Source organism: Streptomyces sp. M2CJ-2, from assembly GCF_016757295.1.
Taxonomy (GTDB): Bacteria; Actinomycetota; Actinomycetes; order Streptomycetales; family Streptomycetaceae; genus Streptomyces.
This window is the reverse complement of the sequence record NZ_JAESIF010000014.1, coordinates 56,266-113,936: the sequence shown is the minus strand read 5'-3', so window position 1 is coordinate 113,936 and position 57,671 is coordinate 56,266. Positions and strand designations below refer to the sequence as shown.

The 57,671-nt window shown below is 71.7% G+C and carries 49 protein-coding genes and 2 tRNA genes (2 of these 51 only partly in view); 32 read left to right on the top strand and 19 right to left on the bottom strand.

Going from position 1 to position 57,671, the window contains the following annotated elements; genetic code table 11:
- Both JL475_RS14225 and JL475_RS14220 read left to right on the top strand, forming a co-directional pair.
- Window positions 1–842, top strand: partial view of a PHP domain-containing protein gene (locus JL475_RS14225; RefSeq protein WP_202277959.1) — the 3' portion only. Its footprint begins 16 nt before the window's first position; 842 of the gene's 858 nt are visible here — the last part of the coding sequence; its start codon lies off the left edge, out of view; it ends in the stop codon at window positions 840–842.
- Between the two features lie 139 nt (window positions 843–981).
- Window positions 982–1,587 (top strand): MarC family protein, encoded by a 606-nt coding sequence (locus tag JL475_RS14220; RefSeq protein WP_202277990.1) that lies wholly within the window; start codon window positions 982–984, stop codon window positions 1,585–1,587.
- Window positions 1,588–1,645: 58 nt separating this feature from the next.
- On the opposite strand, the gene JL475_RS14215 is transcribed toward JL475_RS14220, so the two are convergent.
- Window positions 1,646–1,798 carry a hypothetical protein gene (locus tag JL475_RS14215; RefSeq protein ID WP_202277958.1) on the bottom strand — a complete coding sequence of 51 codons (153 nt, stop codon included), beginning with the start codon at window positions 1,796–1,798 and terminating at the stop codon, window positions 1,646–1,648.
- Window positions 1,799–2,035: 237 nt separating this feature from the next.
- Between JL475_RS14215 and JL475_RS14210 the strand changes: the two genes are divergently transcribed.
- Window positions 2,036–2,929 (top strand): NYN domain-containing protein, encoded by an 894-nt coding sequence (locus tag JL475_RS14210; RefSeq protein ID WP_202277989.1) that lies wholly within the window; start codon window positions 2,036–2,038, stop codon window positions 2,927–2,929.
- A 28-nt stretch (window positions 2,930–2,957) separates the two neighbouring features.
- On the opposite strand, the gene JL475_RS14205 is transcribed toward JL475_RS14210, so the two are convergent.
- Together JL475_RS14205 and JL475_RS14200 are read right to left on the bottom strand one after the other, a co-directional pair.
- On the bottom strand, window positions 2,958–3,896 hold the full coding sequence (locus tag JL475_RS14205) for an alpha/beta hydrolase (RefSeq protein WP_307825048.1): 939 nt from the start codon (window positions 3,894–3,896) through the stop codon (window positions 2,958–2,960).
- 84 nt (window positions 3,897–3,980) lie between these two features.
- Window positions 3,981–6,185 carry a DEAD/DEAH box helicase gene (locus JL475_RS14200; RefSeq protein WP_307825047.1) on the bottom strand — a complete coding sequence of 735 codons (2,205 nt, stop codon included), beginning with the start codon at window positions 6,183–6,185 and terminating at the stop codon, window positions 3,981–3,983.
- Window positions 6,186–6,672: 487 nt separating this feature from the next.
- Here JL475_RS14200 and JL475_RS14195 point away from each other — a divergent pair, with 487 nt between their 5' ends.
- Window positions 6,673–7,428: a ferritin-like fold-containing protein gene (locus JL475_RS14195; protein ID WP_202277957.1), complete on the top strand. Its 756-nt coding sequence runs from the start codon at window positions 6,673–6,675 to the stop codon at window positions 7,426–7,428.
- Between the two features lie 43 nt (window positions 7,429–7,471).
- Here the strand turns inward: JL475_RS14195 and JL475_RS14190 are convergent, their stop codons facing one another.
- From JL475_RS14190 to JL475_RS14170, 5 genes are all read right to left on the bottom strand, one after another.
- Window positions 7,472–7,741, bottom strand: a complete 270-nt coding sequence (locus JL475_RS14190) for a hypothetical protein (RefSeq protein ID WP_202277956.1) — start codon at window positions 7,739–7,741, stop codon at window positions 7,472–7,474.
- 326 nt (window positions 7,742–8,067) lie between these two features.
- Complete coding sequence (locus tag JL475_RS14185; RefSeq protein ID WP_202277955.1) at window positions 8,068–8,295, bottom strand: DUF3107 domain-containing protein; 228 nt, start codon at window positions 8,293–8,295, stop codon at window positions 8,068–8,070.
- A gap of 165 nt (window positions 8,296–8,460) precedes the next feature.
- Window positions 8,461–9,105, bottom strand: a complete 645-nt coding sequence (locus tag JL475_RS14180; RefSeq protein ID WP_109377021.1) for a TetR/AcrR family transcriptional regulator — start codon at window positions 9,103–9,105, stop codon at window positions 8,461–8,463.
- Window positions 9,102–9,311, bottom strand: coding sequence for a hypothetical protein (locus tag JL475_RS14175; protein WP_202277994.1), 210 nt, complete (start codon window positions 9,309–9,311; stop codon window positions 9,102–9,104). Before JL475_RS14175 ends, JL475_RS14180 begins: the two co-directional genes overlap by 4 nt.
- 23 nt (window positions 9,312–9,334) lie before the next feature.
- On the bottom strand, window positions 9,335–9,562 hold the full coding sequence (locus JL475_RS14170) for a hypothetical protein (RefSeq protein WP_202277954.1): 228 nt from the start codon (window positions 9,560–9,562) through the stop codon (window positions 9,335–9,337).
- Between the two features lie 222 nt (window positions 9,563–9,784).
- Between JL475_RS14170 and JL475_RS14165 the strand changes: the two genes are divergently transcribed.
- From JL475_RS14165 to moeZ, 7 genes are all read left to right on the top strand, one after another.
- Window positions 9,785–10,858: an alpha/beta fold hydrolase gene (locus tag JL475_RS14165; RefSeq protein ID WP_202277953.1), complete on the top strand. Its 1,074-nt coding sequence runs from the start codon at window positions 9,785–9,787 to the stop codon at window positions 10,856–10,858.
- A gap of 8 nt (window positions 10,859–10,866) precedes the next feature.
- A complete protein-coding gene (locus tag JL475_RS14160; RefSeq protein WP_202277952.1) occupies window positions 10,867–12,369 on the top strand; it encodes a DUF3152 domain-containing protein in 1,503 nt (500 codons plus the stop codon).
- Between the two features lie 225 nt (window positions 12,370–12,594).
- Complete coding sequence (locus JL475_RS14155; RefSeq protein WP_202277951.1) at window positions 12,595–14,328, top strand: DUF3492 domain-containing protein; 1,734 nt, start codon at window positions 12,595–12,597, stop codon at window positions 14,326–14,328.
- Window positions 14,325–15,473 (top strand): hypothetical protein, encoded by a 1,149-nt coding sequence (locus JL475_RS14150; protein WP_202277950.1) that lies wholly within the window; start codon window positions 14,325–14,327, stop codon window positions 15,471–15,473. Before JL475_RS14155 ends, JL475_RS14150 begins: the two co-directional genes overlap by 4 nt.
- A gap of 40 nt (window positions 15,474–15,513) precedes the next feature.
- Window positions 15,514–16,533 carry an NAD-dependent epimerase/dehydratase gene (locus JL475_RS14145; protein ID WP_202277949.1) on the top strand — a complete coding sequence of 340 codons (1,020 nt, stop codon included), beginning with the start codon at window positions 15,514–15,516 and terminating at the stop codon, window positions 16,531–16,533.
- Entirely contained in the window at window positions 16,521–17,282 is a 762-nt protein-coding gene (locus tag JL475_RS14140) for a spherulation-specific family 4 protein (RefSeq protein ID WP_202277948.1), read from the top strand. The genes JL475_RS14145 and JL475_RS14140 overlap by 13 nt, the downstream gene beginning before the upstream one ends.
- Window positions 17,283–17,345: 63 nt before the next feature.
- Window positions 17,346–18,524, top strand: a complete 1,179-nt coding sequence (moeZ, locus tag JL475_RS14135) for an adenylyltransferase/sulfurtransferase MoeZ (RefSeq protein ID WP_109376894.1) — start codon at window positions 17,346–17,348, stop codon at window positions 18,522–18,524.
- A 92-nt stretch (window positions 18,525–18,616) separates the two neighbouring features.
- Here the strand turns inward: moeZ and JL475_RS14130 are convergent, their stop codons facing one another.
- On the bottom strand, window positions 18,617–20,092 hold the full coding sequence (locus JL475_RS14130) for an alpha/beta hydrolase (protein WP_202277947.1): 1,476 nt from the start codon (window positions 20,090–20,092) through the stop codon (window positions 18,617–18,619).
- Window positions 20,093–20,256: 164 nt separating this feature from the next.
- Window positions 20,257–23,112 carry a lysylphosphatidylglycerol synthase transmembrane domain-containing protein gene (locus JL475_RS14125; RefSeq protein WP_202277946.1) on the bottom strand — a complete coding sequence of 952 codons (2,856 nt, stop codon included), beginning with the start codon at window positions 23,110–23,112 and terminating at the stop codon, window positions 20,257–20,259.
- Between the two features lie 198 nt (window positions 23,113–23,310).
- Between JL475_RS14125 and JL475_RS14120 the strand changes: the two genes are divergently transcribed.
- The 5 genes from JL475_RS14120 (at window position 23,311) to nudC (ending at window position 33,543) form a co-directional block, all read left to right on the top strand.
- Window positions 23,311–23,733, top strand: coding sequence for an MGMT family protein (locus tag JL475_RS14120; protein WP_202277945.1), 423 nt, complete (start codon window positions 23,311–23,313; stop codon window positions 23,731–23,733).
- Between the two features lie 218 nt (window positions 23,734–23,951).
- Window positions 23,952–27,338 carry an ATP-dependent DNA helicase gene (locus JL475_RS14115; RefSeq protein WP_202277944.1) on the top strand — a complete coding sequence of 1,129 codons (3,387 nt, stop codon included), beginning with the start codon at window positions 23,952–23,954 and terminating at the stop codon, window positions 27,336–27,338.
- Window positions 27,339–27,438: 100 nt separating this feature from the next.
- Window positions 27,439–31,017 (top strand): ATP-dependent DNA helicase, encoded by a 3,579-nt coding sequence (locus tag JL475_RS14110; protein ID WP_202277943.1) that lies wholly within the window; start codon window positions 27,439–27,441, stop codon window positions 31,015–31,017.
- Window positions 31,018–31,027: 10 nt separating this feature from the next.
- A complete protein-coding gene (locus JL475_RS14105) occupies window positions 31,028–32,440 on the top strand; it encodes a dipeptidase (protein ID WP_202277942.1) in 1,413 nt (470 codons plus the stop codon).
- Window positions 32,441–32,586: 146 nt separating this feature from the next.
- Complete coding sequence (gene nudC, locus JL475_RS14100) at window positions 32,587–33,543, top strand: NAD(+) diphosphatase (RefSeq protein ID WP_202277941.1); 957 nt, start codon at window positions 32,587–32,589, stop codon at window positions 33,541–33,543.
- Between the two features lie 66 nt (window positions 33,544–33,609).
- Here nudC and JL475_RS14095 read toward each other — a convergent pair whose 3' ends face one another.
- A complete protein-coding gene (locus JL475_RS14095) occupies window positions 33,610–33,852 on the bottom strand; it encodes a mycoredoxin (protein ID WP_109376902.1) in 243 nt (80 codons plus the stop codon).
- Between the two features lie 255 nt (window positions 33,853–34,107).
- On the opposite strand from JL475_RS14095, the gene JL475_RS14090 reads away from it, so the two are divergent.
- The 4 genes from JL475_RS14090 (at window position 34,108) to JL475_RS14075 (ending at window position 37,661) form a co-directional block, all read left to right on the top strand.
- On the top strand, window positions 34,108–36,318 hold the full coding sequence (locus JL475_RS14090; RefSeq protein WP_202277940.1) for an ATP-dependent DNA helicase UvrD2: 2,211 nt from the start codon (window positions 34,108–34,110) through the stop codon (window positions 36,316–36,318).
- Between the two features lie 165 nt (window positions 36,319–36,483).
- Entirely contained in the window at window positions 36,484–36,801 is a 318-nt protein-coding gene (locus JL475_RS14085) for a hypothetical protein (protein ID WP_202277939.1), read from the top strand.
- Window positions 36,802–36,972: 171 nt separating this feature from the next.
- Window positions 36,973–37,341, top strand: coding sequence for a WhiB family transcriptional regulator (locus JL475_RS14080; protein WP_202277938.1), 369 nt, complete (start codon window positions 36,973–36,975; stop codon window positions 37,339–37,341).
- On the top strand, window positions 37,338–37,661 hold the full coding sequence (locus JL475_RS14075; protein WP_202277937.1) for a hypothetical protein: 324 nt from the start codon (window positions 37,338–37,340) through the stop codon (window positions 37,659–37,661). Before JL475_RS14080 ends, JL475_RS14075 begins: the two co-directional genes overlap by 4 nt.
- A gap of 154 nt (window positions 37,662–37,815) precedes the next feature.
- Here the strand turns inward: JL475_RS14075 and JL475_RS14070 are convergent, their stop codons facing one another.
- Together JL475_RS14070 and JL475_RS14065 are read right to left on the bottom strand one after the other, a co-directional pair.
- Window positions 37,816–39,270 (bottom strand): AarF/ABC1/UbiB kinase family protein, encoded by a 1,455-nt coding sequence (locus JL475_RS14070; protein WP_202277936.1) that lies wholly within the window; start codon window positions 39,268–39,270, stop codon window positions 37,816–37,818.
- Window positions 39,263–40,489: a ThiF family adenylyltransferase gene (locus JL475_RS14065; RefSeq protein ID WP_202277935.1), complete on the bottom strand. Its 1,227-nt coding sequence runs from the start codon at window positions 40,487–40,489 to the stop codon at window positions 39,263–39,265. Before JL475_RS14065 ends, JL475_RS14070 begins: the two co-directional genes overlap by 8 nt.
- Before the next feature lie 241 nt (window positions 40,490–40,730).
- Here JL475_RS14065 and JL475_RS14060 point away from each other — a divergent pair, with 241 nt between their 5' ends.
- The 4 genes from JL475_RS14060 to JL475_RS14045 all read left to right on the top strand — a co-directional run bounded on the left by JL475_RS14060 (window position 40,731) and on the right by JL475_RS14045 (window position 44,605).
- Window positions 40,731–41,354 carry a M48 family metallopeptidase gene (locus JL475_RS14060; RefSeq protein ID WP_202277934.1) on the top strand — a complete coding sequence of 208 codons (624 nt, stop codon included), beginning with the start codon at window positions 40,731–40,733 and terminating at the stop codon, window positions 41,352–41,354.
- Window positions 41,355–41,463: 109 nt separating this feature from the next.
- The gene (locus JL475_RS14055) at window positions 41,464–43,140 is read left to right on the top strand and encodes a TerD family protein (RefSeq protein WP_202277933.1); all 1,677 of its coding nucleotides are present in this window, start codon (window positions 41,464–41,466) and stop codon (window positions 43,138–43,140) included.
- Between the two features lie 11 nt (window positions 43,141–43,151).
- The gene (locus JL475_RS14050) at window positions 43,152–43,832 is read left to right on the top strand and encodes an AIM24 family protein (protein WP_109376910.1); all 681 of its coding nucleotides are present in this window, start codon (window positions 43,152–43,154) and stop codon (window positions 43,830–43,832) included.
- A 17-nt stretch (window positions 43,833–43,849) separates the two neighbouring features.
- Window positions 43,850–44,605 carry an AIM24 family protein gene (locus JL475_RS14045; RefSeq protein ID WP_202277932.1) on the top strand — a complete coding sequence of 252 codons (756 nt, stop codon included), beginning with the start codon at window positions 43,850–43,852 and terminating at the stop codon, window positions 44,603–44,605.
- 61 nt (window positions 44,606–44,666) lie between these two features.
- Here the strand turns inward: JL475_RS14045 and JL475_RS14040 are convergent, their stop codons facing one another.
- A complete protein-coding gene (locus tag JL475_RS14040; protein ID WP_202277931.1) occupies window positions 44,667–45,194 on the bottom strand; it encodes an NUDIX hydrolase in 528 nt (175 codons plus the stop codon).
- Entirely contained in the window at window positions 45,191–46,651 is a 1,461-nt protein-coding gene (locus JL475_RS14035; RefSeq protein ID WP_202277930.1) for a zinc-dependent metalloprotease, read from the bottom strand. The genes JL475_RS14040 and JL475_RS14035 overlap by 4 nt, the downstream gene beginning before the upstream one ends.
- A 192-nt stretch (window positions 46,652–46,843) precedes the next feature.
- Between JL475_RS14035 and JL475_RS14030 the strand changes: the two genes are divergently transcribed.
- The 4 genes from JL475_RS14030 to JL475_RS14015 all read left to right on the top strand — a co-directional run bounded on the left by JL475_RS14030 (window position 46,844) and on the right by JL475_RS14015 (window position 50,080).
- Entirely contained in the window at window positions 46,844–47,959 is a 1,116-nt protein-coding gene (locus tag JL475_RS14030) for an SDR family oxidoreductase (RefSeq protein WP_202277929.1), read from the top strand.
- Window positions 47,960–48,076: 117 nt separating this feature from the next.
- Window positions 48,077–48,535 (top strand): molybdenum cofactor biosynthesis protein MoaE, encoded by a 459-nt coding sequence (locus JL475_RS14025; RefSeq protein ID WP_202277928.1) that lies wholly within the window; start codon window positions 48,077–48,079, stop codon window positions 48,533–48,535.
- A gap of 181 nt (window positions 48,536–48,716) precedes the next feature.
- Window positions 48,717–48,884 carry a hypothetical protein gene (locus JL475_RS14020; RefSeq protein WP_202277927.1) on the top strand — a complete coding sequence of 56 codons (168 nt, stop codon included), beginning with the start codon at window positions 48,717–48,719 and terminating at the stop codon, window positions 48,882–48,884.
- Between the two features lie 101 nt (window positions 48,885–48,985).
- A complete protein-coding gene (locus tag JL475_RS14015; protein WP_202277926.1) occupies window positions 48,986–50,080 on the top strand; it encodes a PDZ domain-containing protein in 1,095 nt (364 codons plus the stop codon).
- Between the two features lie 57 nt (window positions 50,081–50,137).
- Here the strand turns inward: JL475_RS14015 and JL475_RS14010 are convergent, their stop codons facing one another.
- A complete protein-coding gene (locus JL475_RS14010; protein WP_202277925.1) occupies window positions 50,138–50,680 on the bottom strand; it encodes a PPA1309 family protein in 543 nt (180 codons plus the stop codon).
- Between the two features lie 164 nt (window positions 50,681–50,844).
- On the opposite strand from JL475_RS14010, the gene JL475_RS14005 reads away from it, so the two are divergent.
- From JL475_RS14005 to JL475_RS13990, 4 genes are all read left to right on the top strand, one after another.
- Window positions 50,845–53,784: a UPF0182 family protein gene (locus JL475_RS14005; RefSeq protein WP_237407105.1), complete on the top strand. Its 2,940-nt coding sequence runs from the start codon at window positions 50,845–50,847 to the stop codon at window positions 53,782–53,784.
- A gap of 56 nt (window positions 53,785–53,840) precedes the next feature.
- Window positions 53,841–53,914, top strand: a tRNA-Met gene (locus JL475_RS14000).
- A 223-nt stretch (window positions 53,915–54,137) separates the two neighbouring features.
- A complete protein-coding gene (locus tag JL475_RS13995; RefSeq protein WP_202277923.1) occupies window positions 54,138–55,955 on the top strand; it encodes a tetratricopeptide repeat protein in 1,818 nt (605 codons plus the stop codon).
- A gap of 100 nt (window positions 55,956–56,055) precedes the next feature.
- Window positions 56,056–56,129: transfer RNA gene (locus JL475_RS13990), tRNA-Met, on the top strand.
- A 165-nt stretch (window positions 56,130–56,294) separates the two neighbouring features.
- Here the strand turns inward: JL475_RS13990 and JL475_RS13985 are convergent.
- From JL475_RS13985 to hisN, 3 genes are all read right to left on the bottom strand, one after another.
- Window positions 56,295–56,711 (bottom strand): Fur family transcriptional regulator, encoded by a 417-nt coding sequence (locus tag JL475_RS13985; protein WP_202277922.1) that lies wholly within the window; start codon window positions 56,709–56,711, stop codon window positions 56,295–56,297.
- A gap of 228 nt (window positions 56,712–56,939) precedes the next feature.
- Complete coding sequence (locus JL475_RS13980; protein ID WP_202277921.1) at window positions 56,940–57,344, bottom strand: cyclic nucleotide-binding/CBS domain-containing protein; 405 nt, start codon at window positions 57,342–57,344, stop codon at window positions 56,940–56,942.
- Window positions 57,345–57,512: 168 nt separating this feature from the next.
- On the bottom strand, window positions 57,513–57,671 hold the final stretch of the coding sequence (hisN, locus tag JL475_RS13975) for a histidinol-phosphatase (protein WP_202277920.1). The gene runs 642 nt beyond the window's last position; 159 of the gene's 801 nt are visible here — the last part of the coding sequence; its start codon lies off the right edge, out of view; the stop codon is at window positions 57,513–57,515.

Below are 57,671 nucleotides of genomic sequence, written 5' to 3'. Positions count from 1 at the left end.
ACACCCACTCCACCGCGTCCGACGGTACGGACTCCCCGGCCGACCTGGTCCGCAAGGCCGCCGCTGCCGGTCTCGACGTCGTCGCGCTGACCGACCACGACACCACCCGCGGTCACGCCGAGGCCCTCGCCGCGCTCCCCGCGGGGCTCACGCTGGTGACCGGCGCCGAGCTCTCCTGCCGGCTCGACGGTGTCGGCGTGCACATGCTGGCCTACCTCTTCGACCCCGCGGAGCCGGCCCTGCTCGCCGAACGCGAGCTGGTCCGGGACGACCGGGTGCCGCGGGCCCGGGGCATGGTCGCCAAGCTGAACGCCCTGGGCGTGCCCGTCACCTGGGAGCAGGTCGCGAGGATCGCCGGCGACGGCTCGGTGGGCCGCCCGCATGTGGCCACCGCACTCGTCGAACTGGGCGTGGTGGCGAGCGTGGATGACGCGTTCACCCCCCAGTGGCTGGCCGACGGCGGCCGGGCCCACATGGAGAAGCACGAGACGGACCCCTTCGAAGCGCTCCGGCTGATCAAGGGTGCGGGCGGGGTCGCGGTGTTCGCCCACCCGGCCGCCGCCAAGCGCGGCCGGACCGTACCGGAGTCCGTGCTGGCCGAGCTGGCCGAGGCCGGCCTCGACGGCATCGAGGTCGACCACATGGACCACGATCCCGGGACCAGGGCGCGACTGCGGGGCCTCGCGAAGGAACTGGGACTGCTGGTGACCGGGTCCAGCGACTACCACGGCAGCCGGAAGAGCTGTGAGCTCGGCGAGTTCACGACGGACCCCGAGGTGTACGGCGAGATCACGCGGCGCGCGACCGGCGCGTTCCCGGTGCCGGGGGCCGGCGGCGCCTGAGTCCCACGGCCGTACGCCCTGCCCGCTCCTCCGGCTCGTCACCCCTGGTCGGGGCGTCGACGCCCTTCTCCCCCCCGGCTCACTCCTCGAGTCTCTTTCCTTGAGCGCTCCGCGCTCGCTCGTTCTCAGCAAGGCACTCATGTTCGACGTCGCCGTCTTCGGCTCCCTCTTCCTGACCCTTTTCGTCATCATGGATCCCCCGGGGATCACCCCGATCTTCCTGGCCCTGACCGCGGGGCGGCCCGCCAAGGCGCAGAAACGGATGGCCTTCCAGGCCGTCTGCGTGGCCGGTGGAGTGATCGTCCTGTTCGGGCTGGTCGGGCAGCAGATCCTCGACTACCTGCACGTGTCCGTGCCCGCGCTGATGATCGCGGGCGGGCTGCTGCTTCTGCTGATCGCGCTCGACCTGCTCACCGGCAAGACCGACGAGCCCCAGCAGACCAAGGACGTCAACGTCGCGCTGGTCCCGCTCGGCATGCCCCTGCTGGCCGGTCCCGGGGCGATCGTGTCGGTCATCCTCGCCGTGCAGAAGGCGGACAGCGCGACCGCCCAGGTGTCGGTGTGGGCGGCGATCCTCGCCGTCCACGTCGTGCTGTGGCTGGTCATGCGGTACTCGCTGCTGATCATCCGGGTCATCAAGGACGGCGGGGTGGTCCTGGTGACGCGCCTCGCGGGCATGATGCTCTCCGCGATCGCCGTTCAGCAGATCATCAACGGAGTCACACAGGTGATCCAGGGCGGCTGACCGTCCCGCGGTGCGCGTCCGGAGTCATCGCGCGTCTCGCCTCGACGCGCGTCCCGCGTCATGAGGCGGGTGTGTCGGCCGGGCGGATCCACAGGCGCTGCCCGATGGCGGCGGCCTGCTGAACGATACGGTTGACGGAGGCGGCATCCACAACGGTGCTGTCCACGGCGGTGCCGTCGATGTCGTCGAGTCGCATGATTTCGAAGTGCAAGCACTTCTCCCTTCGTCTGGTCGTCCTCCTGAAGGAGAACCATGGGGTGGACGGCCACGGGCCGGACCGGCTCGTGTACCACCAGTGGTGAACGAGTTGCTCCCGGAAAATATTCCCTACGCTAAGGAAATGATTCGATCGACTAAAGATCGATCGAGTGTCGACGGACAAGTGCTCCGAAGGAGACCGGCCGGGACCGGTTGTGTTCGCACAGTGACCGCCAGGACAATAGAGATGATGAACGATGACCTCGCGGACCTGAACTCCCGTATCGACCGCACGAACGAGCTGCTCCAGCGCATGCTCGCCGAGGTGGCGAAGACGCCCTCGACGCACGCGATCTTCGTCGACGCCGGCTACCTGTACGCGGCGGCGGGGCGACTGGTGGCCGGGACGGAGGACCGCAGGGCCTTCGACCTCGATGCCGAGGGATTCATCGACGCGCTCATCGACCGGGCCCGCACCATCTTCGCGGACAGCAGGCTGCTGCGCGTCTACTGGTACGACGGGGCCCGGCGCCGCATCCACACCGCCGAGCAGCAGACCATCGCGGAACTCCCCGACGTCAAGGTCCGCCTCGGCAACCTCAACGCCAACAACCAGCAGAAGGGCGTCGACTCCCTGATCCGCTCCGACCTGGAGTCACTGGCCCGGCACCGAGCCATCAGCGACGCGGCCCTGCTGGGCGGCGACGAGGACCTGGTCCCGGCGGTCGAGGCCGCCCAGGGGTACGGCGCCCGCGTCCACCTCTGGGGCATCGAGGCCCCCGAGGGGCGCAACCAGGCCGAGCCCCTGCTCTGGGAGGTGGACAGCCAGCGCACCTTCGAACTCGACTTCTTCAAGCCGTACGTCTCCCGGCGCACGGCCCCCGCGTACGAGCCCGCGGCAGGCCGGCCCACCCGCGAGGACGTCCGCTTCGTCGGTGCGCAGATCGCCGCGAAGTGGCTCGCCGAACGGGGCCGGGACACGCTGGTGGAACTGCTGCCCGGCCACCCCTACCTGCCCGGCTCGGTCGACCAGGACCTGCTGGTGGAGGCCGAGGGCCTGCTGCAGTACTCCCTGCGCGGCCAGGCGGACCTGAGACGCGCCCTGCGCGACGGCTTCTGGTCCCACCTCCAGGCGCAGTACTGACGACACGCCTCCGGCGGTGTCAGTCGGATCAGCCGTGGTGCAGAGTGCCGTTGCCGTCGTCCTCGTCGTGGAGGCGGTCCCAGAAGGCGGCGAGGGCGTGTGCCGTGGGCGAGGGCCGGTCGACGTTGGGGGAGTGCTCGGCGCCGACGACGACCGTGCGGTGCGCGTTCAGCCGGGCGGCCATGGCGTCGAGGTCCGGTACCGGCCAGGCGTCGTCGTGCGCACCCGACAGCACATGGAACGGCAGGGGCACGGCGGCGAGTTCGGCGACCCGGTCCGGCTCCGTGCACAACTGCCTTCCTGTGGCCAGTAGTTGTGCAGGCCTGGTGGCCAACCAGCGGCGGCGCAGATGCTCCTGGCCACCGAGACCACGGGCGGGCCCGCCGACCTCCTCCGGCGGGCCCATGGCCAGGATCGCCTCCCAGCACTGCGCCATCGACATCTGGTCGAGCGCGTCCCGCAGCAGCTTCACGCGCTGCTCCTGGGAGACCGAGATCCGGGCGGGGCCCGACGAGATCAGGGTGAGCGAACGGAACGGGGAGTGGTCCTCGAGCACGGCCGCACGGGCGATCTGGCCGCCGAGCGAGTGCCCGACGAGGTGCAGTGGTGCGGCCGCGCCGAGCGCCTCCGCCTGCGCGAGCACGTCCCGTGCCAACTCGGCCTGGGCATAAGCGGACTCGTCGTCGGCGGGACCGTCCGACTCGTACTGTCCCCGCCCGTCCACGGCGACGCTGCGGTACCCGCGTGCGGCGAGCGGCCCGTGCAGCAGCGTGAAGTCCTCCTTGCTGCCCGTGAACCCGGGCAGTGCCAGCACGACCCCCTTCGGCTCGACCTCGTCGGCCGGTGGCACGTCGACGACGGCGAACTCCCCACGGGACGTGCGGAGCCGGTACGTCCGCGCGCCGGTGGGCGGGGCGGAGGCCGGGATCGGAGGGGGGAGGGAGGCGGGGGTGGGGTGGCCGGTCACAGGGTGAGGGTAGCGGGCAGCGGGGGCCGGCCGACGCCGACGGCCCGGCCCCACGGGTGTGGGACCGGGCCGTCGGGTGGTGCGTCAGGCCTCCGTGGGCTCCGCGGTGGCCGTCGCTGCGGTCTTGCGGGTGCGGCGGACCCGGGGCTTCGCCTCGGCCGCCTCCGCCTCCGGTGCGGCCTGCGCCGGGATGCCGGCCGCGGTCGTACCGGCCTCAGCGGCTTCGGTGGCCGCGGCGGTCTTGCGGGTGCGGCGGCGCGGCTTGGTTTCGGCGGCTTCGACGGTGTCGAGCGCGGCCGCGGCGGCCGCCGTCTTCCGGGTGCGCCGGGGCTTCGTCTCGGCCGCGGCGTCCACCGCGGCCTCCGGCTCCTGCACGGCGGTGGCCGCCTTGCGGGTGCGGCGGCGCGGCTTGGTTTCGGCAGCCTCGGTGGCCTCGGCCGTGTCCACGCCCGTCTCGGCCTTGGCGGCGGTCTTGCGGGTGCGGCGGACCCGGGGCTTCGCCTCGGCCGCCTCCGCCTCCGGCGCGGCCTGCGCCGGGATGCCAGCGGTGGTCGTACCGGCCTCAGCGGCTTCGGTGGTCGCGGCGACGGCCGTCTTCCGCGTCCTGGTGCGCCGGGGCTTCGCCTCGGTCGTCTCCGCGGCGGATTCGGTGGCGCCCTCGACGGTGTCCGCCACCGCCTCGGCCGCAGGAGCCGTAGCCACCGTGGCCTTGCGGGTCCGGCGGCGGCGCGGCGCCGCCGGGGCCTCCGCAGCCTCTCCGACCGCGCTGCCCCCGGCCGTCGCGACAGCCGCCTCGGCGGGCTCGACGTGCTCGGTGGACTGCCCGGACCCGGTGGACTCGACCGCGGTCACCGGGGTGGTCACCACCTCGGCGGCCGCCCCACCGCGTGTACGGCGACGACGGCGCGGGGTGCGGGGGGCCGTACCGGTGCCGGCCTCGTCGGCACCCTCGACGGCCGGGGCCGCCGGCTGCGCCGAGTCGTCCAGCGGGGTACCACCGCGTGTACGGCGCCGACGGCGCGGCGTACGGGCCGGACGCTCACGCTCGGAGTCGCCCCGGCCGCTCCGGTCGCCCCGGACCCCGCGCCCGCCGCGCGGGCCACGGCCGCCCGGCTCACCCAGGTCCTCCAGCTCCTCCGCGTCGAGCCCGGCGCGGGTGCGCTCCGAGCGCGGCAGGACACCCTTCGTCCCCTCGGGGATGCCGAGGTCGGTGTACAGGTGCGGGGAGGTGGAGTACGTCTCCGGCGGATCGCTGAAGCCCAGGTCCAGCGCCTTGTCGATCAGCTGCCAGCGCGGGATGTCGTCCCAGTCGACCAGCGTGATCGCCGTACCCTTCGCACCCGCGCGGCCCGTACGGCCGATGCGGTGCAGATACGTCTTCTCGTCCTCGGGCGACTGGTAGTTGATGACGTGCGTCACACCCTCGACGTCGATGCCGCGGGCTGCGACGTCGGTGCAGACCAGCACGTCCACCTTGCCGTTGCGGAAGGCGCGCAGCGCCTGCTCGCGGGCGCCCTGGCCGAGGTCGCCGTGGACCGCGCCGGAGGCGAAGCCGCGCTGCCCCAGCTGGTCGGCGAGGTCGGCGGCGGTGCGCTTGGTGCGGCAGAAGACCATGACCAGTCCCCGGCCGTCGGCCTGCAGTATCCGCGAGACCATCTCGGGCTTGTCCATGTTGTGCGCGCGGTAGACGAACTGCGTGGTGTTCGCGACCGTCGCGCCCTCGTCGTCCGGCGTGGTGGCGCGGATGTGCGTGGGCTGTGACATGTAGCGGCGGGCCAGCCCGATGACCGCGCCCGGCATGGTGGCCGAGAACAGCATGGTCTGGCGGCGCGCCGGAAGCAGGTTGATGATCTTCTCGACGTCGGGCAGGAAGCCCAGGTCGAGCATCTCGTCGGCCTCGTCGAGGACGAGGGCCTTGACGTGCTTCAGGTTCAGCTTCTTCTGCCCCGCCAGGTCGAGCAGCCGGCCCGGGGTGCCGACGATCACGTCGACGCCCTTCTTCAGGGCCTCGACCTGCGGCTCGTAGGCCCGGCCGCCGTAGATAGCGGTGACGCGCACATTACGCACCTTGCCGGCGGTCAGCAGGTCGTTGGTGACCTGTGTGCACAGCTCGCGGGTGGGGACGACGACCAGCGCCTGCGGGGTGTCGGTGAGGTCCTCGGGCTTCGCGCGCCCGGCCTCCACGTCCGCCGGGACGGTCACGCGCTCGAGGAGCGGAAGGCCGAAGCCGAGCGTCTTTCCGGTGCCGGTCTTGGCCTGGCCGATGACGTCCGTGCCCGACAGGGCCACGGGGAGCGTCAGCTCCTGGATGGGAAAGGGGGTGATGATGCCGACGGCTTCCAGGGCCTCGGCGGTCTCGGGGAGGATCCCGAGCTCTCGGAACGTAGTCAGGGTGCTGCCTCTTCTGTGTGCGCGGTGCGAGGCGAGCGCGGGGGGTCGTCTATGGACCGTGCCGGGGACGTCGGCTGCCTTACGGGGATGCCGTAGGGCACGGGACCACTGCCGACGCTCTAGCGCTCGTACCGCTGAGGGTCCCTCCGATCGTCGTACGCGATGTGCCGTACGGTCAGGGAGAGCGGTCGGGGCGGAGCCGATCGGGCCTCCGACCGGGCATCCTCATACAAACGCCCCCTCGGACACGTCAAAGCATCCGGCAGGCGCATTACCACCATACCCCGGATTCGTGCACACGCCATGGCCGATTTGGCCACGTAGTCGTCGTCACACCTGTTGACCAGCGCCTTCCGGCCCCGATCAGCGGGCTATTGTGCGGTTTATGACGAGCTCTGACAAGCCTGACCCCGCCGAGGACACCCCCGAGACCCCGCCCGCACCCACGGGTGTCGCCGCCCTGGACTGGGCGGCCGCCTCCGCCGACCCGCAGTACCGTGCCGCCGTCGTGGATCTGCTCGGCGCGCTCGCGTACGGAGAGCTCGCGGCGTTCGAGCGGCTCGCGGACGACGCCAAGCTGGCCCCCACGCTGGAGGACAAAGCGGAACTGGCCAAGATGGCGTCGGCCGAGTTCCACCACTTCGAGCGGCTGCGCGACCGGCTGGCCGAGATCGGCGAGGAGCCGACCGCCGCCATGGAGCCGTTCGTCGCCGCGTACGAGGGCTTCCACAAGCAGACGGCGCCCTCCGGCTGGCTCGAAGGGCTCGTCAAGGCCTACGTCGGCGACTCCATCGCCAGCGACTTCTACCGGGAGGTCGCGGTCCGGCTGGACTCCGACACCCGGGCGCTGATGCTGACCGTGCTCGACGACACCGGGCACGGCGGCTTCGCCGTGGAGAAGGTGCGCTCGGCGATCGACGCGGACCCACGCCTGGGCGGACGGCTCGCACTGTGGGCGCGTCGGCTGATGGGTGAGGCGCTGTCCCAGTCGCAGCGGGTGGTGGCCGACCGGGACGCGCTGTCGACGATGCTCGTCGGCGGTGTCGCGGACGGCTTCGACCTCGCGGAGGTCGGCAGGATGTTCTCCCGGATCACCGAGGCCCACACCAAGCGGATGGCCGCCCTGGGGCTGGCGGCCTGAGAGAGCAGCCCCGGTCAGGTCCCGTGCCGGCGTCGGCGGCCGGTCAGGCGGTCGCCGACCGGCCGCGGAGTCTCCCCGCGGGGCGCAGCAGCAGCGACACCGAGGCCACGGAGACGATCGCGGCGCCGAACAGGACCGTCAGCGGGCTGCCCGCGTCCAGCGCGCTGTGCGTGATCAGCGCGCCGAACACGGCCCCGGCCACACCCGTCGGCAGGACCAGCGCGCGGGCGGGGAGGCGGTGCGGGAGGCGGCGCGTGGCCGCCCAGGCCAGGGCCAGGCCGAGGATCGCTGAGCTGAGCGTTTCCAAGAGCATGTCGGGGGTCCCTCCCACATGGCCGGCCTGATCGCATCGGTCGTAGCCCGACTTACCCCTGACCTGCGAAACCCAACCCTCCTCCGTGCGCGACCCGTGCTCCATCGGTGAAGGGCGGGGCGGCGGGAGGCGGTGGAGGAGACGGCTGGTGACGCCGGGGAGAACGGCAAGGGGAGAAGGGCTGAACGGGTAACGGCGCGGGAAGGACCGAGAGAGACCGGAAGGGACCCGCGAGGGACTGATAGGGACTGCGAGAGACACGGAAGGGCCCGGCGGTGTCGAGATTCCGAAACCGCCGGGCCCTTCCGCTGTCTGCCGCTCGTCGCCTACAGCGCGCCGAAGCCCACTTTGCGCGGGGCCGGCTCGCCGATCTCGACATACGCGAGACGGTCGGCCGGGACCAGGACCTTACGGCCGTGCTCGTCCACGAGAGTCAGCAGCTGCGACTTCCCGGCCAGCGCCTCGGCCACCACGCGCTCGACCTCCTCGGCACTCTGACCGCTCTCCAGAACGATCTCGCGGGGCGCGTGCTGCACGCCGATCTTGACCTCCACGGCTATGTCCCTCCGACGGTCAGTGAAGTGCGCGACCTTCCGCGCCGTACCCAGCACACATTAGCCCGGTGAGGGGATGTGCACGCTCAGCCCCCGCAACGCCAGGAGCGAACAGCCGCCGGGAACAGACGCTCCCCGTCCGCCCGGCGGCGCTCCTGGGAGCCGTCAGAACTGCTGCTCGTTGCCGTGCAGCGGGAATCCGGCGATGCCCCGCCAGGCCAGCGAGGTCAGCAACTGCACCGCCTGGTCGCGGGGCACGCTGCGGTCGCTGTGCAGCCAGGACCGTGCCACCACCTGGGCCAGACCGCCCAGCCCCGAGGCGAGCAGCATCGACTCCTCGCGCGACAGACCGGTGTCCTCGGCGATGACGTCGCAGATCGCCTCGGCGCAGTCGTTGGTGACCCGGTCGACGCGCTCGCGCACAGCGGGCTCGTTCGTCAGGTCCGACTCGAAGACCAGGCGGAAGGCCCCGCCGTCGTCCTCGACGTACGTGAAGTAGGCGTCCATGGTCGCCCGTACGCGCTGCTTGTTGTCGCTGGTCGACGCGAGCGCGTGGCGCACCGACTGGATCAGCGCCTCGCAGTGCTGGTCCAGCAGGGCCAGATAGAGATCGAGCTTGCCCGGGAAGTGCTGGTAGAGCACCGGCTTGCTGACGCCCGCACGCTCGGCGATGTCGTCCATCGCCGCCGCGTGGTAGCCCTGTGCGACGAATACTTCCTGGGCGGCGCCCAGCAACTGGTTCCGCCGGGCACGGCGCGGCAGGCGTGTGCCCCTCGGGCGCACGGCCTCTGTCTGCTCGATGGCTGTCACGCCGCCTCCCATTCTCGTCCACGTGCGGTGTGAGCCGCGCCGCCATCGTACTTTTCGGTAACCGTGGTGTGCGCGCTGAGAGCGCAGAATTTCACGTACCGGACTACGGCGAAAGGGGCGCGGACCGTTTCAAAACCTGTCAATGAGGGCAGGATGGTGCCTCCCTCCCGCTTGGTGCCGTCCTGTTCCGGCACCGTCGCCTTCACCGGTGGCCGTCCTCTTCACGGGTTCACCGGTAATCGTCCTCGTGGAGGGAGACGACCCTGGCCTGCTCGGCCAGGTCCGCCTCATTGGCACGGTCGGCGTCGGCGCCGGTCAGCGGCTCGTCGCGGTCCTGCTCGAGGTCCGCGCGCTGTTCGGCCGCGTCGACCTCGGGTGCCTCGACGTCGTACTCCTGGTCCTCGCGAGCGTCCTCGGCTTCCTCGAACGTCTCGGGGTCGGTGGGATCTACGGCCACGGCTGGGCTCCCTTCCTGTGAGCGTCCCCGGAGGATGCGGGGCCACATACGGGTGCCCTCGGTATGAGCCTAGGAGACACCCGATCCGGGCGCTATGCGATCCGCGATCGGGTTGTGACATGGTGCGCACAGCAAGGCCGACGACGGCCGACCGGTGTCCGGCACTGCCCCTGTGACCGCGAACACACGGGTCCCCGCGTGATCGTCTCGTAACATTGCGGCATGTCCTCGACCGACCTGCCGTCCGTGCCGCCCGCGACCGTGCTGCCCAAGGTGGCCGCCGTCAGGGTCGCGGAGGGCGAGCGCCTCAGATCGGTCGAACTGCCCGGCGTCACCCTGTCGGTGCGGTCGAGGCCACCCGCGCGTGAGGGCCTGCCGCCCGCGCTCCACATCCACGGGCTGGGAGGGTCGTCGCAGAACTGGTCGGCGTTGATGCCGCACCTGGACGACGTCGTCGCCAGCGAGGCGGTCGACCTTCCGGGCTTCGGCGACTCGCCGCCCCCGGACGACGGCAACTACTCGATATCGGCGCACGCCCGCGCGGTGATCCGCTATCTCGACTCTTCCGGGCGCGGCCCCGTACACCTCTTCGGCAACTCGCTGGGCGGCGCGGTCGCCACCCGCGTCGCCGCCGTACGCCCCGACCTCGTCCACACGCTCACGCTGGTGTCACCGGCCCTCCCCGAGCTGCGGGTGCAGCGCACCGCGGTGCCCACGGGACTGCTGGCGGTGCCCGGGGTGGCCCGGCTCTTCACCCGGATCACCCAGGGGTGGTCGGCGGAGCAGCGCGTCCGCGGAGTCGTCGCGCTCTGCTACGGGGACCCCGCGCAGGTGTCGCCGGAGGCGTTCCGCAACGCCGTGCAGGAGATGGAGCGGCGACTGCGGCTGCCGTACTTCTGGGACGCCATGGCGCGCTCCGCACGGGGACTCGTCAACGCGTACACCCTGGGTGGTCAGCACGGTCTGTGGCGCCAGGCCGAGCGGGTGCTCGCGCCGACGCTGCTGCTGTACGGCGGCCGGGACCAGCTCGTCGGCTTCCGCATGGCCGGGCGCGCGGCCCGTGCGTTCCGCGACTCCAGACTGGTCACCCTGCCCGACGCGGGGCACGTGGCGATGATGGAATACCCCGAGGTCGTGGCCGCCGCTTTCCGTGAACTCCTCGCGGATGCAACGGATTCAGCGGTCGAGGGGGATACTTTGGAGCCGGGCGCGAAGGGCGCTTCGGGATCGGCCGCCGGCACCGCTGCGGACGAGACCGCCGACGGCGGGGCCACCGCCGAGAACCTGAGGGGCTGAGGCACCAGGTGGGACGCCACAGCCGTCGTGGGCCCGCCCCCAAGGGGGGCACAGCGGATCCGGCGGCACGTGCCGACCGGAGGTCCCGGGGCGGCCGGGGCAGCGACGGCCGGGGAGAAGCCCGGCCGGACGGCCTGGTTCCGCCAGGCCGTGGAGCGCCGGACCATGGTCCGCCCGCGGGATACGGACCCCCCGCTCACGGGGTGCCACGTCTGCCGGACGGGTGGCTTCCGGACGGGACGCCCGCACGTGGAGTGCCGCGCTCGCCCGACGGCACCCCCGCGTACGGCGTTCCGCGCGTCCGTGGTGGCGGGCATCCCGAGCAGCGGGAACCCGGCGGCGGCTGGGGCGAGTTGAGGGGACAGAACCCGGGAGCCGGATATCCCGGACACCCGGGGCACCCCGGGCCGGCCGGCGGGGGCGTGCCCTTGCCGCGACAGCGCCAGGCGCCCCCCGGGGGGTCGTGGGAAGCGCGCGGTCCGCGAGATCCGCGCGGTCCGCGACAGGACTACCTCGACGCCTTCGACGAGGAGGGCGACCTCTTCACGCCCCGCGACCCGGCCCACCGGACCTTCGCCACGGACTCCGCGCCCGCGACGGACCCCTACGCCGCCGTCACCGACTGGAGCTCCGCGTCGGCCGCCCGTACCCCGGTCGACCGCGACGACGCGTCACCCGCCGGAGCGCCGGAGGAGACCAAGGGCGCCAAGGGGCGCGCGTTCACCGGCATCGCGGCCGCCGCCGTGACCACCGTGCTGGCCGTCGTCGTGGCGGGCCAGGTCGCCGACGAACCCGACGCCGCCGCCGACGACGTACAGGCGCAGTCCGTCACCGACCAGGCGGCGCGCGACGTCCGGGACTCCGGCTCGCGCGGGGCCGGGCGGGAGGAGGCGTCGTCCGGCGCCGGGCCGTTGACGTACGAGCAGAAGATGGAGAAGAGGTACCCGATCGCCGACTCCCTCGCGGGCTCGGGGAAGTTCGACGCGATCCCCGGAATCGACAAGGCGCAGGGCACGGGGCAGAAGTTCACCTACCGCGTCGATGTGGAGCAGGGGCTCGGCCTCGACGGCGAACTCTTCGCCGAGGCGGTGCAGCGGACGCTCAACGACAACCGCAGCTGGTCGCACAACGGCGCCCGTGTCTTCGAGCGCGTCCACTCGGGCCGTCCCGACTTCGTCATCACGCTCGCCAGCCCCGAGACGACCGCCGACTGGTGCGCCAGGTCCGGGCTCGACACCACGGTGGACAACGTCTCCTGCGACTCGGCGGCCACCGAGCGCGTGATGATCAACGCGTTCCGGTGGGCGCAGGGCGCCGAGACGTACGGCGACGCGCTTCTCGCCTACCGGCAGATGCTGATCAACCACGAGATCGGCCACCGCCTGGGGTACAACCACCTCACCTGCGACAGGGACGGCGATCTGGCCCCGGTCATGCAGCAGCAGACCAAGTTCCTCGACCACGACGGAATCAGCTGCCGGCCGAACCCCTGGCCGTATCCGAAGGACTGACGCCCCGGCAGGGTGTGCCGGGCGCGCCCGGCGTCATGTGATCGCACAGCTGATCGCATAGCGCGACCGAACGCGCGCCGTGCGGGAAAGTTACGACCGTTCACCCCTTTTGGTGGTGCGACGGACAACCGTCCATCACACCCCCACCTTGTCCGCATACGTTCGTCCCGCTGCGAGCCGTCGGACCAACGGCGGCTCCCCATACGGGAGATCGGGGGTGCACTCGTGCGCATCGGACTGCTTACGGAGGGTGGCTATCCGTATGTGGGCGGTGACGCCGGACTCTGGTGCGACCGTCTCGTGCGCGGCCTCGGACACCACGAGTTCGACGTCTACGCGTTCAGCCGCAGTGAAGCCCAGGAGGACGCCGGCTGGGTACCGCTGCCGCCGCAGGTCACCGGGGTGCGTACCGCGCCACTGTGGACGACCGAGGACGACGGGGTGGTGTACGGCAGGCGCGCACGGCGGCGATTCACCGAGCACTACGGCGAACTCGCCGCCGTGCTCAGCGCGGCGGACCCCGCGACGACCCGCGCCCCGGCCGAGGCGGACCGTTTCGCCCACGCTCTGTACGGCCTTGCCGAACTCGCCCACGACGAGGGCGGTCTCGACGCCGCTCTCCGCTCCGAGACCGCCGTACGAATCCTGGAACGCGCCTGTCGTGCGCCCCGTGGGCTGCGCGCCGCGCGGGAGGCCCGGGTGCCGGACCTGCTGGCCGTGACCGCTCATCTGCAGCACGCCCTGCGACCCCTCTCGCTCGACTGGTACGAGGAGGACGGGCTCGGCGCGGTCGACCTGTGTCACGCCTCCTCCGGCGGCACGGCCGCCCTGCCGGGCCTGCTCGCCGGCCACTTCTTCGACGTCCCCCTGCTGGTGACCGAGTACGGCGTACGGTTGCGCACGCACTACCTGACCCGCCCGGACGCCCCGCCCGCGGTCCGGTCCCTGCTCGCGGCCTTCCACGGTCGGCTCGCCGCCGAGACCTACCGGCGGGCCGCGTTCGTCACCCCGGGCAACCTCCACGCCCGCCGCTGGCAGGAACGCTGCGGTGCCGACCGGGCGAGGATCCGCACCATCCACCCCGGAATGGACGCCACGCCCTTCGCGGAGGCGGAGGAGTCCCCGGAGCGCGCGGACCCGGACACCCTGGTGTGGACCGGCCGGGTGGAGCCCGCCAAGGACCTGGTCTCACTGCTGCACGCGTTCTCCGGCATCCGCGCCGAGGTGCCCGGGACCCGCCTGCGGATCATCGGCGGACCGGCCGGCCCGGAGGGTGCCGCCTACCTCGAGCACTGCCGGGCGCTGGCCGCGCGGCTCTTCCCGGACGGAGCCGAGGGCGGCCCGCACTCCGCCGGCACCGGTCCGGTCTCCTTCGAGGGAATCGGCGGCCCGGAACCCGCCGTCCGGGCCGAGGCGTACGCCTCGGGTGCCGTGATCGTCCTGTCGAGTGTCGTCGAGGGGTTCCCGGCCGGTCTCGTGGAGGCGATGCTCTCCGCCCGCGCGACGGTGTCCACGGACGTCGGCGCGGTGGTCGAGGTCATCGGCGGAACCGGTCTCGTCGTACCGCCCCGCGACCCGCGGGCGCTCGCCGAGGCGTGCGTCTCGCTGCTGCGGGACCCCGAGCGCCGAGCGCGCCTCGGCGCCGCCGCGCGAGCCCGCGCACTCGAACTGTTCACCGTCGAGCAGAACGTCGCCGCGTTCCACGACCTGTACCTGGAGATCGTGGCGCGCAGCCCGGTCCGCCGCGTCCTCCTGAACGCCACCGGTGACCCCCGGCCCTTCGCCACCCCCGCCGAGGTCCACGTCCCCGGCGACTGGTCCGGCCCCGCCGCCCGCCCGCCGCTGCGCGCCGCCCCCACCTGGGCCACCGGCGCCCCCGAGCGGGCCACGGACGTCCTGAGGCCGACCGCCCCGGTGCCGGCCACCCCACTGGTCCCCGCGACGGAGGCGGCACGATGACCGGACTCGACGAACTGGACCGGGACCCGGCCCGGCCCGCCACCGCCCACCCGGGCACCGCCGACCCCGTGAAGGCGCTGCTGCACCGCCACCGCGAGCTGTGCGAACGTGCCGTGGACCCCCTGGAGATCGCGGCGGGCCTGGAGGCGCACGGCGTCACCGACCGGACCGCCGCACGCTTCCGGCACCGGGACGTCTTCTCCCTCGCGGAGGAGCTGTACGCCCGGATCCCCCGCGACCACGACGCCCCCAGCCCCTCCGCCACCGCCGCCCCCGAGGCCCGCGCCGGCTGGATCGCGCTCACGCTGCTCCCCGGAGCCCTCGGTGTCGCGTCGGTGACCGCCCTGCGCCTCACCCACAGCCAGGCCCGCTTCTGCGCGGTCGCCGCGGGCGTGCTCGCCATCGCCCTGGCCACGCGCGCGGTCCTGCGCCGGGGCCCGCTCAGCGCCGCCCGCCCACCGGTCCCCGGCACGGCGACGTGGACCTGCTGGCTCATCGGCTACGCCGTCCTGGGCGACGGCCTGCTCCACACCGCGATCACCGGCGGCCCCGACAGCCCGCCCACCGGCGCCGCGGACGGCGACTGGCCGCTCACCGTCGCCCCGGCCCTGGCCCTCACCCTGGCCTGCGCCCCCGGCGCCTGGGGCGCGGGCCTGTTCACCGCACGGGCCCGCCGCAGACTCGCGACCAGCCGAGGGCTCGAAGACTTCACCGCCTCCGTACGACCCCTGCTGTTCGGCGTCCTCGCGCTGTTCCTGTGCGCTCTGGCCGTTCTCCTCTCCCTCTGCGCCACGGCCCTGGACGAACCCTTCATCCCCTTCGAAGCGCTCTCCCTGGGCGCCCTCCTCTTCCTGGCCCGCCTCCTCGCCCTCCACGGCTTCACCCGCGCCCCGAAGGTGATCCTCGTCGCCACCGCCCTGGCCCAGGCAGCCGCCCTGGCCACGGTCTTCGCGGCCCGCCTCCCCGGCTGCGGCGCGCTGGCCGCGCCCGTGGAAAGCCTGGCCTCCACCTGGGGCCCCACCGCGGTTCCCACTCTCACCTGTGGCGCGGCGGCCCTGACCCTCCTGATCCACGCAACCCGCACACTCCCCCGAGCCTCGGCGCACGCCCGGCCGCAGGCACCACTCCAAGGAGATCCCACATGATCACCCGCCCAGCGGCCCCGGCCGCCACAGGAGCCGCCCGATGAGAGTTCTGCTGATCGGAGCCAACGGGTACATCGGCCGTTTCGTCGCCGACCGTCTGCTCGCCGACCCGGCCGTCCAGCTCACCACCCTCGGCCGCGGCGACGACGCCGACGTCCGCTTCGACCTCGCCACCGGCAGCCCCGGCGCGCTCACCCGCTTCCTCGACGCCGTCCACCCCGGCGTGGTGGTCAACTGCGCCGGTGCCACCCGTGGCGGTGCCCGGGAACTCACCCGGCACAACACCGTCGCCGTCGCCACCGTCTGCGAGGCCCTGCGCCGCAGTGGCTGCGGGGCCCGCCTCGTGCAGATCGGATGCAGCGCGGAGTACGGTCCCAGCCAGCCCGGTTCCTCCACGGCGGAGGACGCCGTCCCCCGTCCCGGAGGCCCGTACGGCGTCAGCAAGCTCGCCGCGACCGAACTGGTTCTCGGCTCCGGGCTGGACGCCGTGGTCCTGCGGGTCTTCTCACCCGCCGGGCCCGGCACCCCCGCCGGCTCCCCGCTCGGCCGCCTCGCCGAGGCGATGCGCCGCGCCATGCAGTCCGGCGACGGCGAACTGAAGCTCGGCGGTCTCGGTGCCCAGCGCGACTTCGTCGACGTCCGGGACGTGGCCCGTGCCGTGCACGCCGCCTCGCTCTCCGCCGCACAGGGTGTCATCAACATCGGTTCGGGCCGCGCCGTCCGCCTGCGGGACGCCGCCGCGGTCCTCGCCCGCGTGGCCGGATACGGCGGGGTCCTCCACGAACTCGACGGCCCGCCCGGCGCCCAGGCCGCCCACGGCATCCACGCCACCCACACGGGCCACACCGCCCACACCCCGCATCTCAGGCCGGGCGTCGGCCACCCGCGGAGCGAGTCCGACCACCACGCGGCGTCGGTCGCGTACCCGTACCCGGACGGCTGCGGGAGCTGGCAGCAGGCGGACGTGCGCACCGCGCGCGACCGGCTCGGCTGGCGCCCCAGGATCAACCTCGAGGAATCCCTCGCCGACATCTGGATGGAGGCGGCATGTCGTATCTGATCCCCCGGGTCAGACCCGGCACCGGTATCGATACCGGTGTCCGTACCGGCGTCGGCGTCCCCGGCCTGGCGCACCCCCTCCTCGCCCCGGCCGAATGGAACGCGCTCACCCGCCCGGGAGACGGAAGCCCTCTGCACTGGGTCGTCCTGAACGTGGCCAACGGCCCCGGCGTGCAACCCGACCCGCACTGCCTGGAGGCAGCCGGCCGGCTGCGCAACGCCGGTGTCCGCGTCCTGGGCCATCTCGACTCGGCATACGGGTGGAGGGGCTTCGGCGAGCTGATCTCGAACGCCCACCGGTTCGTCGACTGGTACCAGGCCGACGGATTCCTCCTGGACCGCTGCCCCGCGGACCGTGCCGCGCTCCCCGAGGTCCGGCGGACGGTCGGCGCACTCCGCGCGATCCGTGGCGACGCCCACATCGTCCTCGGTCACGGCGCCCACCCGCACCCGGGCCACGCCGAGATCGCGGACCAACTGGTCACCTTCTCCGGCCCGTGGAGCGACTACCGCTGGTCGCAGGTGGCGGAATGGACAGCGGACCATCCGCCCGAGCGGTTCTGCCACTTCGTCCACGGAGTGCCCGGACCGCACCTGGAGGAGGCGCTGCGCGTCGCCCGCTGGCAGGGCGCCGCGACCATCTACTTCACCGATCGCACGGCCCGCGGCGGCCGAACCGATCCCTGGGAACCGCTGCCCGGTTACTGGGACGATCTCGTCTCGCGGGTCGGGATGGGTGTCTCGGAATGAAAAAGGCCGTGGCAGTGTTGGGGGGAGAACAACCGTAGTGATTGACCGACCAACGGAGTCCCCGTGTCGTTGCCCCCCCTGGTCGAGCCGGCCCCCGAGCTCACCGTAGACGAGGTTCGCAGGTACTCCCGCCACCTGATCATCCCCGATGTGGGGATGGACGGGCAGAAGCGGCTGAAGAACGCCAAGGTGCTGTTCGTCGGCGCCGGTGGCCTTGGTTCGCCCGGGCTGATGTACATGGCCGCGGCGGGCGTGGGCACGCTCGGCATCGTGGAGTTCGACGAGGTCGACGAGTCGAACCTGCAGCGGCAGGTCATCCACAGCCAGGCCGACATCGGCCGGCCGAAGGCCGAGTCCGCGCGAGACACGATCAAGGGCATCAACCCGTACGTGAACGTGGTCCTGCACGAAGAGCGGCTCGAGTCCGACAACGTGATGGGCATCTTCAGCGAGTACGACCTGATCATCGACGGCACGGACAACTTCGCGACCCGCTACCTGGTCAACGACGCGTGCGTGCTGCTGAACAAGCCCTATGTCTGGGGCTCGATCTACCGCTTCGACGGCCAGGCCTCCGTGTTCTGGTCCGAGCACGGCCCCTGCTACCGCTGCCTCTACCCGGAGCCCCCGCCCCCCGGCATGGTCCCCTCCTGCGCCGAGGGCGGCGTCCTGGGCGTGCTGTGCGCGTCCATCGGCTCCATCCAGGCCAACGAGGGCATCAAGCTCCTCGCCGGCATCGGTGAGCCGCTGGTCGGCCGCCTGATGATCTACGACGCCCTGGAGATGCAGTACCGCCAGGTCAAGGTCCGCAAGGACCCCGACTGCGCGGTCTGCGGCAAGAACCCGACCGTCACCGAGCTCATCGACTACGAGGCCTTCTGCGGCGTCGTCTCCGAGGAGGCCCAGGCGGCGGCCGCCGACGCCACGATCACTCCCAAGCAGCTCAAGCAGTGGATCGACGAGGGCGAGAACATCGAGCTCATCGACGTCCGCGAGCCGAACGAGTTCGAGATCGTCTCCATCCCCGGCGCCCGGCTGATCCCGAAGAACGAGTTCCTCATGGGCAACGCCCTGGAGAGCCTGCCGCAGGACAAGAAGATCGTCTTGAACTGCAAGACGGGTGTCCGCAGTGCGGAAGTCCTCGCGGTCCTGAAGTCCGCGGGCTTCGCCGACGCCGTCCACCTCGGCGGCGGCGTGGTCGGCTGGGTCAACCAGATCGAGCCGTCGAAGCCGATCTACTGACCCCGGGTCACCACCGCGATGCCGGCCTGATCCGAACGAGAGGCCGAGGCGGGGGTCTCGCGCACCACGGGTGCGTGAGACCCCCGCCGTCGTCATGAGCAGACCTTGCCGTCCTTCGGCACCGTCCCGTCCAGCAGATACGCGTTCACGGTGGAGTCGACGCAGTCGCTCCCACTGCCGTACGCGCCGTGGCCCTCGCCCTTCCAGGTGAGCACGACCCCCACGTCCTTGCCCAGCTCGTCCGCCATCCGCCGGGCACCCTCGTACGGGGTGGCCGGGTCGCCGGTGTTTCCGATCACCAGGATCGGTGCCGCACCCGGCGCGCTCACCTCCGGGGTGTCGTGTCGGCCCGGCACCGGCCAGTCGTGGCACCAGCCCGCCGTGTCCCAGCCGAGGAACGGCCCGAACACCGGCGAGATCCGCTCGAACTCCGGCAGCAGCTTCTTCGTCTGCGCCGCCGTCGGCCGCTGCCTGGCGTCCGAGCACGATATGACCCGCTGCGAGTGGGTCGTCGTGCCGTAGCGGCCCGACGCGTCGCGTTCGTTGTAGCCGTCGGCCAGTGCGAGCAGTTCCGAACCGTCCCCCTCCTTTGCGGCCCGCAGGGCGCTGGTCAGCGCGGGCCAGCCCTCCTTGGTGTACAGCGGGAGGACGATGCCGGTCAGCGCCAGTGTCTGGGTCAGCTCCCGGCCGGCCGAGGAGGTGGGCAGCGGCTCGGCGTCGATCCGGTCCAGCAACTCCGCGATCTCGCGCGTCCCCTGCTCGGGGTCCCGCCCGGTGGACTTCAGATAGTTGTCCAGCGCGCGCTGGAAACCGCGCGCCTGGTTCTTGGCGTGCCCCATGGCGTCGGCGGTCGGGTCGACGACCGCGTCGAGGTTCATCCGGCCCACCTTCTCGGGGAACAGATGGGCGTAGACCCCGCCGAGCTCGGTGCCGTACGAGATCCCGAAGTAGTTCAGCCTGTCGTCGCCGAGCGTCTGCCGGATGCGGTCCAGGTCGCGGGCGGTGTCGGCGGTCGACACGTGTGCCATCAGCTTTCCGGCCCCCTTCCGGCAGCCCTGCCCGAAGTCCGCGGCGTCCCGGAAGTAGGCCTGCTCCTCGGCCGGGGTGTCCGGGGTGGTGTCCACCGACTCGGCCGCCTGGATCTCCTTGTCCTCCCGGCAGCGGACGCCCTCACTGGCGGCCACACCCCGCGGGTCCCAGCTCACCAGGTCGTACCGCTCGCGCAGCTTCGAGACGCTCGGGGCGTAGGAGGGCATCATCGACACGCCGGAGCCACCCGGGCCGCCGAAGTTGAACAGCAGCGACCCGAGGCGGTCGTCTCCCGTGGCCCTCGCCCGGATCAGGGCCAGTTCGATCGTCTCGCCGTCCGGTTTCGACCAGTCGAGCGGCACCTCGAGCGTGCCGCACTGCCAGTCGTCGCCGGGTGCGGGCGCGCCCTCGGAGGCCTTGCAGCGTCCCCAGCCGAACGCCGTCCCGTCGCTCTCGTCGTCGGACGAGCCGCCGCTGCACCCCGCCGCCAGGAGCGCGGCGGAGACCGCCAGAGCCGTCCACCGTACGAAACGCGTCATGTGCCACATCCCCCCTCGCGGGCCGTCCGCACCGTGCGGCGGATGGCGGTCCGGCCATGGTAGGCAGATCCCGGGCTCACGGGGGAAGCCTGTGGACAACCCTCTGACCTGCTGCTTCACGAGGAACAGGAGCAGCCGGTCCCCGCTTGGCGCAGCTGAGTGAACTACAGCGCTTCCTTGCGGGTGAGGTGGTTGAAGGCCAGCCAGCCCGGGAGCACCGGCAACCACAGAGTCAGCAGCCGGAACAGCAGCACCGCCGGCGCGGCGACCTCCTTGGGCAGCCCCACCGCGATCAGACCGACCGTCAGGGTCGCCTCCACCGCGCCCACACCGCCCGGGGTGGGCGCCGCCGACCCCAGCGCGTTGCCCGCGAGGAAGACGACGGCGACACTGGCGATGCTGATCGAGGTCGTCTCGTCGCCGAACGCCCGGATGGAGGCGTCCAGACACATCACGAAGCAGGCGGTGAGCAGCAGCATGCCGCCGATGCCGGTGATCAGCTTCTGCGGGCGCTGCAGCACATCGAGCATCCGCGGCACGACACCCGCGAACAGCGACCGCACGCGCGTGACGACGAACTTCCGCAGGAACGGCACCGACGTCACCACGAGCACCAGCACCGCCACCGTCAGCAGACCCGCGATGACCGTGCGGGACGGAGACAGCGACGGCGTCTTCTCGGTACCCGTCAGATAGCCGAACGACAGCAGCATCAGGATGTGGCAGCCCAGCCCGAACAACTGCGACGCGCCGACACTCGCCACGGCGAGCCCCGGCCGCACCCCGGCACGCTGGAGGAACCGGGTGTTCAGGGCGACACCGCCCACCGCCGCCGGGGCGACGATCTTCACGAACGACCCGGCGACCTGCGCCGCCACCGTCCTGACGAACGGCACCCGCTCCGGGACGAACCCCAGCAGCGCCAGGGCGGCGGCGAAGTAGCTGCCCGCCGAGAACAGGACGGCGGCCGCCACCCAGCCCCACTCGGCGCCCGCGATCAGCGGTCCGAACTCGATGTGGGTGAGCTGCGTCAGCAGGAAGTACGCGCCGATGGCGCCGGCGATGAAACTGATCAGCGTGCGCGGGCGTACCCGCTCCAGCCGGGCCGGCTCCACCGGCGCCTGCGGCCTGATCCGCAGCACCTCGTGCCGGATCTGCGCGAGCAGGTCCTCCTCGCGCGCCTCCTCCAGCGCCTCGTCGATGGCCCGCTTCTCGGCCCGCTGCTCCGCCCGCACGGTCTTCTTGTCCGGCTTCCCGGCCGCGGCGGGCCCGGCCGGAGGCCCCTCGGCCTGCTCCGCCGCGGCCTGTTCCGCGCGGGACAGCTTGGCCTGCCGGGAGGCCTCCAGGACCGCCTCACGGTCGCGGTGCGCCCGTTCCCGGGCGAGCCGGCGCAGGGTCCCGCGCGTGGAGCGGCTCAGTGCGATGGGCTGGAGCATCGGCAGACAGTCCGCCACGGCGTCGGGGCCGAGCACGCTCAGCGCGGAGGCCACCGCCCGTTCGGCGCCCACCCTGAGCCCGAGCGTCACCAGCAGCTGGGAGACGTCCATGCGCAGCAGCAGATCGCCGGCGGCGATCTCACCGACGCGCAGGTCGGTCAGGATCACCCTGCCGGAACGATCCACCAGGATCGCGTCGCCGACCAGCCTGCGGTGCGCGATCCGGCGGGACTGCAACGCCTGCACCTGACGCCAGGTGCCGTGCAGCAGCTCGTCGGTGATCTCCTCGTCCGGCAGCGAGTCCAGGGTGCGCCCGCCGCTGTGCTCGTAGACGAGCATCACCGCGTCGGGGCCGAGCTCGGAGGTCGCGATCAGCTTGGGCGCGTTGGCGCCGGCCGCGATGGCCGCGTACGCCAGCAGCGCCTCCTGCTCCAGTGCCTGGCGCAGGGACTGGAGGCTGCTGCGGGTGGCGAAGCCGCGCAGGGTCAGGTTGCGCCACGTGCGGTAGAAGAAGCCCTGTGCCTGCTGTTCACGGTCGACCACCGTCACGTCCAGCGGCGGACCGTCCTCCAGGGTGACGAAGTAGCGGCGGCCCCGGTCCCCGGCCTCGACGGCGTCCGGCGCCTCCTGGCGGGACGCGCTCACGGGCCGGAAGCCGACGGTCCGCAGGCCCGCCATCAGGGTCTGTCCGGTGGGGCGCACATTGGGCGAACCGACCGCGTAGAGGGTGCCGTAGGCGACGGTCCAGCCGATCAGCACCGTCAGGATGATGGAGAACGGAGTCGTGTACCCGGTGACGAGCATCGAGAAGGCGTCGAGGAGCAGCACGACCCACAGCACCGCGCGCCATCTGGGTCTGCGGGACATGCCGACGGCCGTCATGTAGGCGATGACCGGTGCCAGGTAGCCGTGCACCGGATCGGTGAGGGCGTGGATGTCGCCGGGGGAGGGCTGGGTCAGTGCGTCCTGGATCGACTCGGGCGCGGCTTGCGCGACCCACAGATCGGTGGCGAGTGTCACGCCGTGCGCGAGGACGGCGGCGAGCACCCCGTCGGCGATGCGCAGTCCGTCCCGTTTGATCAGCCGTTCGATGGCGAAGGCCACCGGTACGAGGAGGATCGCGATACTGGAGGCCAAACCGGCGATCTTGATGAGCAGGTCGGGCGCCTGACCGGTGCCCTTGGTGATGTCCTGTTCCAGCCCCGAGGTGGTGCCGTGGGCGAAGGCGGCGACCGCCAGCAGCGCCCCGACGGCGAGTACGCCGACGAGCAGCCGCATGAGATCGGACGGGCGGTGCACACGGGCGGGGAGCAGGGGTTCGTCGCCCTCGACCTCGTCGCTGTGCGCCGGATCGGCGCCGTCCGCCCCTTCTGCCCTGTCTACCCCTTCTGTCCTGTCCGTCCTGTCCGCGCCGCCTGTCCTGCTTGTGCCGTCAGGAGGGCCCGGAGCGGCCTGCCTTCCCGCCGCCTCGGTGCCGGCGTCCTGCGCGTCGGCGTCCTGCGGGCCGGTGTTCCCGGTGTCCGGGTGCGACGAAGCGTCAGAGGCGCCCGCCGTGTCCCCGGGGTGCGCACCCTGCTGTTTCATCGCCTCTTCTTGCTCTCGTATCACCAGTCACCGCCCGCACGATGGTGGCATGCCGTACCGCCACAAGGGGGCATCAGGGTCCATGTGCGGGGCCGCACAGTCTGCCCGAAGCGCGGCCCCCGGGCGAGGCGTACGCACGTGCGCGTACCCGTCGCACGGTCGGTCGCGTTGTCGGTGGGGTGGTGCAGGATGGGACGGATGAGTCAGGAGAGCCTTCCGTCCGACCCCGGCCCTCAGCACGCGGACGCCCTGCCCGAGTACGCCGAGCGGGTCCTCGAGGTGGCCGAGCGGATCCCGCCGGGCCGCGTCATGACGTACGGCGACGTGGCCGAGTGGCTGGGGGAGGGCGGCCCGCGTCAGGTGGGGCGCGTGATGGCGCTCTACGGCGGAGCCGTCCCGTGGTGGCGTGTCGTCCGCGCGGACGGTGTGCTGCTGCCGGGCCACGAGCTGAGAGCCCTCGGCCGCTACCGCGCGGAGGGCACTCCGCTCAAGGAGGCGAGCCGGGCCGCAGAAGGGCACCTGCCGCGCCTCGAGATGAAGCGCGCACGGTGGGACGGCGGCCGCGGGGAGGGTCACACCAGCCAGCTTCCGGCATCGGACGCACCGCCGTGCGACCTGTGATCCGTATGGGGGAAATGGGGCACGACCGCGCCATGACGTACGTTCGTGGGGCGAGTGGCACGTGTGTCGCGAGCGTCGGGAGGAAAAATGCGGAGGCCCTGCTTCCGCACTTCCCGTCGGTCTAGCGTCACCAGCACGTGTCCCTCCGACCCCGCGGCCGGCGCCCACCCCGCGCGGTGGAACGGCAACCAGCACACCCACCAGGACCGGCGAACCACGTGAGCTCCTCCTCCTCCACCAACGGCCTGTCGCACCCCCAGGTGCGACGGGGGGCCCGTGGCGCTCATCGACTGGTCCGTACCCCGCCGGCTCGCAAGGCTCCCCCTCGCCTGGACGCCGCACAGCGCTCCGTGGTTGACCACGAGACCGGACCGATGCTCGTTCTCGCAGGTCCAGGCACCGGGAAAACGACCACGCTCGTCGAGTCCGTGGCCGCGCGCATCGCCCGTGGCGGTGACGCCGAACGCATCCTCGTGCTGACGTTCAGCCGCAGGGCGGCCGTCGAACTGCGCGACCGCATGGCCCTGCGGACAGGAGCCGCACGCGCCCCGCAGGCGACCACGTTCCACTCGTTCTGCTACGCCCTGATCCGCGCCCACCAGGACAGCGATCTCTTCGTGGAACCGCTGCGCCTGCTCTCGGGCCCCGAACAGGACGTCACCGTCCGTGAGCTGCTGGCAGGCCAGGTGGACCTCGAACGCCTCGGTCTGGCACACGTGCGCTGGCCGGACGAACTGCGGGCCTGCCTGACCACCCGCGGCTTCGCCGACGAGGTCCGCGCGGTGCTCGCCCGCAGCCGTGAGCTGGGCCTCGGCCCCGAGGCCCTGGACGCCTTCGCCCGCCGCATCGGACGCCCCGACTGGCGTGCCGCCTCCGCCTTCCTCGCCGAGTATCTCGACGTCCTCGACCTGCAGGGCGTGCTCGACTACGCCGAACTGGTCCACCGCGCGGTGCTCCTCGCCCGCCGCCCCGAGATCGCCCGGCAGCTCGCCGCGCGGTACGACGCCGTGTACGTCGACGAGTACCAGGACACCGACCCGGCCCAGGTGCGACTGCTGCACGCGCTGGCCGGCGGCGGCCGCACCCTGGTCGCGTTCGGCGACCCGGACCAGTCGATCTACGCCTTCCGGGGCGCGGACGTGAACGGCATCCTGGACTTCCCCGACGCGTTCCCCCGCGCGGACGGCCGCCCGGCCCCGGTCGAGGTGCTGCGGGTCTCGCGCCGCTCCGGCGCGGCCCTGCTGGCCGCCACCCGCCTGGTCACCCAGCGCATGCCGCTGCCCCGCCTTCCCGCCGAGAAGGTCCGCGCCCACCGGGAACTCACGCCGGCACGGGACGGCGGCCGGGCCGAGGTCCTCACGTACCCGACACCCGGTACGGAGCTGGACAACATCGCCGACATCCTGCGCAGGGCCCACCTGGAGGACGGCGTCGCCTGGAGCGACATGGCCGTCCTGGTGCGGGCAGGCTCCCGCACCCTCCCCATCGTCCGCCGCGCCCTCACCTCGGCCGGCGTCCCGGTGGACGTCGACGGCGACGACCTCCCCCTGCGCCACGAACCGGCGGTGACCCCGCTGCTGACGGCCCTGCGGGCGGTGGCGACGGCGGAGGCGGCCGACGGCCCGGGACGGGAGCGGAAGCGGGAACGGGGACGGAACCCGGAGCCGAACGAGGAGCCGGAACCAGGGGAGGGACAGGAACAGCCACAGGAACCGGACCGGCCGGAGCCCCGCTGGCTCGACACCGAAACCGCCCTCACCCTGCTCACCTCCCCCCTCGCCGGCATGGACGCCGCGGACCTGCGCCGCCTCGGCCGGGCCCTGCGCGAGGAGGAGCGGGCCGCGGGCAACCCCCTGCCCCCGCCCTCGGACGAACTCCTCGCCCGGGCGCTGGCCGAACCCGAGCGGCTGGTCGTGCACGACCCCACGTACGCGCGTGGCGCCCAGCGGCTCGGCGCGCTGCTGCGCACGGCACGCGAACGCCTGGCCGGCGGCGGCACCGCCGAGGAGGCGCTGTGGGACCTGTGGGACGGCACCCCGTGGCCCGCACGCCTGGAACGCGCCGCCCGCCGGGGCGGCGCCGCCGGACGCCACGCCGACCGGGACCTCGACGCGGTGTGCGCCCTGTTCGCGACCGCGGCCCGCGCCGAGGAACGCACCGGCGGCCGGGGCGCCCTGAACTTCCTGGAGGAGATCGACGCCGAGGACATCGCCGCCGACACCCTCACCCGACGCGCCGTACGCCCCGACGCCGTACGCCTGATGACCGCGCACCGCGCCAAGGGCCTGGAGTGGCGGCTGGTCGTCGTGGCCGGCGTCCAGGAGGGCCTGTGGCCCGACCTGCGCCGCCGCGGCTCCCTGCTGGAGGCCGACCGCATCGGCCGCGACGGACTCGCCGAACCGCTCACCCCCGGCGCGCTCCTCGCCGAGGAACGCCGGCTGTTCTACGTGGCGGCCACCCGCGCGCGCGAACGCCTCGTGGTGACGGCCGTGAAGGCCCCCGCCGACGACGGCGACCAGCCCTCCCGCTTCCTGACCGAACTCGGCGTCGAGCCCAAGGACGTCACCGGCCGCCCGCGCCGCCCGCTGTCCGTCGCCGCGCTCGTCGCCGAACTGCGCGCCACCACGGTCGACCCGCGCGTCTCCGACACCCTCAGGGAGGCCGCCGCCCACCGGCTCGCCCGGCTCGCCGCCCTCGCCGACGAGGACGGCCGCCCCCTGGTGCCGTCCGCCCACCCCTACCGCTGGTGGGGCATGTACGAACCCACCCGGAGCAAGGTGCCGCTGCGCAGCCGCGACCAGCCCGTCGTGCTCTCCGGCAGCGCCCTCGACCAGCTCGCCAACACCTGCACCCTGCAGTGGTTCCTCGGCCGGGAGGTGAAGGCCGACGCACCCGCGACCGCCGCCCAGGGCTTCGGCAACGTGGTGCACGTCCTCGCCGACGAGGTGGCCTCCGGGCACACCCCGGCCGACCTCGCCGTCCTCATGGAACGCCTCGACTCCGTGTGGAACGCGCTCGCCTTCGACGCGCCGTGGAAGTCGCAGCAGGAGAAGCAGAACGCGCGCGTGGCACTCGAACGCTTCCTGCAGTGGCACGTCATGGACCGCGCCGGACGCACTCCGGTGGCCAGCGAGCACGACTTCGACGTGAGCCTCGAGGCCGGTGACTACGAGGTCCGCATCCGAGGCCAGATGGACCGCGTCGAGGCCGACGGCGAGGGCCGCGCCTACGTCGTCGACTTCAAGACCGGCAAACAGGCCCCCAGCTCCGCCGAGGTGGCCCGCCACCCCCAGCTCGCCGTCTACCAGCTCGCCGTCCAGGAGGGCGCCGTCGACGAGGTGTTCGACGGAACACGCCCCGAAACGGGGGGTGCCGAGCTGGTCCAGCTGCGCCAGGGCGCCGCCAAACGGGACGGCGGGGAGACCCTGCCCAAGGTGCAGGCCCAGCAGCCGCTGGAGGGGGAGTGGGTCGGCGACCTGCTCGCCACGGCCGCCGGCAAGGTCCTCGACGAACGCTTCACCCCGAGCACCGGCCAGCACTGCGCCCACTGCGCGTTCCAGGCCTCGTGCAGCGCCCGGCCCGAGGGGCGGCACGTGGTCGAGTGACAGGCGTCACGCATCGCGCTGCCCGTGCAGACCTGCGGTTCTCCACTCCCGGAGCGCCGTCCGGCCCCGGGTGTCAGCGATCGCCGTTAGCCTCTGCGATGTGCCCGCACCTCTCACCGACCCCGATCAGCTCAAGGAACTCCTCGGCATCCCCTTCACTCCGGAACAGACGGCCTGCATCGTCGCGCCGCCCGCTCCCCAGGTGATCGTGGCCGGAGCCGGCTCGGGCAAGACGACGGTGATGGCGGCGCGCGTGGTGTGGCTGGTCGGCACCGGCCAGGTCGCCCCGGAGCAGGTGCTCGGCCTCACCTTCACCAACAAGGCCGCCGGTGAACTCGCCGAACGCGTCCGCAAGGCGCTGATCAAGGCCGGCGTCACCGACCCCGATCCCCTCGACCCGGACAACCCGCCGGGCGAACCGGTGATCTCCACCTACCACGCCTTCGCGGGCCGCCTCCTGGCCGATCACGGGCTGCGTATCGGCCTCGAACCGACCTCCCGCCTCCTCGCCGACGCGACCCGCTACCAGCTCGCCGCGCGGGTGCTGCGCGAGGCTCCCGGCCCCTACCCGGCGCTGACCCGCTCCTTCCCCGACCTGGTCGGCGACCTCCTCACCCTCGACGGCGAACTCTCCGAACACCTGGTACGGCCCGAGGACCTGCGCGACCACGACGCCGAGCTGCTGCGCACCCTGGAGAACACCAGGCTCACCAACGCCGACCTGCGCAAAGTGCCCGAAGCGGCCGCCGCACGGCGCGAACTGGCCGACCTCGTCCTGCGCTACCGAACCGCCAAACGCGAACGCGACCTGCTCGACTTCGGCGACCAGATCGCCCTCTCGGCCCGGCTCGCCCGGATTCCCGAAGTGGGCCGCGTCCTGCGCGACGAGTTCCGTGTGGTCCTCCTCGACGAGTACCAGGACACCTCGGTCGCCCAGCGCGTCCTGCTGGCCGGCCTGTTCGGCGGCGGCACCGGCCACCCGGTGACCGCCGTCGGCGACCCCTGCCAGGCGATCTACGGCTGGCGCGGCGCCTCCGTCGCCAACCTCGACGACTTCCCCGAGCACTTCGCCCGGGCCGACGGCAGCCCCGCCACCCGCCAGTCGCTCAGCGAGAACCGCCGCAGCGGCGGCCGCCTGCTGGACCTCGCCAACGGCCTCGCCGACCCCCTGCGGGCCATGCACGCAGGCGTGGAAGCCCTCCGTCCGGCCCCGGGAGCCGAACAGGACGGCACCGTCCGCTGCGCCCTGCTGAGCACCCACGCCGAGGAACTCGACTGGATCGCCGACTCCATCGCCCACCTCGTACGCACCGGGAAGGCGCCCGGCGAGATCGCCGTCCTGTGCCGCACGGCGACCGACTTCGCCGAGATCCAGGGCGCCCTCGTCGCCCGGGACGTACCCGTGGAGGTCGTCGGCCTGTCCGGGCTGCTGCACCTGCCCGAGATCGCCGACCTGGTCGCCGTCTGCGAGGTCCTCCAGGACCCCGGGGCCAACGCCTCCCTGGTCCGCCTGCTGATCGGCCCGCGCTGGCGCATCGGGCCCCGCGACCTCGCCCTGCTCGGCCGCCGCGCGCGACTGCTCGTGTCCCACGCGCGCGTGGACGGCGAGGACGACCCCGACCGCCGCCTCGCCGCAGCCGTCGAAGGGACCGACCCGGCCGAAGTGATCTCACTCGCGGACGCCCTCGACACGTTCCTGGAGACATCCCTGGACGGGCAGGGCGACGACGGGCTGCCCTTCTCACCGGACGCGCGCGTGCGGTTCGCCCGACTGGCCACCGAACTGCGCGACCTGCGCCGCTCCCTGGCCGACCCGCTGATGGACGTCCTGCACCGCGTTCTCGCCGTCACCGGCCTGGAGATCGAACTGTCGGCGTCCCCGCACGCCCTCGCCGCCCGCCGCCGCGAGACCCTGTCCAACTTCCTCGACGTCGCCGCCTCCTTCGCCGCCGGGGACGGAGAGGCGACCCTGCTCGCCTTCCTCGGCTTCCTGCGCACCGCCGCCCAGTACGAGAAGGGCCTCGACAACGCGCTGCCGGGCGGCGAGAACACCGTCAAGGTGCTCACCGCCCACAAGTCCAAGGGCCTGGAGTGGGACGTCGTGGCCGTCCCCGGACTGGTCACCGGCACGTTCCCCAGCGGCCAGGGCCGCGAGAAGTGGACCGCACAGGGCAAGGTGCTGCCCCACGGACTGCGCGGCGACGCCGACACCCTGCCCGATGTCGAGTCCTGGGACTCCAGGAGCCTGAAGGCCTTCCACGACGCCATGAAGGAGCACCAGCACACCGAGGAGCTCCGCCTCGGCTACGTCACCTTCACCCGCCCCCGCTCGCTGCTGCTCGGCTCCGGCCACTGGTGGGGGCCCTCGCAGAAGAAACCACGTGGGCCGTCCGCCTTCCTGCAGGCCCTCCACGACCACTGCGCCGCCGGGCACGGCGAGATCGAGGCCTGGGCGGACGAGCCCGCCGAGGACGAGGAGAACCCCGCCCTGCACCGGGCGACCCAGGACCAGGCGTGGCCCCTCCCGCTGGACGACGACGCCCTCGCCCGCCGCCGCGCCGCCGCCGAGACCGTCCTGGCCCACCTGGAAAGCCTCGCCGGTGCCCCGGACGACCACCCCACGGCCGTACACGCTCCCGACACGTACGCCGACCCGGACTGGCCCCCGCCACCGGACGACGAGTACCTCCCGCCCGAGGAGGGCGACCCCTTCGCGGACGACGACTCCGGCGACTGGGACTCCTGGGCCACCGACCGCCCCACCGCCGGTGGCCCCACCACCGATGGCCCCACCACCGACGGCCGTCCCGACAACGATCGTCCCGACAACGGCCTGCCCGCCGTCCCGCTCCGGATCCCGCACCAGGCGACCGCTCCGGAGCCCGCCACGCCTCGGCTCACCCCCGAGGAAGCCCGTACCGTCGCCTCCTGGGACCGCGACCTCGACGCCCTCACCGGCGAACTGCTGCGCGCCCGGGACAGCGTCACCGAGGTCCCGCTGCCCGCCTCGCTGACCACGTCCCAGCTGCTGCGCCTGGCCGCCGACCCGGACGGCTTCGCCCAGGAGCTGGCCCGCCCCATGCCCCGCCCGCCGCAGCCCGCCGCGCGCCGCGGCACCCGCTTCCACGCCTGGGTCGAGACCCGCTTCGAAGAACTGACGCTGCCCATGCTCGAACCCGACGAGCTTCCCGGCAGCGAAGCCGAGATCGCCGACGAACACGACCTCGCGGCCCTCAAGGACGCCTTCGAACGCACCGAGTACGCCCGCCGCACGCCCTACCGTGTGGAGGCCCCCTTCCAGCTGGCGATCGCCGGCCGCGTCGTACGCGGCCGCATCGACGCCGTCTACCGGCAGGACGACGGGCGGCAGGACGACGGGGAGAAGGGCGACGGGGAGAAGGAAAGCGGCGCCGGCGACGGGACGACGTACGAGATCGTCGACTGGAAGACCCACCACAACCGCACCGCCGACCCCCTCCAGCTCGCCGTCTACCGGCTCGCCTGGGCCGAGCAGCAGGGCGTCCCCCTGGAGTCGGTCACCGCCTCCTTCCTGTACGTACGCACCGGCGAGGTCGTACGCCCCGACGCGCTGCCGGGCCGCGAAGCGCTGGAGCGGCTGCTGCTGGAGGAACCGTCCGGTGAGATACCGCACTCCGAGGACACCTCCGCGGGCCGATAGGCTCGAGACCATGAGCCAGCCCGTTGACAGTGCCGTCAGCGCCGTCCGTACGTACATTGAGCAGCACCGCGCCGCCTTCCTCGACGACCTAGTCGAGTGGCTGCGCATCCCCTCGGTGTCGGCCCAGCCCGATCACGCACCCGACGTGCGCCGCAGCGCCGACTGGCTCGCCGCCAAACTCACCGAGACCGGCTTCCCGACCGCCGAGGTCTGGCCCACCCCGGGCGCCCCCGCCGTCTACGCCGAATGGCCCTCGGCCGACCCCGGGGCACCCACTGTGCTGGTCTACGGCCACCACGACGTGCAGCCCGCCGCCCGCGAGGACGGCTGGCACAGCGAGCCCTTCGAACCCGTCGTACGGGACGACCGCCTCTACGCGCGCGGGGCGGCCGACGACAAGGGCCAGGTGTTCTTCCACACCCTCGGTGTGCGGACCCACCTCGCCACGACCGGTCGCACCACCCCCGCCGTGAACCTGAAGCTGCTGATCGAGGGCGAGGAGGAATCCGGCTCGCCCCACTTCCGGGCACTCGTCGAGCAGCACGCAGACCGGCTCGCCGCCGACGCGGTGATCGTCTCCGACACCGGCATGTGGTCCGCGGACACCCCCACCGTGTGCACCGGCATGCGCGGCCTCGCCGAGTGCGAGATCCGGCTGCACGGCCCGGACCAGGACATCCACTCCGGTTCCTTCGGCGGCGCGGTGCCCAACCCGGCCACCGCTGTCGCCCGCCTGGTCGCCGCCCTGCACGACGAACACGCGCGCGTGGCGATCCCCGGCTTCTACGACGGCGTCGTCGAGCTCACCGACCGCGAACGCGAGCTCTTCGCGGAGCTCCCCTTCGACGAGCGGGAGTGGCTGCGCACCGCCACCTCGCACGGCACCCGCGGCGAGGCCGGATACAGCACCCTGGAACGCGTCTGGGCCCGCCCCACCGCCGAGGTCAACGGCATCGGCGGCGGTTACCAGGGCCCCGGCAGCAAGACGATCATCCCGTCCTCGGCGATGGTCAAACTGTCCTTCCGGCTGGTCGCCGGCCAGGACCCCGGCCACATCGAGAAAGCCGTCCGCGACTGGACGGCGGGGCAGATCCCCGAGGGCATCCGCTGCGAGATCACCTTCCGCCCCGCCACCCGCCCGTGCCTGACCCCGCTCGACCACCCCGCCCTCGAGGCCGTGGCCCGTGCCATGGGCCGCGCCTTCGGCAAACCCGTCCGCTTCACCCGCGAAGGCGGTTCCGGACCGGCCGCCGACCTCCAGGACGTCCTCGGCGCACCGGTGCTCTTCCTCGGCATCTCCATCCCGTCCGACGGATGGCACGCCCCCAACGAGAAGGTCGAACTGGACCTCCTCCTCAAGGGCGTCGAGACCACCGCACACCTCTGGGGCGACCTCGCCGAGCACTGGCGGCACGTGCCCTGAACGCCCCGGGACCGTCCGGCCCCGGGGCGTCCGCGACGGGGCACACTGGAAGCACCCCTGTCGCCGGGCGTGCCGCCGGAACCGGTCGCCTCCCGCCGTACGTCCCGCCGAACCAACCGCCGACCCAATCCGTTTCACCGGGGGAGTTGGAAGCACCCGTGACCACCAGGACCGACCACATCGCCGACCGCCCCGTCTCGCTCACCGCCCCGAGCGGCATCAACCGCGCCGCCCACCACCGGCTCGACGAAGCATGGCTCGCGGCGGCCTGGAGCCACCCCTCGACGCGCTGCTTCGTGGTTTCCGGCGGCCAGGTCCTCATCGACGAGACGGCGGACGGCAGCACCGAACTCGTCATGACACCCTCCTTCGAGGCGCCGCTCACCGAAGCACACCGCTACTTCCTCGGCACCGACGAGGACGGCGTCAGCTACTTCGCCCTCCAGAAGGACTCCCTGCCCGGCCGCATGGACGACTCCGCCCGCCCGGCCGGACTGCGCGAGGCGGGCCTGTTCCTGTCATCACGTGACGCGGGCCTGATGGTGCACGCGGTCGCCCTGGAGAACTGGCAGCGCCTGCACCGCTTCTGCTCCCGCTGCGGCGAGCGCACCGTCATCGCCGCGGCCGGCCACATCCGCCGCTGCCCCGCCTGCGGCGCCGAGCACTATCCGCGCACCGACCCCGCCGTGATCATGGCCGTCGTCGACCAGCACGACCGCATCCTGCTCGGCCGCCAGGTCCACTGGCCCGAGGGCCGCTTCTCGACACTCGCCGGATTCGTCGAGCCGGGCGAGGCCATCGAGCAGTCGGTGCGCCGCGAGGTCCACGAGGAGGTCGGCATCAGCGTCGGCGAGGTCGAGTACATCGCCAGCCAGCCCTGGCCGTTCCCCTCCAGCCTCATGCTGGGCTTCTTCGCCCGTGCCACCTCGACCGACATCACCGTCGACGGCGACGAGATCCACGAGGCCCGCTGGTTCTCCCGGGAGGAACTGGACGCCGCCTTCGAGTCCGGCGAGGTGCTCCCGCCCTACGGCATCTCGATCGCGGCCCGCCTGATCGAGCGCTGGTACGGCAAGCCCCTCCCGACCCGCAGCGTCTTCTGACACACGGAAGCGGGGTGGGCTTCCCTCGACCAGGGACGCCCACCCCGCTTCCGGTGAACCGCTCGCTCAGCCGCCGACCTTCTGCTTCACCTGCGCCAACGACGGGTTGGTGAGCGTCGACCCGTCCGGGAAGAGCACAGTCGGAACGGTCTGATTTCCGCCGTTCGCCTTCTCCACGAAGGCGGCCGAGTCCGGGTCCTGCTCGATGTTGATCTCGGTGTACGCGATGCCCTCGCGGTCCATCTGGCCCTTCAGGCGGCGGCAGTAACCGCACCACGTGGTGCTGTACATCGTCACAGTGCCCGGCATGTCTCTCGTGCTCCTTCGGCTGCTCGGGGAAGTCCTCGATGTGGGAGGAACGTACTTGAAAGCGCAGGCATTCCCCTGCGGCGGGGCCCGTCCCGCGTCCACCCCGGTCCACCCCGGTCCACCCCGGTCCACCCCGGTCCACCCCGCGTCCACCCGGTCCTCCTGCTGTGACCCCCGTCGTACCAGTACGACCGCAAGGCGCTGCCTGTGGACAACCCGGCTCATCCGTATCCGGCGACCTGGCAGCATGGCGGTGTGACAGCAGCAACGCCCTCCCCTCTCTTCCCGCGGGTACCGGACTCGGCCGACGCGGTGCTCGAAGGGCTCGACCCCGAGCAGCGCGAGGTGGCCACCGCCCTGCACGGCCCGGTGTGTGTACTGGCGGGCGCCGGTACCGGCAAGACCAGGGCGATCACCCACCGGATCGCCTACGGGGTGCGCGCCGGCATCCTCCAGCCCTCCAGCGTGCTCGCCGTCACCTTCACCAACCGCGCCGCCGGGGAGATGCGTGGCCGGCTGCGCCAGCTCGGTGCCGCCGGGGTCCAGGCCCGCACCTTCCACTCGGCGGCGCTCCGCCAGCTCCAGTACTTCTGGCCGAAAGCGGTCGGTGGTTCCCTGCCCCGGCTGGTCGACCGGAAGATCCAGCTCGTCGCCGACGCGGCCGCCGCCTGCCGCATCCGCCTCGACCGGGGCGAGCTGCGGGACGTCACCGCCGAGATCGAGTGGTCCAAGGTCACCCAGACCGTCCCCGCCGACTACCCGCCCGCCGCGGCCAAGGCCGCGCGTGAGGCGCCCCGCGACCCCGCCGAGATCGCGCAGCTCTACGCCGCCTACGAGGACCTCAAGCGGGAACGCGGGGTCATCGACTTCGAGGACGTGCTGCTGCTCACCGTGGCCGTCCTGCAGGACCGGCGGGACATCGCCGAACAGGTCCGCGCCCAGTACCAGCACTTCGTCGTCGACGAGTACCAAGACGTCAGCCCGCTCCAGCAGCGGCTGCTGGAGCTCTGGCTCGGCGACCGGGAGAACCTGTGCGTGGTCGGTGACGCCAGTCAGACGATCTACTCGTTCACGGGCGCAACGCCCGACCACCTGCTCGACTTCCGCACCAGGCATCCCGGTGCCACCGTCGTGAAACTGGTCCGTGACTACCGTTCCACCCCCCAGGTCGTCCACCTCGCCAACGGTCTGCTCGCCCAGGCGCGTGGCCGTGCCGCCGACCACCGGCTGGAACTGGTCTCCCAGCGCGGTCCGGGACCCGAGCCGGTCTTCGCCGAGTACCCCGACGAACCCGCTGAGGCCGAGGGCACCGCGCGCCGGATCCGCGAACTGATCGACGCGGGTGTCCGGGCCAGTGGGATCGCCGTGCTGTTCCGCACGAACTCCCAGTCCGAGGCCTACGAGCAGGCCTTCGCGGACGCCGCGGTGCCGTACCAGCTGCGTGGTGCCGAGCGTTTCTTCGACCGTCCGGAGGTGCGCAAGGCGGGTGTCGCCCTGCGTGGGGCGGCCCGTTTCGGCGGTAACGACAGTCTCCTCGACGATGTCGTCGACCTGCCCTCCCAGGTGCGTGCCGTGCTGTCCGGCCAGGGCTGGACGGCCCAGCCGCCGACGGGCTCGGGTGCGGTGCGGGAGCGCTGGGAGTCGTTGGCCGCTCTGGTGAACCTCGCCCAGGACTTCGCCGCCGCGAGACCGGGTGCGACCCTCGCCGATCTCGTCTCCGAGCTCGACGAGCGGGCCGGTGCCCAGCACGCCCCGACCGTGGAGGGCGTCACGCTCGCCTCGCTGCACTCGGCCAAGGGCCTCGAGTGGGACGTCGTCTTCCTGGTCGGTGTCGCCGAGGGGATGATGCCGATCACCTACGCAAAGACCGACGAGCAGATCGAGGAGGAGCGTCGGCTCCTCTATGTCGGTGTCACCCGGGCGCGCGAGCGTCTCCATGTCTCCTGGGCGCTCTCCCGTTCGCCCGGCGGGAGGGCGAACCGCCGGGCCAGCCGTTTCCTCGACGGGGTGCGTTCCGGCTCGGCGGCCGCGGTCGGCCGGGGCGGTGCGGGGGGAGCGGGAGGTGTGGAGCGTGGTGTGTCCGGGGCGGCCGCGTCCCCCTTCGCGGCGTCGGGCCCCCGACGCGGGCAGCGCAGCCCTGCCCGGTGCCGGGTCTGCGGCCGCACCCTGACGGACGCGGGCGAGATGAAGCTGATGCGCTGTGAGGACTGCCCCTCGGACATGGACGAGGGCCTCTACGAGCGACTGCACGACTGGCGCGGCGAGCAGGCGCGGCGCAGCGGACAGCCGGCCTTCTGCGTCTTCACGGACAAGACGCTGATGGCCATCGCCGAGGCGGTCCCCGAGGACGCGGCGGGGCTCGCCCGCATCCCCGGGGTGGGGATGCGCAAGCTGGGGCGCTACGGAGCCGACGTACTGGCCATATGCGCAGGCGAGGACGGGGCGCATGGCAAGGATCAGGACTGATTCCAACTCGTCGAGAAAATAGTTTGCGCATGCCCCGGGAAGCCCCATAGGTTCTTAGGCACGGGAACGGCGGCCTTCTCACAGGCCCTGGGTCCGTGTTGTACTTGCATATTCGCCGGACCGGTTGACCCCGGTCCCCTGATACGCCGAGAGGAGGCGAGTCCTGTGATCAGCATCAACACCAGCTCCGTCGTCAAAATGACCGATCGCTCGGCCGTCTCCCTGTGCATGCTCGGCGTCTCGAATCAGGGCACTGGTCTGTCCGGCATCCCTGCCGCACGTCCGGCGTCCTTCGTTGCTCCCGCGGGCCTTGCCCTCCGTGAGCGCGATGAGCGACCGATCAAGGCACTGGAAGCGGTAGAGGCACAGGCGCAGACCTATGCCTTTGCGGCGGCCGGTGCCGGATTCCGGAAGCAGACGACGACGCAGCACCACCTGATGTGGGCCTTCCGTGGGCCAGAACCCTGGAGTCATCCAGCCTGATTCGATCAGGCCGGCGCCTTCAGGGCCGCGGAACCCCATCCGGGATCCGCGGCCCTTCTGTTTGTCCCCGAACGGGGACGACGGACCGAAGCGCCTCGGGACAAGACAAGAACCCGGTACCAGCCGCCACCCGGCCCACCGGCCGGAACGAACAGACGAGGAAGACGAACCGTGCAACTCGAAGCGCACGCCCCGTCCGTACCGCCTTCCGAAACGATCCCCAAGCCTGGCTCCACGGAGGACCCGACCTTGACTCCGCTCACCGCGCTTACCGCGCTCGACGACGCCATCGAGAACCTCGGCGTACCCGTCCCGTGCCGTTCCTACGACCCGGAGGTCTTCTTCGCCGAGTCGCCGGCGGACGTGGAGTACGCCAAGTCCCTCTGCCGTACCTGCCCGCTGATGGAGGCCTGCCTCGCCGGTGCCAAGGAACGGCGTGAGCCGTGGGGCGTCTGGGGCGGGGAGCTGTTCGTCCAGGGTGTCGTCGTCGCCCGGAAGCGGCCGCGTGGCCGTCCGCGCAAGAACCCGGTCACGGCATGAACGCCCCAGGAACGATCGACCATCCCCTCACGCACGACCCGCAGAAGCAGGCCCCGATGATGCCGACCGCCGACGAGCCCGCAGGCTCCGCGACCGAAGACTTCACCACCAGCGGCGCGAACGACTCGCGCCAGAACAGGACCCGTGAGATGCAACTCATCCCAGAAGCCCTGGCCCGTGCGCATATGCACGAGCGACTGCACGAGGCCGAACGGGAGCGCCAGGCCGTACGCCTGGTGACCGCTCGCCGGATGCAGCGCCGCGCCGAGCGTGCCTCCCGGCGCGCCCGCCGCGCGCTCGCCATGGCCGTCATGCAGTAGCCGTGCAGTAGCGATTCTGCTGGTCAGCCGGTTCTCCCGATCCGGCCGACCCGGCGGTCTCTCTCCACCGCGGGGGCCGGTCCGTGCCGAACGGACCGGCCCCCGCGGTGCGTTGCACCGAGCGGGACACGACGGCGGGCGCGGCCCGCGTGTCTCACGCCTGAGCTGCCGACTTCTCCTCCGCCGGGGCCCCCGCGCCTTCCGCTTCCGCCGCGTTTTCTTCCTTCTCCGCGTCCAGCTCCAGTTCCTCCAGGCCCGGTTCCTCCGGCTCTGGTCCCTCCGGGAGGAATCCCGGCAGCCACTCCTGCAGTTCGTCGCGGAGTCGTACCGTCCCGCCCAGCTGGCACAGCACACCGATCGTGCTCAGAGTCACCCGGTGTATCAGCAGATACGCCGGAGGGAGGTTGAGCTGCTTGGCCAGTTGGTAGGCCGGGGAGCGGGGATCGCCGATGCGTGCGGCCTGGCCGCGCATCCAGCTGCGGGTGAAGGTGAACGCCTCGACACGCGCCGGTTCGATGATCGGCAGGAGGTACTCGAGGACCGCGTCGGGATCCAGCTCGATGGTCTCCCTGACGAAACCCTCCGCGCACAGCATCCGGTAGACGGCCTCCGCCTCGCCGTCCAGAGTCATCCGCAGGGCCTCGCCGATGGGGTGGGGCAGCCCGCCCGGGAGACGGTCGACCGTGCCGAAGTCCAGTACGCCGAGACGCCAGTCGTCCTCGCCGTCCGGACCGCCGGGCAGCAGACGGAAGTTGCCCGGATGCGGATCGGCGTGCAGCAGCCCGGTGCGGGCCGGACCGGAGAACAGGAAGCGGGCCAGGAGCTGACCGGCCCGGTCGCGCTGCTCTTCCGTGCCGTCCGAAATGATCTCCGACAGTGGGACGCCGTCCATCCACTCGGTGACCAGCACCTGCTCGCCCTGGTGGACCACTGCCGGTACGACGACGTCGGGGTCGTCCGCGAACTCCTCGGCGTGGGCCTGCTGGGCCCGGGCCTCCAGGGCGTAGTCCAGCTCCTCCGAGACCCGGTCCCTCAGCTCCGTGATAAGCGGCTTGACGTCCATGCCGGGGATGAGCGGGCCGAGCAGGCGGGCGAACCGGCTCAGCTGGTTCAGGTCGGACAGCAGGGCCTCGCCGGCGCCCGGGTACTGGACCTTGACCGCCACCTCGCGGCCGTCGTGCCACACCCCCCGGTGCACCTGGCCGATCGAGGCCGCGGCGGCCGGCTTGTCCTCGAACTCGAGAAACAGGTCGTGCCAGTCCTCGCCGAGCCGTTCCTCCAGCACCGCGTGCACGGTGCGGGTCGGCATGGGCGGAGCCGCTTCCTGAAGCTTCGTCAGCGCCGCGCGGTAGGGCCCGGCGATGTCCTCCGGCAGGGCCGACTCGAAGACCGACAGGGCTTGGCCGAACTTCATCGCGCCGCCCTTGAGTTCGCCGAGCACCTTGAACAGCTGTTCCGCGGTGCGCTGTTGCAGCTCCCGGCCGACGATCTCCGCGGACTCGCCCACGATCCGCTTGCCGAGCCCCCAGGTCGCCCGCCCGGCGAAGCCGAGCGGGAGCGCGGCCAGCTTGGCGGTCCGGGTGACCGCTTTCCGGGGAAGATCAGACATGCGCCCTCCAAGTCCCTGCCGGCCGCTCCGCGTCCGCCATACGGCACGACTCCTTCGGCGGCCCTTGCGAGGCCATTGTCTCGTGCGCCCGGCCGTACTCGGAGGTGTGTTCCGACATGCCTCTCACCGCGTCCCCCTCCGCTGCTCCGCACGGGCACCCGGGACGCGCCCGAACCGGCCGCGCATGCCAGCGCAGACCTGGGAGGGCCACCTCCCAACGGGTGCGGGCACTGGACGGAACATGGCCGTCCAGGTGAGCCAGCGCGTGGGCGCCGGCCAGTCCGGCCACGGTCGCGGCCAGAGCCATGTCACAGGCTCCCACCTGGCGCTGCCGCCCGGAACGCCACTGGGCGACCATACGGGGCCAGGCCGAATCCCGGTCGGTCCTGTCTCCCTGGAGGCAGCCCGCGCAGGCCGTCTCACCGGGCAGGACGAGCGGTCCGACGACACCGGTTCCCTCCGCCACGCCCGCATAGAGGTGGGGTGTTCCGGAGGCCACCAGGGGCTCGGCCCCCGACGGGTCGGGTGCGTGCACGGCGACATCGTCCCGGGGAGCGAGGATCACCAGGGAGAATCCGGGGTCGCTCCCCTCGGACGGTGACCGGGCGGTACGGCGCCGCGGTCGGTCCGGTGCGGCGCGGCGTACGGCGCGGCGGGCCGCCTCGTCCCTGCGGTCGCCGACGGCTTCGGCGGGCAGGCCGCCCGGTGCGACGTCCCAGGGCTCGACCCGGCCGATGTCGCGCACGTCGACCTCGCCCACGCCGGCTCCCGACAGCAGCGCCGCCAGCATCGCGCCCACCCGGCCCGCGCCCCTCACCTGCACCCGCGCGCCGCGGCGCGCGGCGAGTCGCCCGAGAGCGTCGCCCGGTGCGGAGGTGGTCAGGGTCAGCGAGGCCAGATCGGGGCGCAGCCGGTCGAGGACCTCCCGCTTCTCGCGCAGGGCGTCGGCGGCCGGACCGCCGCCCCGGGAGTCGTCCAGGAGCCCGGCCCGCGACAGTCTGGTCACGAGCTGGTCGACATGGCCGTCGGGCAGATCCATGCGCCGGCCTTCCTCGCGCAGGCGATCGAGCCCGCGGGTGCCGTTGAGCAGGTCGAGGAAGCTGCCCGTCGCCGTGTCCACCGGCCCCAGGGTCAACGCGTGCGCGGGTGTCATTCCGAACTGCACGGTGTTGAGGTCGCGCCATCCGCGCCGGAGCGCGGGTTTCACCATCGGATGCATGCCGGGTCCCCCGTATGTCCTTGATCGCTGCCGCAGTGCCGTAGTGCCGCTGGAGATCAGTACCGTCGACCCGCTCATGGGGCGGTCGACGAATGCCAGCATGCATCGCTTTGAAGGACTGTGCGGAAAGTTGTCCACAGAAGCGGAGAATGATCCTATAAATCCTGCGCATGGTGGGGGGATCGACATCGAAGCGTCCCGGAGCCGGGACTTCCCCGTGGGCAGCGGGTAACGTCGGGGCGTGCCCGCCGACCCACCGCACCGCGCCGCCCCACCACAGCGCAGCACGACGAGTCAGTCGACGAACGGCTCACGGACGAGCGCGATCGAGGTCCGCCGGAGTTCCCGCCGACGCAGAACGGTGTCCGCGTACCGCGAGGGCGATCGCACCGTCGTGCTCATTCCCGCCCGGATGTCCGAGGCGGAGGAGCAGCGGTGGGTGAACGTCATGCTCGACAAGCTGGCCGCCCAGGAGAGCAGGCGGACACTCGGGCACACCGAACTGGCCGAGCGGGCCGAGAGGCTGTCGGCCCAGTACTTCGACGGGCGGGCCCTGCCCCGCTCCGTGCGGTGGGTGACCAACCAGAACACGCGCTGGGGCTCGTGCACGCCGTCCGAGGGCAGCATCCGCCTGTCGCACCGGCTGCAGGGCATGCCCGAGTACGTCGTCGACTACGTCCTCTGCCACGAGTTGGCGCATCTGCTGGTGCCCGGTCACGGGCCCCGTTTCTGGCGTCTGCTGGAGGCGTATCCGAAGACGGAACGGGCCCGGGGCTACCTGGAGGGCGTGGTCGCGGCCGAGCGGCTGCCGCACCCGCCCGGTGCCCACGACGAGGGAACGCCGTCCGAGGTGAGCACGTCGTAGGGGCACGCGCGTGTTGTGTACCGGGTCTGTACCGACTTCGTCGGTTGTCCGGGTTTGCCGTTAGCCTGGCGCGACGCACTCACATTCGGGATGGGGGACGGTCGTACGCATGGCCAGGGAATTCCAACGCGGCCACAAGGCCAGGATCAGTGACCTCACCGCTGGCACGGATCTGTACGTAGGCGTGCAGATCTCCGGCCCCGGGCTCACCTTCGACATCAGCTGCTTCGGTCTCGACGCCGACGAACGGCTCTCGGACGACCGGTACTTCGTCTTCTTCAACCAGCCGAAGTCCCCCGAGGAGTCCCTCCAGCTCCTGGGTGCGCAGGCGGGCGACACGGAATCTTTCCGGGTGACGCTGGACCGGATCCCGCAGCAGATCAAGAAGCTGTCCTTCACGGCGACGCTCGACGGCGCCGGGCAGATGTCCCAGATCGGTCCCGGATACATCCGCATCGTCGCGGGCGGCGAGGAAGTGGCCCGCTACCCCTTCGACGGCTCCGAGTTCTCCACGGAGCGGGCGGTGATGCTGGGTGACTTCTACTTCAAGGACGTGTGGCGGTTCGCCGCCGTCGGTCAGGGCTTCGACGGCGGGCTCGAAGCGCTGCTGAAGAACTTCGGCGGTGAGGTGGCGGAGGAGGAGCCCGCCGCCCCGCAGCAGCCGCAGGCGGGTGGCGCCGTCCCCGGCTTCGCACCGCCCGCGTTCGCCGTCCCCGGCACCCCCGCTCCCGCACCCGCGCCGGCTCCTCAGCCCGCTGCACAGGGCTTCGCCCCTCCCCCCGGCGCCACCCCACCCCCACCCCCGGCTCCGGCGCCGTCGGTGCACGCCGCGCAGACGATCGTCGCGCCCCTGAGCACTCCGCCCGGCGGCTCCCCGGTGCCGCCCCCGGCCCCGGCACCCGCGCCCTTCGGCCAGCAGCCACCGCCCCCCGGCCCGCCCGCTCCGAGCGCCCCGCCGCCCCCTGGCTACGGCGCGCAGCCGCAGGCACCGCAGGCACCGCAGGCTCCCGCCCCGCCGCCCGGCTACGGCCAGCAGCCGCCGCCCGGACAGATGCCGGGTCAGATGTCCGGCCGACAGGCGCCCTACGGGACACCGCAGGGTGCTCTCCAGGGCGCACCGCAGACCCCGGGTGTGCTCGGCGCGCTCCAGATGTTCAAGGAGACGCCCACCGGGCAGCGCTGGACCCAGCAGAACAAGAAGCTCGTCCGCGTCGACCTCGGCATCGGCGGGCAGCCCGTGCTGGCCCGGCAGGGCAGCATGGTCCTCTACCAGGGCAAGGTCGACTTCAGCTACAAGGGTGCCGGCTTCACCGGCCGGATCGTGGGCAACGCGACCGGCCAGGAGATGCAGTTGATGCGCTGCACGGGCCAGGGCCAGGTGTTCTTCGCCGAGGACGCCACGATGCTGCACCCGATCGAGCTCCAGGGCGACGCCGTGTGCGTCTCCGCCGAGAACGTCCTCGCCTTCGACGAAGGCCTCCAGTACGAGGTCCGCCGCATCGAGGGGCACGGCATTCCCGGTGGCGCGCTGTTCACGATGCAGTTCCAGGGGACCGGCACCATCGTCGTGAAGACGCACGGTGTGCCCGTGGTGCTGCCGGTGACGCCCACCACGTTCGCCGACTGCAACGCCGTGGTCGCCTGGTCGGCCGCCTCCCAGGTGATCGTCTCCAGCCAGGTGAGAATGCGCCGCAACTCCTACCCCGGCGACACCGGGGAGAGCGTCAACCTCCAGTTCCGGGGAGCGCCCGGCAACTTCATCGTCGTCCAGCCGTACGAGATCTGAGGGAGCCCGTCATGAACCAGCCACTCGCGGGCTACGCCCCCGCACCGGTCACCGCGCGCATGGAGAACCACGGCAACCACATGCTGAAGGTCGCCATGCAGACCGGGAACGACCTCTTCGCACGCGTGGGGTCCATGGTCGCCTACGAAGGGTTCGTCCAGTACGAGCCCAACCCGTCGGCCGTGCGCCAGATCGCGCGGGACTGGATGACCGGGGAGGGCGCGCCGCTGATGAAGTGCTCCGGCGACGGCCTGCTCTACCTCGCCGACTACGGTGCGAACGTCGTCGTGATCAACCTCAACGGCGACGGCATCTCCGTCAACGCCACCAACCTGCTTGCCTTCGACGCCCACCTGTCGTGGGGCGTGGAGCGGGTGAAGGGCCTGGCGAAGTTCGCCGGGCAGGGCCTGTGGAACACCAGGATCTCCGGGCAGGGCTGGGTCGCACTGACCTCCCGGGGCAAGCCGATCGTCGTCGACTGCGGCGGTGGCGAGGACGAGACGTACGTCGACCCGGACGCCCTGGTCGCCTGGTCCCCGAACCTCAAGGTGAAGGGCAAGCGCAGCTTCCGGGCGCAGTCGCTGATCGGCCGCGGCAGCGGCGAGGCCTACCAGATGGCGTTCTCCGGTCAGGGCATCGTCGTCGTCCAGCCCAGTGAGGACAGCACCGACCGTCTCCGGGTCCGGGGCTGAGGGGGAGCAACCACACCATGCAGAGCCCGCTTTTCGCCTACAACGACCAGCAGACCCAGGAACGCTGGAGCCTGCAGAACAAGCAGATGCTCCGGGTCGCCCTGGAGGGGCACGACGACATCCTCGCCCGCAAGGGCAGCATGATCGCCTACCAGGGACTCGTCGAGTTCGACGCCGAGTACCAGAGCCGAGGCCAGTCACGCAGCCGTGCGCGCACCGGTGAGGGACTGGACCTGATGCGCTGCCACGGGCAGGGCACGGTCTACCTCGCCAACCTCGCCCAGCACGTCCACGTCATGGACGTGGACCATGAGGGGCTGACCGTCGACAGCAGCTATGTGCTCGCGATGGACTCCTCGCTGCACCACGAGGTCATCGCCGTCGACAGCCTGTACGGCATCTCCGGTTCCGGGAAGTACCAGCTCAACATCACCGGCCAGGGCAAGGTCGCGCTGATGACCTCCGGCATGCCGCTGCTGATGCAGGTGACGCCGGACAAGTACGTCAGCTGCGATGCCGACGCGATCGTCGCCTGGTCCACGGGGCTGCGCGTGCAGCTGCAGGCCCAGACCCACTCCTCCGGGGTGTGGCGACGCCGCGGCAGCACCGGTGAGGGGTGGGAGCTCAGCTTCATGGGCAGCGGCTTCGCACTCGTCCAGCCCAGCGAGCTGCTGCCGCCGCAGAACGCCCAGATCGGCTCCGGCCTCGCCGCCCAGTACGGCATGGGCCAGCAGGGCGCCCGTGGACAGAACCAGGGCAACGTCTGGAGCTGAGCCGTCGGCCGGGACAGAGGTGAGGGGCGGCCGCCACGGGCGGCCGCCCCTCACGCGTGCGTCAGACGCCCAGTCTCGTCCGGGTCGCTTCCAGCAGGCGGACGACCGACGCGTCGGCCACGTCCGCCACCTCGTCGTACGGAAACCAGCGCAGGTCGAGCGACTCGTCGCTGATGGCGTGAGCGGCGTGAGGGGACGCCACGGCCGCGTACTGGACGTCGAAGTGCCAGTGGCAGGGCGGTGGGATCGCATGCCGGTCCAGACGCACCGGACCGCCCTCCAGGAGGGTCAGCCCCGCGATGCCCGATTCCTCGGTGGCCTCCCGCAGAGCCGCAGCCGCGAGCGAAGCGTCACCCGGCTCACAGTGACCGCCCATCTGCAGCCACATCCGCAGCTTCCGGTGCAGGGTCAGCAGCACCCGGCCGCGCCCCGGATCGATGACCAGGGCGCTCGCGGTGATGTGGCCGGCGTCGCAGGCCTTCCACATGCCGTCCTGGTGCGCGGCGAGGTGGTCGAGGTAGGCCTGGCGGAGTTCCGGCTGGTTCTCGTACCCCTTGAGCACGAGAACCGTGTCGTCGTACAGGCTCACTCGGTGCCGTCGCCCTTGTCCTTGCCGGTGTCCTCGTCCGGGCCGCCGCTCCTGTCCTCGTCCTTCTTCCTGAGGTCGGGCTTGCCGGCCGCCTCGCCGAGCATCTTGTCCAGCTCGGAGAAATCGATCTGCTCGCGGTGCACAAAACCGTCCGGATCGTCCAGGTCGGTGGCCGTCGGCAGCATGTCCGGGTGGGCCCACAGGGCGTCCCGGCCGTCGACCCCGCGCGCGTCGGTGAGCGAGGCCCACAGGCGAGAGGCGTCGCGCAGCCGGCGCGGGCGCAGCTCCAGACCGATCAGCGTGGCGAACGTCTGCTCCGCGGGGCCGCCCGAGGCGCGACGGCGGCGCAGCGTCTCGCGCAGCGCGTCCGCGGACGACAGCCGGGGCTTCGCCGCCGCGTGCACCACGGCGTCCACCCAGCCCTCGACGAGGGCCAGCGCCGTCTCGAGACGGGCCAGGGCGACCTTCTGCTGAGGGGTGTCCTCCGGCTGGAACATGCCCTGCTGGAGAGCCTCCTGAAGCTGCTCCGGGTTCTGCGGGTCGAACTGGCCGACGACGTCCTCCAGCTTGGCGGTGTCGACCTTGATGCCGCGCGCGTAGCCGTCGACCGCGCCGAACAGGTGCGAGCGCAGCCACGGCACGTGAGTGAACAGGCGCTGGTGGGCGGCCTCGCGCAGGGCGAGGTACAGCCGCACCTCCTCCTGCGGGACGCCCAGGTCCTTGCCGAACGCCGCGATGTTCACCGGCAGCAGCGCGGCCTTGCCGGCCGGGCCGAGCGGCAGGCCGATGTCGGAGGAGCCGACGACCTCACCGGCCAGTACGCCGACGGCCTGGCCGATCTGCGTGCCGAACATGGCACCGCCCATCGAGCGCATCATGCCGATCAGCGGGCCCGCCATGGCCTGCATCTCCTCCGGCAGCACGTCGCCCATGGCGGCCCCGACGCGCTCGGCGACCGGGTCGACGAGCTCCCGCCACGCCGGCAGGGTCGCCTCGACCCACTCCGCGCGGCTCCACGCCACCGAGGAGGCCGCGCCGGACGGCAGCGAGGTGGCGTCGTCCAGCCACAGGTCGGCCAGGCGGACGGCGTCGTCGACGGCCCTGCGCTCGGCGGGGCCGACGCTGGCGTCCTTCGTGCCGTCCGAGGTGCCCTGGGAGACCGTCTGGCGGGCGATCTGCTTGGCCATGTCCCAGTTCACCGGACCGCCCTCGTAGGAGAGCATCTGTCCGAGCTGCTGGAACGCTGCGCCCAGGTCGTTGGGGTTCAGGGAACCGAACATCGCGGCGAACGGATTGTCGGCGCCGGGGCCGCCGAAGCCGCCGGCCCCGGGCATGCCGAAACCGAACGGGTTGGCCGGGTCCTGACCACCACCGCTCTGCGGGTCCTTCTTCTTGCCCTCGTCGCCGTCGTCCGGCTCCTCCGGCGGAAGGCCGAATCCGAATGGGGTGTCACTCACGGGATTCCTCGGCTGATAGGGCCACCGGTTCTTTCCGGCGGCACGGTTACCCGACAACACCACCCAGCGTAGACACCTGAAGCGGTTCGGGCCTCGATGCTTCGCCGACAGAAGGCCTGCGGCAGGATGGATGCCACCTGGTACACATGCTTCGCATGCGCTCGTACTGAAGACAACCGCTGGAGACGCCCGGTGAGTTCCCCAGATCCGCAGGTTCGCGCAGCGCGAAACCAGTCGACCCACCCGTCGTCCCCGCGCGGGCCCGTCGTCGCGGTCACCGGTGCCGCGGCCGGTGTCGGCGCACTGCTCACCGAGCGGCTCGCCACCTCGGAGGAGATCAAGCAGGTCATCGCCATCGACGAGCGCCGCGGCGAGTGCGCCGAGGCGCACTGGCACATCCTGGACGTACGGGACCCCGCCATCGCGGACAAGCTGCGCGGGGCCGATGTCGTGGTCCATCTGGCGCTCGACCTCGACCTGGAGACCGACGCCGCCGCCCGAACGGCCTACAACGTCCGGGGGACGCAGACCGTGCTGACGGCCGCAGCGGCGGCCGGGGTGCGCCGGGTGGTGCTGTGCACCTCGACGATGGTCTACGGGGCGCTCCCGGACAACGAGCTGCCGCTGTCCGAGGACGCGGAACTGCGGGCCACGGCCGAGGCCACGGGCGTGGGGGATCTCCTGGAGATCGAGCGGCTCGCGCGCAGGGCGCCCCGCGCGCACCCCGGGCTCAACGTCACGGTGGTCCGGCCCGCTGTGCTGGTGGGAGGCACCGACACCGCGCTGACCAGGTACTTCGAGTCTCCGCGACTGCTCGTGGTGGCCGGCTCGCGGCCCGCGTGGCAGTTCTGCCACGTCGACGATCTGTGCAGCGCCCTGGAGTACGCGGTCCGGGAAGAGGTCGAGGGCGAGCTGGCTGTCGGGTGCGACGGATGGCTGGAGCAGGAGGAGGTCGAGGAGCTCAGCGGCATCCGGCGGATGGAGCTGCCGTCGGCGGTCGCGCTGGGCGCGGCGGCACGGCTGCACCGGATCGGGCTGACCCCGTCCCCGGCCGGGGACCTGGCGTACACGATGCACCCCTGGGTGGTCAGCGGGAGCCGGCTGCACGACGCGGGGTGGCGGCCCGCCTACACCAACGAGGAGGTGCTCGCCGAGTTGCTCGAGGAGGTATCCGGTCGGCACACGGTCGCCGGACGGCGGCTCGGCCGCAAGGACGCGACGGCGGCGGGCGCCGCGGGAGCGACGGTGGCTCTGTTGGGCGCGGCCGCGGTGGTGCGGCGGGCGCGGAAAACCCGCCGACGGATCTGACGGAGCTGAGAACGGGGCAGGAACCGCCGGCCGGGGAGAACCCGTACGCGCGCGTGCGGGGTGAACGGGGCGGCGGGGCTGTTCCGTGTCGGCTTGGGTGTGGGGCACGATGGGGGCATGGCATCCACGAATGATCACCCCGGTGAGCAGGCGGCACAGGATCCGGTCAAGCTGATCGCGATCCGGGACGCGCCACTGTCCGTGGACGAGATCTTCCGGGCCGTCGGCGACGACGCGGCCGGCGGGACGGCGCTGTTCGTGGGGACCGTGCGCAATCACGACGGCGGGACCGACGTCGACGAGCTGGGGTATTCGTGCCACCCGAGCGCCGAGGACGAGATGCGGCGGATCGCGGAGAAGGTCGCCGCCGAGTATCCGGTGCGGGCGCTGGCCGCCGTGCATCGGGTGGGGGACCTTCGGGTCGGGGATCTGGCCGTCGTCGTCGGCGTGTCGTGCCCGCACCGGGGCGAGGCCTTCGAGGCCTGTCGGAAGCTGATCGACGACCTCAAGCACGAGGTGCCCATCTGGAAGCACCAGAAGTTCTCGGACGGAACGGAAGAGTGGGTCGGCGCGTAGCGCCGTCGTTGAGGGGTGGTGGTCGGGCGACGGGTGGGCGGGTAGGGGCCTGCTGAGGCCTTCCGTGTCCCCGTCGCGTACTCCGGTTGCGTAACCGCACCCCGGGTATGAGCGTTGTCACTACGGATGGTTAATCTGCTGATCAGTCAGTCGCGGGCGCTCATGGGGTTGGGAGGTCGGTATGGCCGCTCTTGCCTGGTTGCTGATTCCGTTGATGACCGCGGTCGGCGCGGGACTGTGGGGAAGCTGGGCCAACCGCACGCGCAGAGCGCGGAGCGACGGCCCCGAGCTCGTCGGGTACGCCCGCTTCCGCGAGGCCATGGAGAAGCCCCGGCCCTCGGGTGACTGAGAGGCCGAAAATCGCAGGTCAACGGCGTACGACGAGGTCAGGGCCGCCCAGACGGGCGGCCCTGACGGTGCGCTGACAGACCCGTCCCGTACTGTCGGTGCATGCCACGCCGCACCGCGACGATGCTCGCCTCCACCCTGATGCTGATCGCACTCCTGTGCGCGGGTGTGTTCCTTCCCGTGCCGTACTCGGAGATGTCCCCGGGACCGACGGTGAACACTCTGGGCGATCACGACGGCGAGCCGGTGCTGCACATCAAGGGGCGCAAGACCTATCCGACCGACGGCCACCTCAACATGACCACGGTGCGGGTCACGAGCGCCGACTACCGGATGAACCTGGTCGAGGCCGTCTACGGATGGCTCGCGCACGACAACAAGGTCGTGCCGCACGACACGCTCTACCCCGACGGCAAGACGGAGGAGGAGTCCACCCAGGAGAACGCCGAGGAGTTCAGCCAGTCCCAGGAGAGCGCCAAGGTCGCGGCCCTGAAGGCACTCGATGTCCCGGTGAAGTCCTGGGTGATCGTCGCCAGTGTCGTCAAGGGATCCCCCGCCGAGGGCAAGCTGCACGCCGGCGACGTGATCAAGAGCGTCGACGGCAGCGCGGTGCGCAAGCCGGCCGATGTCGCCGAGCTCGTGACCGAGCACAAGCCCGGCGACGACGTCGAATTCACGATCGTGCCCGCCAAGGAGCAGGCCGCCGCCGAGAAGGAGAACCGGACGCCGACGCGGACCGAGAAGGTCACGATCACCACCACGACCTCCGACGACGCGGGAGACAAGCGCGCCATCGTCGGAATCGCCGCCGGGACCGACCACACCTTCCCGTTCAGCATCGACATCAAGCTCGCCGACGTCGGCGGGCCGAGCGCCGGTCTGATGTTCGCGCTCGGCATCTACGACAAGCTCACCCCGGGCAGCCTGACCGGCGGCGCGTTCGTCGCCGGCACCGGCACGATCGACGACGCCGGCAAGGTCGGGCCGATCGGCGGGATCGAGATGAAGACGGTCGGCGCGCGCGACAAGGGCGCCCAGTACTTCCTCACGCCCGCGGACAACTGCGCGGCGGCCGCCGAGGACACCCCCGAGGGTCTCACCCTCATCAAGGTGGACACCATCGACGACGCCCTCGCCGCGATGAAGGACCTCGGCTCCGGTGACACCGCGGACCTGCCGAAATGCACGGCTTCCTGACCGCGCGGGCACGCCTGCTGCCGCCCGCGCGGCACGCTTCCTGCCGTCCCGTACGGACTACTCCGCGAACGTCGCCGACAGCGCCTCCGCCAGACCCGGCACCAGGGCGGACCCGGTGAGGACCTCCGTGGGCGAGTCCTTCTCCCGCAGCCGCAGTGCGGAATCGCGGGCGCCGTCACGCAGGACCGCGACCGTCATGCGGACCTCCTGGCGCTCCGGGTGCTTCGCCACCCACGTTGCCAGCGCGGCCTCGTCCAGATCCTGCGGGACCTGGGCCTCCGCGGACGGCGGCAGCATCAGACGCTCCACGGTCAGGGCACAGCCGGCCACCGAGTCGGGCCAGGCGATGGTGCCCAGGAACTCGTCGAGCGGCTTGCCCGTTGGAATCTCGTCCTGCTCGATCGGGGTGAGGGCGGTTGTCTCCTGCTCGTCGCCCAGACCGAGCCGGTCCGCCAGCGAGGGCTGTTCGGCGCGGAGCCGCGCGGTGTCTACGAGGGCGAAGAGACGGGCAGGCTGGTCCCAGCCGAGGCCGGAGACGTACTCGTCGATCTCGAGTACGGCCCGGGTGAGCGGGTTCGCCGCCATGGGTGTGTTGGACATGGTCACAATCCTCTCTCGTTCAGGACCGGAATCGGGAACTGAGTAAAGGGTGAGTAAGTTGCATAGGTGTGGGCCCGCTGTCGCGCGGGTCCGCGCATGGTCCACGAACTCGCGGGCCTGACGAATCAACAGCGAACTTCGAGGTGCCTACCTTGGCTTTCCAGATGCCGGACCGTGGCGGAGGCCCGACAGGGCCACGGATGAGAGTGGGCCGCCCGTCCCGGCGGGTCCGGACCCTGCTCATGACCCTGGGCGTCCTGGCCGTCCTTCTCATGGTGTTCACCATGTTCGCGGGGTTCTGGACTGACTGGTTGTGGTACCGCTCGGTCGACTACTCGTCGGTGTTCACGACGACCCTGTGGACCAAGATCGGACTCTTCTTCGTCTTCGGCCTGCTGATGGCCTTCGCGGTCGGCTTCAACATCTGGCTGGCGCACCGGATGCGGCCGCCGCTGAGTGCCATGTCGTTGGAGCAGCAGAACCTCGACCGGTACCGGATGAGCATCGCGCCGTACAAGAAGTGGCTGCTGCTCGGCATCACCGCACTGGTGGGGCTGATCGCCGGCGCCTCGGCGTCGAGTCAGTGGCGGACCTGGCTGATGTGGGTCAACGGTGTGCCGTTCGGCCAGAAGGACCCGCAGTTCAAGCTCGACGTCGCGTTCTACGCCTTCGACCTGCCCTGGTACCGGTTCATGCTCGGGTTCGGCTTCGCCGCCGCGATCCTGTCGCTGATCGCCGCCGCTCTGACGCACTACCTGTACGGCGGGCTGCGGGTCACCAGCCCCGGCGCGCGGGCCACGGCGGCCGCCACCGGACACCTGTCGGTGCTCCTGGGCATCTTCGTCGCCCTGAAGGCGGTCGCGTACTGGCTCGACCGGTACGGCCTGGCGGTCAAGTCCAGCGACTTCAAGGCGACCGACAACTGGACCGGTCTGCGGTACGTCGACGCCAACGCCTATCTGCCGGCCAAGACGATCCTGTTCTGCATCGCCGTGATCTGCGCGCTGCTGTTCTTCGCCACCCTGTGGCGGCGCACGTGGCAACTGCCGGTGATCGGCTTCGGCCTGATGGTGCTGTCGGCGATCCTCATCGGCGGCCTGTACCCGGCGATCGTGCAGAAGTTCCAGGTCCAGCCGAACGAGCAGGCCAAGGAAGCGCCGTACGTCGAGAAGAACCTCAAGGCGACGCGTGAGGCCTACGGCATCGCCGACGCCCAGGTCGACGAGTATCCGGGGACCAGCCAGACCGAGGACAAGACCAAGCTCCGCGACCAGGTCTCCGAGACGGCGAGCATCCGGATCATGGACCCGAACGTCGTCTCGCCGACGTTCCAGCAGCTCCAGCAGATCAGGAACTACTACGCGTTCCCGACCAACCTGGACGTGGACCGCTATCCCGATCCCGAGACCGGCGCCGAGCAGGACACCGTCATCGGTCTGCGCGAGATCAACCTCAACGGCATCCCCAAGCGGAACTGGATCAACGACCACTTCCGGTACACCCACGGATACGGTGCCGTCGCCGCCAAGGGCACCAGTGCCGACGACGGCCGTCCGGTGTTCACCGAGTCCGACCTGCCGTCCAAGGGCGACCTCGGCACGTACGAGCAGCGCATCTACTACGGCGAGCGGACGACGACGTACTCGATCGTCGGCGGTCCCCAGAAGGAGATCGACTACTCCGACGACAGCGGCGAGAAGACGACCAGCTACAAGGGCGACAGCGGTGTCAACCTCGCCAACCCGATCAACCGGGCAGCCTACGCGGCGGCGTTCAGCGAGCCGCAGATCCTGTACTCCGGTGCCATCGGTGAGGGCTCGCGGATCCTGTACAACCGCACGCCCAAGGAGCGCGTCGAGGCGGTCGCCCCGTGGCTGACCATCGACGGCGACGCCTACCCCGCGGTGGTGGACGGCCGGATCCAGTGGATCGTCGACGCCTACACGACCACCAACGGCTATCCGTACGCGTCGCGGACGACCCTCGGTGACACCACGGCCGACTCGCTGACCGCCACCAACGACAACCGCGCGGTGGTGGCCCAGGAGAACCGGGTCAACTACATCCGCAACTCGGTGAAGGCGACCGTCGACGCGTACAGCGGCGAGGTCAAGCTCTACCAGTGGGACACCAAGGACCCCGTCCTGAAGACGTGGATGAAGGCGTTCCCGGACACGGTGGAGCCGAGGAGCGAGATCTCCGGCGACCTGATGGACCACCTGCGGTACCCGCAGGACCTGTTCAAGGTGCAGCGCGAACTGCTGACCCGCTACCACGTGAAGGACGCCACCACGTTCCTCAGCGGCAGCGAGGTGTGGCAGGTGCCGGCCGACCCGACGAACAAGACGGGCGACGCGGTACCGCCGTACTACCAGAGCATGAAGATGCCCGACCAGAAGCAACAGGCCTTCTCGCTCACCACGACGTTCACTCCGAACGGCCGTGACAACCTCAGTGCCTTCATGGCGGTCGACGCCGAGGCGGGCAGTGAGGGGTACGGAAAGATCAGAGTCCTGAAGCTGCCGACGAGCACCACGGTGGCCGGACCCAAACAGGTGCAGAGCCAGTTCAACTCCGAACAGGACATCGCCGAGTCGATCAGGCTGCTGAGAGGCGGCGACTCCGAGGTCGAGTACGGCAACCTGCTGGCCGTCCCGCTCGACGGCGGACTGCTGTACGTGGAGCCGGTCTACGTACGCGGTGGTGGACTCAAGTACCCGCTGCTGCGGAAGGTGCTGGTGACCTACGGAGGCCAGACGGCCTTCGAGGACACGCTGGAGCAGGCTCTCGACAAGGTCTTCGGGGCCAAGGGTTCGGCCACCGAGCCGCCACCGGGCGAGGACGAAGGCACGCAGCCGCCGCCGACGTCCGAGAACCCGTCGGTCCAAGCAGCTCTGAACGACGCCCAGGATGCCTTCCAGGCAGGTCAGGAAGCCCTGAAGAAGAACGACTGGGAGGCTTACGGCAAGGCGCAGAAGGACCTCGAGAAGGCCCTGCGCCAGGCTGAGAAGGCCCAGTCGGCGGAGGGCGGGGGAGGCTCCGGCGGAGGCGGCTCGGACGCCTCACGGAGCAGTCCCAGCCCCGAACCGAGCCCGAGCAGTTAGCAAGCCGTCTGGTCAAAGGCCCATCCCGCGCCGTGGTACGGTTGTACACACAACGGCGCGGGGTGGAGCAGCTCGGTAGCTCGCTGGGCTCATAACCCAGAGGTCGCAGGTTCAAATCCTGTCCCCGCTACTGAAGTCGCGATGACGGCGACAGCAAAGGCCCGGATTCCTCAAGGAATCCGGGCCTTTGTGATGTGCGAACGCATGTGCCGAATCCGGCGACGGCCGCGCCGACGACGGGAGTTGGCCGATCTGTGTTTGACTTGTCTCTCTGTGGGCATGTCGACAAAACGCTGAAGTGACCTCACTGACTGCGGCATGTCAGGTGTACCCAGGTTGCGGGTGGTGCGACGATGGACGTTATGGGGGATAGGGCAACTCTGTACGAGACGGGACGTTTTGAGCAGTCCTCCTCGCGGGAGGAACCTCGCGACGAGGCGGGGGAAGCCGCCGACGAGGCGGCCGAGGAGCTGCGCCGGCGGCTCGCCGCCGAAGCCGGTGACGTGGAGGCGATGAGCGTCCTCGGCGCCATGCTGCTGCGCCGCGGCGACCTCGCCGGAGCCGAACCCCAGCTGCGCGCCGCCACCGCCGCGGGCGACCGTGCCGCCGCCAACAACCTGGGCGTCCTCCTGTTCCAGCGGGGCTACGCGGAGGAGGCCGCTGGATGGTGGCGGATCGCCGCCGTCGCCGGTTCCGCCCCGGCGGCCCACGCGCTCGGCCGGCACCACCGCGAGCGCGGTGACGAGCCCGCCGCCGAGTACTGGCTGCGCCAGGCCGCCGAGCAGGACCATGTGCTGGGTGCCTACGCACTCGCCGACCTGCTGGAACACCGCGGGGACGCGGCCGGGACCGAGCGTTGGATGCGGGCCGCCGCCGAGCGGGGGCACCGGGAGGCCGCCTACCGGCTGGCCAGGGCGCTGGACCGGAAGGCCGCGGAGGAGACCGACGACAGAGGCCGCCCGTTAGTGGAGGAGGCCGAGCAGTGGTACCGGCAGGCCGCCGCGCGGGGGCACCGCCGGGCCGCACTGCACCTCGGCGTGATCCTGGAGAAGCGCGGCGAGCTCAGGGAGGCCGGCCGTTGGTATCTGACGTCCGCCAAGGACGGGGAGGCGCGGGCCGCCTGCGCGCTCGGTTTCCTGCTGCGCGACGCCGGGGACACCGACAACGCCGCCGTCTGGTGGCTGCGCGCGGCCCAGGACGGCGACGGCAACGCCGCCAACGCGCTGGGCGCCCTGCACGCCGAGCGCGGCGAGACCCAGACCGCCGAACGCTGGTACCGGGCCGCGATGGACGCGGGCGACGTCAACGGCGCGTACAACCTCGCCCTGCTCTGCGCCGAGCAGGGCCGGACCGGACCGGCCGAGCAGTGGTACCGCCGGGCCGCCTACGCAGGTCACCGCGAGGCGGCCAACGCGCTGGCGATCCTGCTGCTGACGGCCGGGGACGAGACGGGCGCGGAGCCCTGGTTCTCCAAGGCCGCGGAAGCGGGGAGCGTGGACGCCGCCTTCAACCTCGGCATCCTGCACGCGGGCCGGGAGGAGAACGCGGCCGCGCTGCGCTGGTACGAGCGGGCGGCGGCCGCCGGGCACACGGAAGCCGCCCTCCAGGTCGGCATGGCCCGGCTGCGTGACGGCGACGAGGGGGAGGCGGAGCGGTTCCTGCGGTGCGCGGCGGGCGGAGGCAGCGCCGAGGCCGCCTACCGCCTGGCCACCGTCCTGGACGCCCGTCGCCCGCCGGAGCCCGCGCACGAACTGGGCGAACCGGTGAGCCGGCGCAGCGAGTGCGAGGAGTGGTACGAGCGCGCCGCATCCCAGGGGCACCGGCGCGCGCAGGTGCGCGTCGGCATGCTCGCCGCGGCCCGCGGTGACGTGGTCGAGGCGGCCCGCTGGTACCGGGAGGCGGCCGAGGCCGGTTCCCGCAACGGTGCCTTCAACCTGGGCCTGCTGCTGGCCCGGGAGGGCAGGGAGCCCGAGGCGGCCGTGTGGTGGACCCGCGCGGCCAATGCCGGACACGGCCGCGCGGCTCTGCGGCTCGCCCTGGTCTGCGCGCGCCGGGGCGAGCTCGCCGAGGGTCAGTGCTGGGCCGACCGTGCGGCGGCGCTGGGCCCGGCGGCGGTCACGGAACGAGCGATCCGCCTGCGCGACGCGCTCCGCGAGGAACTGTCCGCGTGACGGCGGCCCCTCAAGGGATCACGGTCCTCAAGGGCTCACGGCCTCCACCGAAAGGGATTTGCTTCCGTCCGCACCCTTGACGTAACGTTGCATTCATCGACGCGGGGTGGAGCAGCTCGGTAGCTCGCTGGGCTCATAACCCAGAGGTCGCAGGTTCAAATCCTGTCCCCGCTACTGAAGGCCGAGGGCCGGAATCCGAAAGGATTCCGGCCCTCGGCGTATGTACCTGCTCGGGCTCCCAGGCGCACGCGAAAGCCCCTCAGGCGCACGAAAGAGCCCCGGCGCACTGCCGGGGCTCTCGTGTACGTCCGGGAGAAGGGCGGCGCAGGCCCGGGTGTCCTACGCTGCGGCGCAGTTCGGGCAGACGCCCCGATACGTCATCTCGACGCTCGAGATCGTGAAGCCGAAGCGCTCGGTGTCGGGGAGGTCGGCCAACGGGTTGCCCGTCGGGTGCACGTCCCGGATCGCGCCGCACTGCGCGCACACCAGGTGGTGGTGCGGCCGGTGGGCGTTCGGGTCGTAACGCTTGGCTCGTTTGTCCGTGGCGACTTCCACCACCTCACCGAGGGTGACCAGTTCGCCCAAGGTGTTGTAGACGGTCGCTCGGGAGATCTCCGGCAGCCTGGTGACTGCCCTGGCGTGCACCTCGTCGGCTGTCAGATGGACATGATCGCCGTCGAGGACCTCGGCCACCACACGACGCTGTGCGGTCATCCGCCATCCACGTCCGCGCAGTCGTTCCAGAAGGTCGCTCATGGGCACCAGCCTAACAGCTAGAGGGACCAGGTCCCGAACGGGTGTGACTTTGGAGTATTGCTTGACTTAGACACTGTCCATTGTGGGATCGGTGCTGCCTTTAGCCAAGGGCAAGTACTTCGGCAAGCGGCTGGAAGCCGCGGTCCAGGCCCTGTGCGGCTGATTCCAGCGCTGGACCGCTTGCCGTCGTGACGGGCCGGGCCCCCTTCCGGGGGCCCGGCCCGTCGGTTACGCCGGTGTGTGCTGGGCGGCCTGCTGTCGTACGGGGGTCCAGCAGCGGATGATGTCGCGCACCGAGACGATGCCGACGGGCTCGCCCCGCTCCAGGACGATCAGATGGCGGAAGCCGCCGCGCGTCATGGCGTGAGCGGCGTCCTCGAGCGTCCAGGACGGGGTGGCGAAGACGACGTCGGTCGTGGTGTGGGAGTGCGCGTGCTCGGAGTCCGGATCCTGCCCCAGTCCCAGGGAGTCGAGGATGTCGCGTTCGGTGAGGATGCCGATGCCGGTGCCGTCGGGGTCGAGGACCACGGCCGCGCCGACGCGGCGGGTGGACATCAGGGCGGCGGCCTGGCGGAGGGTGTGGGCGGGGCCGATGGTGAGGACCACCGTGCTCATGGCGTCGCGGACGAGCATGGGATGGAGCCACCTCCTACCGGAAACCGTGCCGACGGACCTCGGGCCGATCCGCTGGTTCACGGTTTCACAAGTTCACAAGTGGGGGGACTCTCACAGTCGCAGGCGAAGCGGGCGCCAACAAGAGGGCGTGTGCGGCGCAATGGAGGCGTGCCTTCGGACCGGACGTCAGCAGCGCCGGTTGAGATGGCCCAGCAGTTCGTCGTGCAGCAGCCCGTTCGAGGCGGCGGCGTTGCCGCTGTGCGGCCCGGGGCGGCCGTCGAGCCCGGTGAAGCTGCCGCCGGCCTCGGTGACCACGATCGCGGTGGCCGCCATGTCCCAGAGGGA

Coding starts and splice junctions, on each gene's coding strand:
- JL475_RS14220 (WP_202277990.1), top strand. CDS start 982: ATGTTCGACGTCGCCGTCTTCGGCTCCCTCTTCCTGACCCTTTTCGTC.
- JL475_RS14210 (WP_202277989.1), top strand. CDS start 2,036: ATGAACGATGACCTCGCGGACCTGAACTCCCGTATCGACCGCACGAAC.
- JL475_RS14195 (WP_202277957.1), top strand. CDS start 6,673: ATGACGAGCTCTGACAAGCCTGACCCCGCCGAGGACACCCCCGAGACC.
- JL475_RS14190 (WP_202277956.1), bottom strand. CDS start 7,741: ATGCTCTTGGAAACGCTCAGCTCAGCGATCCTCGGCCTGGCCCTGGCC.
- JL475_RS14165 (WP_202277953.1), top strand. CDS start 9,785: ATGTCCTCGACCGACCTGCCGTCCGTGCCGCCCGCGACCGTGCTGCCC.
- JL475_RS14150 (WP_202277950.1), top strand. CDS start 14,325: ATGACCGGACTCGACGAACTGGACCGGGACCCGGCCCGGCCCGCCACC.
- JL475_RS14145 (WP_202277949.1), top strand. CDS start 15,514: ATGAGAGTTCTGCTGATCGGAGCCAACGGGTACATCGGCCGTTTCGTC.
- JL475_RS14140 (WP_202277948.1), top strand. CDS start 16,521: ATGTCGTATCTGATCCCCCGGGTCAGACCCGGCACCGGTATCGATACC.
- JL475_RS14130 (WP_202277947.1), bottom strand. CDS start 20,092: ATGACGCGTTTCGTACGGTGGACGGCTCTGGCGGTCTCCGCCGCGCTC.
- JL475_RS14125 (WP_202277946.1), bottom strand. CDS start 23,112: ATGAAACAGCAGGGTGCGCACCCCGGGGACACGGCGGGCGCCTCTGAC.
- JL475_RS14120 (WP_202277945.1), top strand. CDS start 23,311: ATGAGTCAGGAGAGCCTTCCGTCCGACCCCGGCCCTCAGCACGCGGAC.
- JL475_RS14105 (WP_202277942.1), top strand. CDS start 31,028: ATGAGCCAGCCCGTTGACAGTGCCGTCAGCGCCGTCCGTACGTACATT.
- JL475_RS14095 (WP_109376902.1), bottom strand. CDS start 33,852: ATGCCGGGCACTGTGACGATGTACAGCACCACGTGGTGCGGTTACTGC.
- JL475_RS14075 (WP_202277937.1), top strand. CDS start 37,338: ATGAACGCCCCAGGAACGATCGACCATCCCCTCACGCACGACCCGCAG.
- JL475_RS14070 (WP_202277936.1), bottom strand. CDS start 39,270: ATGTCTGATCTTCCCCGGAAAGCGGTCACCCGGACCGCCAAGCTGGCC.
- JL475_RS14065 (WP_202277935.1), bottom strand. CDS start 40,489: ATGCATCCGATGGTGAAACCCGCGCTCCGGCGCGGATGGCGCGACCTC.
- JL475_RS14055 (WP_202277933.1), top strand. CDS start 41,464: ATGGCCAGGGAATTCCAACGCGGCCACAAGGCCAGGATCAGTGACCTC.
- JL475_RS14050 (WP_109376910.1), top strand. CDS start 43,152: ATGAACCAGCCACTCGCGGGCTACGCCCCCGCACCGGTCACCGCGCGC.
- JL475_RS14045 (WP_202277932.1), top strand. CDS start 43,850: ATGCAGAGCCCGCTTTTCGCCTACAACGACCAGCAGACCCAGGAACGC.
- JL475_RS14025 (WP_202277928.1), top strand. CDS start 48,077: ATGGCATCCACGAATGATCACCCCGGTGAGCAGGCGGCACAGGATCCG.
- JL475_RS14020 (WP_202277927.1), top strand. CDS start 48,717: ATGGCCGCTCTTGCCTGGTTGCTGATTCCGTTGATGACCGCGGTCGGC.
- JL475_RS14015 (WP_202277926.1), top strand. CDS start 48,986: ATGCCACGCCGCACCGCGACGATGCTCGCCTCCACCCTGATGCTGATC.
- JL475_RS14010 (WP_202277925.1), bottom strand. CDS start 50,680: ATGTCCAACACACCCATGGCGGCGAACCCGCTCACCCGGGCCGTACTC.
- JL475_RS14005 (WP_237407105.1), top strand. CDS start 50,845: ATGCCGGACCGTGGCGGAGGCCCGACAGGGCCACGGATGAGAGTGGGC.
- JL475_RS13995 (WP_202277923.1), top strand. CDS start 54,138: ATGGACGTTATGGGGGATAGGGCAACTCTGTACGAGACGGGACGTTTT.
- JL475_RS13985 (WP_202277922.1), bottom strand. CDS start 56,711: ATGAGCGACCTTCTGGAACGACTGCGCGGACGTGGATGGCGGATGACC.
- JL475_RS13980 (WP_202277921.1), bottom strand. CDS start 57,344: ATGCTCGTCCGCGACGCCATGAGCACGGTGGTCCTCACCATCGGCCCC.